At 64.0% G+C, this 54,166-nt stretch carries 68 protein-coding genes, 1 tRNA gene and 1 pseudogene (2 of these 70 only partly in view); 38 read left to right on the top strand and 32 right to left on the bottom strand.

All coding sequences use genetic code 11. The annotated features are described in order from the left end of the window. Window positions 1-517 carry the 5' portion of a hypothetical protein gene (locus FR699_RS12310; RefSeq protein ID WP_158855581.1) on the bottom strand. It extends 20 nt beyond the left edge of the window, so the window shows 517 of its 537 coding nt (coding positions 1-517); it begins with the start codon at window positions 515-517; its stop codon lies beyond the left edge, outside the window. 212 nt (window positions 518-729) lie between these two features. On the opposite strand from FR699_RS12310, the gene FR699_RS12315 reads away from it, so the two are divergent. The 10 genes from FR699_RS12315 (at window position 730) to FR699_RS12360 (ending at window position 5,882) form a co-directional block, all read left to right on the top strand. Then, window positions 730-801, top strand: a tRNA-Ala gene (locus FR699_RS12315). Between the two features lie 287 nt (window positions 802-1,088). After that, window positions 1,089-1,466, top strand: coding sequence for a hypothetical protein (locus FR699_RS12320; RefSeq protein WP_158855582.1), 378 nt, complete (start codon window positions 1,089-1,091; stop codon window positions 1,464-1,466). Then, the gene (locus FR699_RS12325) at window positions 1,466-1,714 is read left to right on the top strand and encodes a hypothetical protein (protein ID WP_158855583.1); all 249 of its coding nucleotides are present in this window, start codon (window positions 1,466-1,468) and stop codon (window positions 1,712-1,714) included. Before FR699_RS12320 ends, FR699_RS12325 begins: the two co-directional genes overlap by 1 nt. After that, a complete protein-coding gene (locus tag FR699_RS12330; protein WP_158855584.1) occupies window positions 1,714-1,959 on the top strand; it encodes a hypothetical protein in 246 nt (81 codons plus the stop codon). Before FR699_RS12325 ends, FR699_RS12330 begins: the two co-directional genes overlap by 1 nt. Then, window positions 1,959-2,681 carry a hypothetical protein gene (locus tag FR699_RS12335; RefSeq protein WP_158855585.1) on the top strand — a complete coding sequence of 241 codons (723 nt, stop codon included), beginning with the start codon at window positions 1,959-1,961 and terminating at the stop codon, window positions 2,679-2,681. Before FR699_RS12330 ends, FR699_RS12335 begins: the two co-directional genes overlap by 1 nt. Next, a complete protein-coding gene (locus tag FR699_RS12340) occupies window positions 2,674-2,943 on the top strand; it encodes a hypothetical protein (RefSeq protein WP_158855586.1) in 270 nt (89 codons plus the stop codon). Before FR699_RS12335 ends, FR699_RS12340 begins: the two co-directional genes overlap by 8 nt. Next, window positions 2,940-3,278, top strand: coding sequence for a hypothetical protein (locus tag FR699_RS12345; RefSeq protein WP_158855587.1), 339 nt, complete (start codon window positions 2,940-2,942; stop codon window positions 3,276-3,278). Before FR699_RS12340 ends, FR699_RS12345 begins: the two co-directional genes overlap by 4 nt. Further along, on the top strand, window positions 3,275-3,787 hold the full coding sequence (locus FR699_RS12350; RefSeq protein WP_158855588.1) for a DUF6884 domain-containing protein: 513 nt from the start codon (window positions 3,275-3,277) through the stop codon (window positions 3,785-3,787). Before FR699_RS12345 ends, FR699_RS12350 begins: the two co-directional genes overlap by 4 nt. Next, window positions 3,784-4,125, top strand: coding sequence for a hypothetical protein (locus tag FR699_RS12355; protein ID WP_158855589.1), 342 nt, complete (start codon window positions 3,784-3,786; stop codon window positions 4,123-4,125). Before FR699_RS12350 ends, FR699_RS12355 begins: the two co-directional genes overlap by 4 nt. Continuing rightward, a complete protein-coding gene (locus tag FR699_RS12360; RefSeq protein WP_158855590.1) occupies window positions 4,122-5,882 on the top strand; it encodes a hypothetical protein in 1,761 nt (586 codons plus the stop codon). Before FR699_RS12355 ends, FR699_RS12360 begins: the two co-directional genes overlap by 4 nt. Window positions 5,883-6,448: 566 nt before the next feature. Here the strand turns inward: FR699_RS12360 and FR699_RS12365 are convergent. The 13 genes from FR699_RS12365 to FR699_RS12425 form a co-directional block, all read right to left on the bottom strand. After that, window positions 6,449-6,733, bottom strand: a complete 285-nt coding sequence (locus tag FR699_RS12365) for a hypothetical protein (RefSeq protein ID WP_158855591.1) — start codon at window positions 6,731-6,733, stop codon at window positions 6,449-6,451. 188 nt (window positions 6,734-6,921) lie between these two features. Then, window positions 6,922-8,250 (bottom strand): hypothetical protein, encoded by a 1,329-nt coding sequence (locus tag FR699_RS12370; RefSeq protein ID WP_158855592.1) that lies wholly within the window; start codon window positions 8,248-8,250, stop codon window positions 6,922-6,924. Between the two features lies 1 nt (window position 8,251). After that, complete coding sequence (locus tag FR699_RS12375; protein ID WP_158855593.1) at window positions 8,252-9,028, bottom strand: hypothetical protein; 777 nt, start codon at window positions 9,026-9,028, stop codon at window positions 8,252-8,254. Then, window positions 9,021-10,745, bottom strand: coding sequence for a hypothetical protein (locus FR699_RS12380; protein WP_158855594.1), 1,725 nt, complete (start codon window positions 10,743-10,745; stop codon window positions 9,021-9,023). Before FR699_RS12380 ends, FR699_RS12375 begins: the two co-directional genes overlap by 8 nt. After that, window positions 10,742-10,918, bottom strand: a complete 177-nt coding sequence (locus FR699_RS12385) for a hypothetical protein (RefSeq protein ID WP_158855595.1) — start codon at window positions 10,916-10,918, stop codon at window positions 10,742-10,744. The genes FR699_RS12380 and FR699_RS12385 overlap by 4 nt, the downstream gene beginning before the upstream one ends. Further along, window positions 10,915-13,899: a DUF4082 domain-containing protein gene (locus FR699_RS12390; RefSeq protein ID WP_158855596.1), complete on the bottom strand. Its 2,985-nt coding sequence runs from the start codon at window positions 13,897-13,899 to the stop codon at window positions 10,915-10,917. Before FR699_RS12390 ends, FR699_RS12385 begins: the two co-directional genes overlap by 4 nt. 85 nt (window positions 13,900-13,984) lie before the next feature. Next, window positions 13,985-14,266: a hypothetical protein gene (locus FR699_RS12395; RefSeq protein ID WP_158855597.1), complete on the bottom strand. Its 282-nt coding sequence runs from the start codon at window positions 14,264-14,266 to the stop codon at window positions 13,985-13,987. Next, entirely contained in the window at window positions 14,263-14,805 is a 543-nt protein-coding gene (locus tag FR699_RS12400) for a hypothetical protein (protein ID WP_158855598.1), read from the bottom strand. Before FR699_RS12400 ends, FR699_RS12395 begins: the two co-directional genes overlap by 4 nt. Window positions 14,806-14,838: 33 nt before the next feature. Then, window positions 14,839-15,117: a hypothetical protein gene (locus FR699_RS12405; protein ID WP_158855599.1), complete on the bottom strand. Its 279-nt coding sequence runs from the start codon at window positions 15,115-15,117 to the stop codon at window positions 14,839-14,841. After that, window positions 15,114-15,731 carry a hypothetical protein gene (locus FR699_RS12410; RefSeq protein ID WP_158855600.1) on the bottom strand — a complete coding sequence of 206 codons (618 nt, stop codon included), beginning with the start codon at window positions 15,729-15,731 and terminating at the stop codon, window positions 15,114-15,116. The genes FR699_RS12405 and FR699_RS12410 overlap by 4 nt, the downstream gene beginning before the upstream one ends. Then, window positions 15,731-16,222, bottom strand: a complete 492-nt coding sequence (locus tag FR699_RS12415) for a hypothetical protein (RefSeq protein WP_158855601.1) — start codon at window positions 16,220-16,222, stop codon at window positions 15,731-15,733. The genes FR699_RS12410 and FR699_RS12415 overlap by 1 nt, the downstream gene beginning before the upstream one ends. Window positions 16,223-16,278: 56 nt before the next feature. After that, window positions 16,279-16,788 (bottom strand): hypothetical protein, encoded by a 510-nt coding sequence (locus tag FR699_RS12420; protein WP_158855602.1) that lies wholly within the window; start codon window positions 16,786-16,788, stop codon window positions 16,279-16,281. A gap of 53 nt (window positions 16,789-16,841) precedes the next feature. Continuing rightward, window positions 16,842-18,329: a hypothetical protein gene (locus tag FR699_RS12425; protein ID WP_158855603.1), complete on the bottom strand. Its 1,488-nt coding sequence runs from the start codon at window positions 18,327-18,329 to the stop codon at window positions 16,842-16,844. 346 nt (window positions 18,330-18,675) lie between these two features. Here FR699_RS12425 and FR699_RS12430 point away from each other — a divergent pair, with 346 nt between their 5' ends. Further along, the gene (locus FR699_RS12430) at window positions 18,676-18,843 is read left to right on the top strand and encodes a hypothetical protein (protein WP_158855604.1); all 168 of its coding nucleotides are present in this window, start codon (window positions 18,676-18,678) and stop codon (window positions 18,841-18,843) included. A gap of 3 nt (window positions 18,844-18,846) precedes the next feature. Here FR699_RS12430 and FR699_RS12435 read toward each other — a convergent pair whose 3' ends face one another. Both FR699_RS12435 and FR699_RS12440 read right to left on the bottom strand, forming a co-directional pair. Further along, complete coding sequence (locus FR699_RS12435; RefSeq protein WP_158855605.1) at window positions 18,847-19,452, bottom strand: site-specific integrase; 606 nt, start codon at window positions 19,450-19,452, stop codon at window positions 18,847-18,849. Between the two features lie 200 nt (window positions 19,453-19,652). Then, a complete protein-coding gene (locus FR699_RS12440; protein ID WP_158855606.1) occupies window positions 19,653-21,272 on the bottom strand; it encodes a hypothetical protein in 1,620 nt (539 codons plus the stop codon). A gap of 145 nt (window positions 21,273-21,417) precedes the next feature. On the opposite strand from FR699_RS12440, the gene FR699_RS12445 reads away from it, so the two are divergent. Next, complete coding sequence (locus FR699_RS12445) at window positions 21,418-21,681, top strand: hypothetical protein (protein WP_158855607.1); 264 nt, start codon at window positions 21,418-21,420, stop codon at window positions 21,679-21,681. 54 nt (window positions 21,682-21,735) lie between these two features. Here the strand turns inward: FR699_RS12445 and FR699_RS12450 are convergent, their stop codons facing one another. Together FR699_RS12450 and FR699_RS12455 are read right to left on the bottom strand one after the other, a co-directional pair. Then, a complete protein-coding gene (locus tag FR699_RS12450; protein ID WP_158855608.1) occupies window positions 21,736-21,924 on the bottom strand; it encodes a hypothetical protein in 189 nt (62 codons plus the stop codon). 33 nt (window positions 21,925-21,957) lie between these two features. Next, entirely contained in the window at window positions 21,958-22,224 is a 267-nt protein-coding gene (locus FR699_RS12455; protein ID WP_158855609.1) for a winged-helix domain-containing protein, read from the bottom strand. Window positions 22,225-22,667: 443 nt separating this feature from the next. Here FR699_RS12455 and FR699_RS12460 point away from each other — a divergent pair, with 443 nt between their 5' ends. Genes FR699_RS12460 through FR699_RS12485 form a run of 6 tightly spaced genes read left to right on the top strand, consistent with a single transcriptional unit; the run spans window position 22,668 to window position 25,673 of the window. Next, a complete protein-coding gene (locus FR699_RS12460) occupies window positions 22,668-23,339 on the top strand; it encodes a hypothetical protein (RefSeq protein ID WP_158855610.1) in 672 nt (223 codons plus the stop codon). Then, window positions 23,336-23,647 carry a hypothetical protein gene (locus FR699_RS12465; RefSeq protein WP_158855611.1) on the top strand — a complete coding sequence of 104 codons (312 nt, stop codon included), beginning with the start codon at window positions 23,336-23,338 and terminating at the stop codon, window positions 23,645-23,647. The genes FR699_RS12460 and FR699_RS12465 overlap by 4 nt, the downstream gene beginning before the upstream one ends. Next, window positions 23,640-24,023 (top strand): hypothetical protein, encoded by a 384-nt coding sequence (locus FR699_RS12470; protein WP_158855612.1) that lies wholly within the window; start codon window positions 23,640-23,642, stop codon window positions 24,021-24,023. The genes FR699_RS12465 and FR699_RS12470 overlap by 8 nt, the downstream gene beginning before the upstream one ends. Beyond that, the gene (locus FR699_RS12475; protein WP_158855613.1) at window positions 24,020-24,469 is read left to right on the top strand and encodes a hypothetical protein; all 450 of its coding nucleotides are present in this window, start codon (window positions 24,020-24,022) and stop codon (window positions 24,467-24,469) included. The genes FR699_RS12470 and FR699_RS12475 overlap by 4 nt, the downstream gene beginning before the upstream one ends. Then, complete coding sequence (locus tag FR699_RS12480) at window positions 24,466-24,651, top strand: hypothetical protein (protein WP_158855614.1); 186 nt, start codon at window positions 24,466-24,468, stop codon at window positions 24,649-24,651. The genes FR699_RS12475 and FR699_RS12480 overlap by 4 nt, the downstream gene beginning before the upstream one ends. A gap of 14 nt (window positions 24,652-24,665) precedes the next feature. Next, a complete protein-coding gene (locus FR699_RS12485; RefSeq protein ID WP_158855747.1) occupies window positions 24,666-25,673 on the top strand; it encodes a site-specific integrase in 1,008 nt (335 codons plus the stop codon). 269 nt (window positions 25,674-25,942) lie between these two features. On the opposite strand, the gene FR699_RS12490 is transcribed toward FR699_RS12485, so the two are convergent. The 5 genes from FR699_RS12490 to nirK all read right to left on the bottom strand — a co-directional run bounded on the left by FR699_RS12490 (window position 25,943) and on the right by nirK (window position 30,567). After that, window positions 25,943-27,055, bottom strand: coding sequence for an asparagine synthase C-terminal domain-containing protein (locus tag FR699_RS12490; RefSeq protein ID WP_158855615.1), 1,113 nt, complete (start codon window positions 27,053-27,055; stop codon window positions 25,943-25,945). Window positions 27,056-27,057: 2 nt separating this feature from the next. Continuing rightward, window positions 27,058-27,744: a PHP domain-containing protein gene (locus FR699_RS12495; RefSeq protein WP_158855616.1), complete on the bottom strand. Its 687-nt coding sequence runs from the start codon at window positions 27,742-27,744 to the stop codon at window positions 27,058-27,060. 115 nt (window positions 27,745-27,859) lie between these two features. Beyond that, window positions 27,860-29,014 carry a TIGR04347 family pseudo-SAM/SPASM protein gene (locus tag FR699_RS12500; protein WP_154552484.1) on the bottom strand — a complete coding sequence of 385 codons (1,155 nt, stop codon included), beginning with the start codon at window positions 29,012-29,014 and terminating at the stop codon, window positions 27,860-27,862. After that, window positions 29,011-29,265 (bottom strand): Htur_1727 family rSAM-partnered candidate RiPP, encoded by a 255-nt coding sequence (locus tag FR699_RS12505; protein WP_158855617.1) that lies wholly within the window; start codon window positions 29,263-29,265, stop codon window positions 29,011-29,013. The genes FR699_RS12500 and FR699_RS12505 overlap by 4 nt, the downstream gene beginning before the upstream one ends. Window positions 29,266-29,454: 189 nt before the next feature. Next, a complete protein-coding gene (nirK, locus tag FR699_RS12510; protein WP_199268319.1) occupies window positions 29,455-30,567 on the bottom strand; it encodes a copper-containing nitrite reductase in 1,113 nt (370 codons plus the stop codon). 193 nt (window positions 30,568-30,760) lie between these two features. Here nirK and FR699_RS12515 point away from each other — a divergent pair, with 193 nt between their 5' ends. The 5 genes from FR699_RS12515 to purL all read left to right on the top strand — a co-directional run bounded on the left by FR699_RS12515 (window position 30,761) and on the right by purL (window position 34,885). Continuing rightward, entirely contained in the window at window positions 30,761-31,138 is a 378-nt protein-coding gene (locus FR699_RS12515; RefSeq protein ID WP_154552482.1) for a helix-turn-helix domain-containing protein, read from the top strand. Continuing rightward, on the top strand, window positions 31,135-31,416 hold the full coding sequence (locus tag FR699_RS12520) for a hypothetical protein (protein WP_154552481.1): 282 nt from the start codon (window positions 31,135-31,137) through the stop codon (window positions 31,414-31,416). The genes FR699_RS12515 and FR699_RS12520 overlap by 4 nt, the downstream gene beginning before the upstream one ends. 218 nt (window positions 31,417-31,634) lie before the next feature. After that, complete coding sequence (locus FR699_RS12525) at window positions 31,635-31,934, top strand: hypothetical protein (protein WP_154552480.1); 300 nt, start codon at window positions 31,635-31,637, stop codon at window positions 31,932-31,934. Between the two features lie 134 nt (window positions 31,935-32,068). Next, complete coding sequence (locus FR699_RS12530; RefSeq protein ID WP_158855618.1) at window positions 32,069-32,554, top strand: halocyanin domain-containing protein; 486 nt, start codon at window positions 32,069-32,071, stop codon at window positions 32,552-32,554. Between the two features lie 135 nt (window positions 32,555-32,689). Further along, window positions 32,690-34,885, top strand: coding sequence for a phosphoribosylformylglycinamidine synthase subunit PurL (purL, locus tag FR699_RS12535; protein WP_154552478.1), 2,196 nt, complete (start codon window positions 32,690-32,692; stop codon window positions 34,883-34,885). 26 nt (window positions 34,886-34,911) lie between these two features. On the opposite strand, the gene FR699_RS13250 is transcribed toward purL, so the two are convergent. The 3 genes from FR699_RS13250 to FR699_RS12545 are packed head-to-tail and all read right to left on the bottom strand — an operon-like array spanning window position 34,912 to window position 38,684. Further along, on the bottom strand, window positions 34,912-35,055 hold the full coding sequence (locus FR699_RS13250; protein ID WP_195837570.1) for a hypothetical protein: 144 nt from the start codon (window positions 35,053-35,055) through the stop codon (window positions 34,912-34,914). Then, window positions 35,056-36,318, bottom strand: coding sequence for a Coenzyme F420 hydrogenase/dehydrogenase, beta subunit C-terminal domain (locus FR699_RS12540; RefSeq protein WP_154552477.1), 1,263 nt, complete (start codon window positions 36,316-36,318; stop codon window positions 35,056-35,058). Further along, entirely contained in the window at window positions 36,318-38,684 is a 2,367-nt protein-coding gene (locus tag FR699_RS12545; protein ID WP_158855619.1) for a rhodanese-like domain-containing protein, read from the bottom strand. The genes FR699_RS12540 and FR699_RS12545 overlap by 1 nt, the downstream gene beginning before the upstream one ends. A 649-nt stretch (window positions 38,685-39,333) precedes the next feature. On the opposite strand from FR699_RS12545, the gene FR699_RS12550 reads away from it, so the two are divergent. The 4 genes from FR699_RS12550 to FR699_RS12565 all read left to right on the top strand — a co-directional run bounded on the left by FR699_RS12550 (window position 39,334) and on the right by FR699_RS12565 (window position 41,952). Beyond that, window positions 39,334-39,624 carry a hypothetical protein gene (locus FR699_RS12550; RefSeq protein ID WP_195837569.1) on the top strand — a complete coding sequence of 97 codons (291 nt, stop codon included), beginning with the start codon at window positions 39,334-39,336 and terminating at the stop codon, window positions 39,622-39,624. A gap of 106 nt (window positions 39,625-39,730) precedes the next feature. Then, on the top strand, window positions 39,731-41,074 hold the full coding sequence (locus FR699_RS12555; protein ID WP_158855620.1) for a hypothetical protein: 1,344 nt from the start codon (window positions 39,731-39,733) through the stop codon (window positions 41,072-41,074). 81 nt (window positions 41,075-41,155) lie between these two features. Then, window positions 41,156-41,668, top strand: a complete 513-nt coding sequence (locus FR699_RS12560; protein WP_158855621.1) for a hypothetical protein — start codon at window positions 41,156-41,158, stop codon at window positions 41,666-41,668. Continuing rightward, a complete protein-coding gene (locus tag FR699_RS12565) occupies window positions 41,665-41,952 on the top strand; it encodes a DUF2249 domain-containing protein (RefSeq protein ID WP_154552473.1) in 288 nt (95 codons plus the stop codon). Before FR699_RS12560 ends, FR699_RS12565 begins: the two co-directional genes overlap by 4 nt. Window positions 41,953-41,979: 27 nt before the next feature. Here FR699_RS12565 and lysW read toward each other — a convergent pair whose 3' ends face one another. Then, window positions 41,980-42,144: a lysine biosynthesis protein LysW gene (gene lysW / locus FR699_RS12570; protein ID WP_135663665.1), complete on the bottom strand. Its 165-nt coding sequence runs from the start codon at window positions 42,142-42,144 to the stop codon at window positions 41,980-41,982. Between the two features lie 140 nt (window positions 42,145-42,284). Between lysW and FR699_RS12575 the strand changes: the two genes are divergently transcribed. Genes FR699_RS12575 through FR699_RS12590 form a run of 4 tightly spaced genes read left to right on the top strand, consistent with a single transcriptional unit; the run spans window position 42,285 to window position 44,941 of the window. Beyond that, window positions 42,285-42,776 (top strand): DUF6735 family protein, encoded by a 492-nt coding sequence (locus tag FR699_RS12575; protein ID WP_158855622.1) that lies wholly within the window; start codon window positions 42,285-42,287, stop codon window positions 42,774-42,776. 40 nt (window positions 42,777-42,816) lie between these two features. Continuing rightward, window positions 42,817-43,587 (top strand): endonuclease NucS, encoded by a 771-nt coding sequence (nucS, locus tag FR699_RS12580; RefSeq protein WP_370515565.1) that lies wholly within the window; start codon window positions 42,817-42,819, stop codon window positions 43,585-43,587. 45 nt (window positions 43,588-43,632) lie between these two features. Next, a complete protein-coding gene (locus FR699_RS12585; protein WP_158855623.1) occupies window positions 43,633-44,646 on the top strand; it encodes an NAD(P)/FAD-dependent oxidoreductase in 1,014 nt (337 codons plus the stop codon). A gap of 43 nt (window positions 44,647-44,689) precedes the next feature. Further along, on the top strand, window positions 44,690-44,941 hold the full coding sequence (locus FR699_RS12590) for a hypothetical protein (protein WP_154552470.1): 252 nt from the start codon (window positions 44,690-44,692) through the stop codon (window positions 44,939-44,941). Between the two features lie 17 nt (window positions 44,942-44,958). Here FR699_RS12590 and FR699_RS12595 read toward each other — a convergent pair whose 3' ends face one another. Further along, window positions 44,959-47,520 carry an RND family transporter gene (locus FR699_RS12595; protein WP_158855624.1) on the bottom strand — a complete coding sequence of 854 codons (2,562 nt, stop codon included), beginning with the start codon at window positions 47,518-47,520 and terminating at the stop codon, window positions 44,959-44,961. 120 nt (window positions 47,521-47,640) lie between these two features. Between FR699_RS12595 and FR699_RS12600 the strand changes: the two genes are divergently transcribed. Then, complete coding sequence (locus FR699_RS12600) at window positions 47,641-48,414, top strand: TrmB family transcriptional regulator (protein ID WP_158855625.1); 774 nt, start codon at window positions 47,641-47,643, stop codon at window positions 48,412-48,414. 73 nt (window positions 48,415-48,487) lie between these two features. On the opposite strand, the gene FR699_RS12605 is transcribed toward FR699_RS12600, so the two are convergent. The 4 genes from FR699_RS12605 to nikR all read right to left on the bottom strand — a co-directional run bounded on the left by FR699_RS12605 (window position 48,488) and on the right by nikR (window position 50,041). Then, complete coding sequence (locus FR699_RS12605; protein WP_158855626.1) at window positions 48,488-48,718, bottom strand: hypothetical protein; 231 nt, start codon at window positions 48,716-48,718, stop codon at window positions 48,488-48,490. 12 nt (window positions 48,719-48,730) lie between these two features. Further along, entirely contained in the window at window positions 48,731-48,859 is a 129-nt protein-coding gene (locus tag FR699_RS13445) for a hypothetical protein (RefSeq protein ID WP_255470259.1), read from the bottom strand. Continuing rightward, entirely contained in the window at window positions 48,856-49,209 is a 354-nt protein-coding gene (locus FR699_RS12610; protein ID WP_158855627.1) for a hypothetical protein, read from the bottom strand. The genes FR699_RS13445 and FR699_RS12610 overlap by 4 nt, the downstream gene beginning before the upstream one ends. A gap of 346 nt (window positions 49,210-49,555) precedes the next feature. Beyond that, entirely contained in the window at window positions 49,556-50,041 is a 486-nt protein-coding gene (gene nikR / locus FR699_RS12615; RefSeq protein ID WP_154552466.1) for a nickel-responsive transcriptional regulator NikR, read from the bottom strand. 111 nt (window positions 50,042-50,152) lie between these two features. Here nikR and FR699_RS13485 point away from each other — a divergent pair. From FR699_RS13485 to FR699_RS12640, 6 genes and pseudogenes are all read left to right on the top strand, one after another. Next, window positions 50,153-50,770 (top strand): annotated as a pseudogene (locus FR699_RS13485) (energy-coupling factor ABC transporter permease); the annotation flags it as partial. A 57-nt stretch (window positions 50,771-50,827) separates the two neighbouring features. Then, window positions 50,828-51,085, top strand: coding sequence for a PDGLE domain-containing protein (locus tag FR699_RS13490; protein WP_370515570.1), 258 nt, complete (start codon window positions 50,828-50,830; stop codon window positions 51,083-51,085). Continuing rightward, window positions 51,072-51,866, top strand: coding sequence for an energy-coupling factor transporter transmembrane protein EcfT (locus FR699_RS12625; RefSeq protein WP_158855628.1), 795 nt, complete (start codon window positions 51,072-51,074; stop codon window positions 51,864-51,866). The genes FR699_RS13490 and FR699_RS12625 overlap by 14 nt, the downstream gene beginning before the upstream one ends. Then, complete coding sequence (locus FR699_RS12630) at window positions 51,863-52,669, top strand: energy-coupling factor ABC transporter ATP-binding protein (RefSeq protein ID WP_158855629.1); 807 nt, start codon at window positions 51,863-51,865, stop codon at window positions 52,667-52,669. The genes FR699_RS12625 and FR699_RS12630 overlap by 4 nt, the downstream gene beginning before the upstream one ends. A gap of 38 nt (window positions 52,670-52,707) precedes the next feature. Further along, window positions 52,708-53,808 (top strand): M20 family metallopeptidase, encoded by a 1,101-nt coding sequence (locus tag FR699_RS12635; RefSeq protein WP_158855630.1) that lies wholly within the window; start codon window positions 52,708-52,710, stop codon window positions 53,806-53,808. Window positions 53,809-53,849: 41 nt separating this feature from the next. Next, window positions 53,850-54,166: the 5' end (the start) of a carboxypeptidase M32 gene (locus tag FR699_RS12640; protein ID WP_158855631.1), read on the top strand. The gene runs 1,174 nt beyond the window's last position; 317 of the gene's 1,491 nt are visible here — the first part of the coding sequence; its start codon is at window positions 53,850-53,852; its stop codon lies off the right edge, out of view.

The following is a 54,166-nucleotide window of genomic DNA, read 5'->3' on the forward strand; positions in this document are numbered from 1 at the left end:
TAACCGCGGTCGTTCCCTCGATAGAGACGACGCGTCTGGCGCTCACTGTCGGCACTGCGCCGTCCGGAATGGGTTCTCCCGTCGCCAGTCGCCGGTCGCCGGCCCCGCAGTCCGGTGACTCGACTTCGGCCAGTGCCGTCCCGTTCCAGCACAGCAACTGATACGTCGATCCCGATATCGACCCCTCCAGCGTGACGTTGACGTCTTGGAAGGGACCGATCGCCAGCCGATCCGTCGCCGTCGTCCCGTCGTAGTTGCACCCGGCCGGGACGCCAGCATCGAAGAAGCCGACGGTACAGGCCGTCTCGAGGACGTACGGTGTGGCTGGGTCGCCGAGCATGCCTTCCGCGAGAGTGTCCGCCGCGCGATTGGCCCCGACCGTCTCGGCGTCGGTGCCCTGTTCGAACGGCTGGAGCATTCCCGGGACGAAGGTGAACGCGAAGGCCAGTACCAGCACGAAGAGACCGATCCCGAACGCGAAATCCAGTGTCGTCTGGCCGCGATCGCGAGGCCGCACCGATCTCGGGGCTCGGGTGTGGTGGCGTTCCATGGGTCGGTTTCGCCGCCTACAGCCGTCGATGGCCGCTCGCTGTGGTCCTATGCCCGAATAATTCCCGGCGAACGGGCAAAGCTATTGTGGCCGTTTCTCTGGCCAGCACTGGCTCGCCGTCGCGGTCACTGGTTCGATGGGTTTAAGAAATCCCGTCGGATACTCTTCGGTGACGACGCGGGCTCGTAGATCAGCGGTAGATCATCCCCCTGGCACGGGGAAGGCCGCGGGTTCAAATCCCGCCGAGTCCATCCTTCTGACGCCGGTATAACGAGGGATCGTCAGAGCGACGAATCCACGTCGTTAACTGCTGAGCGTTCCGTTCTCTCAAAAACGTATCATCCCTGTGAGGGGGGAGTTCGTGCGAAGACCGAACGCGCCCCTTACCGTCTGGCGATGCGGGCCAGGGAACAGGGGTGGTCGGCGTGAGCGCGACTGACGTCGATCTCGACGCTGTCGAGATCTGCGAGTTCTGTGGAATGCCGATCCTCGAGGAAGGGCAGGACTGTTCAGCACTGGATGATGGGAGGTGCCGACCATGAGCGTCGACAACGCCGACGTCGACGCCGTAAGTCCCGATCGGCAACTCGCGTGCCCGACGAACACCAGTCGGGAACCAGAGCCCATCGACGCCGACGATCCTCGCGTGACCGAGGACGGGCTTTGCAGCCACTGTTTCCCAGACGGGATTCCCGAGGACGTCGAGACGCTGCTGCGGATCGGCCGCTACGACAAAGGCATCCATCTACCCAAATCGTACGACGGCGAGCGTTGCATATTCGGCTCCTACGACGGCTACACAACGTACGAGTACTTGCTCGATCGGATGACCATCGAGGAGTGGGATCAGTTCCTCGATGGTGAACTGACGCTCGACGAGATCAAACAGCGGATCGAAGAAAGGGGGTCGGCCTGATGTCGATCGACATCGATCACTCCCGCGATCCCCACGATCGCGTCGCTCGATCCGACGACCAGGCCGAGATCTTCGTCGAGCACAACCCTGAACAGACGCTCATCGTCTCCGATCTCGGCGAGCACGGCAGTGTCGTCGCGGCCGTCGACGTCGGCGAGATCACGATCGAAGACACCGTGGAATTCGCTCACGATCTGCGCGAGCGGTTCCGCGACGTGACCACACCCGCATCCGGGGGTGGTGACTGATGTCGTTCCGAGACGGCCTTCGACAGCCGTTCTCGGCTGTTCGCTGGGGATGGCTGAACAGGGTCGCCCTGCCGATCGCTCACCATCTCCGCGACGATCGAGATGGATGCGATCGATGTGGCCAGCCGCGATCTCCAGGCTTCGTGCGGGCCGAAGTCCGTGCCTGGTATCACAACATCATCCCGGAGGTCGGTCGCTACTGTCTCGACTGTCGGTTAGAACTCACGACGGGAGGTGATGCCTGATGGCGGCCGCCGACGAGATCGCCGACGACGTCTCCTGGGACCTGGAAGAGCAGCTGGTCGTCGACGTCGACGAACGTGCGACCGACCGCGCGATCGAGATCCTCGAGGACGCTGATCCTGACCAGCGCGTCACCGTCCAGCGCGTTCTTGAGTACGCTCGCGGCGAGCGTCCCGCTCGCGCGGTCAAGCCCAACGACTGGGCGCGCACCCTCGAGCATGTTGACGGCCGACTCGCGTTCGTTTCCTGGGGTTCGAGTGGCATCACCGAAGTTGGGCTGAAAGATGACCCTGACCAGCGACGCCAGTTTGACGTCTGGATGTTTTCGGCACTTCGTGAGGGTAAGCAGCGTGACGACGCCACGAGCGCCGGCGTCGCCGACATCCTCCGGGATGCGAAGCCCGCCATCGTCCCCGTTTGGAAAACCCACCTCCGGCCTGAGATCGTCACCGACGGCGGTCAGTGCGTGGACGACACTGACCGGGAGCCCGCCTTCGAAGTCTCCTACGGGTGCGAGAACTGCGGGGCGGAGTGGAGCGACCAGTACCCCTCGCGGACCGTCATCCGAGACAGCGATCAGGTCGGGGCCTACAACAAGGACTGTGACCACCTCGGGACGACTGCCTGCGACTGCTGTCACGGCATTCGCTGCCCTGTCTGCGAGTTGATTGCGGATGTCGTGGTCGCCGACCGCAACCCGATCGGCGGTGATCGCGATGAGTGAAGACGATACTGAGCGTCGGGACCCGAGCGAGGACCCAGCAGCCTGCTCGCGGTGTGGCGTCCACATCGGACTCGCGAGCGACGACTACTGTGCTCCATGTGCCCGCGAGATTGGCGCGAAGCCGCCGATGCAGCGCTGCATGGGCTGTGGGAAGAGCTATCCACAAGAATGGATGGACTCCGTCGACGTTTCGCCGGAGGACGAGTACTATCCCGAGATCCGCCATCTCTGTCCGGACTGTTCGGGAGGTGACTCGGCTTGATAGACGCCGATTCTCCCACCGGATACCGGTGCGACAACTGCGGCGCGTTCTGTGGCGTCGTCGTCGAGTACCGAGGACCGTCGCTCTCGGAGATCGAGTCCTGCGTCAACTGTGGGACGAATGTGCCTGACTGCGCTGCCGAGGACGGGACCGTCTCGGGCTGCACCAACGAGGCGACCCACGAGGGAAGCCACAAGCCGAATCACATCGACCGCTACTGGTGCGACGAGCACGCTCCCGACGACGCCGAGGTACTTCCTTACGTCGAGGTGGACCGTGGAAACGGCCGGTCACTACGTGCGGCCACTGACCGCGACGGAGGTGAGTCGGCGTGAGGTTCGTCATCGTCGGCTGTGGCGCTGCCAAACGGGACGCGCCGCAGGGCCAAACATACCCCGCGAAGCAACTGTACACATCGACGTACTTCCAGAAGAAGCGCGAGTACGCCGAGATGTGCGGGGATCAGTGGCAGATCTTGTCGGCGGAGCACGGACTGATTCCGCCGACTGCTGAACTCCTTCCCTACGAGACGAGTATCGACGACCTCGACGAGGAGGAACTCGACCAGCTCGCCCACGAAGTCGGCATGGCACTTATCGAATGGGTTGCGTGGGAACTTGGAAACGGCCGTGACGTTGACGAGATCGTGGTCCTAGCCGGAAAGAAGTACATCCAGCCGCTTCGAGATCGGGAAACGTTCCACGCCGGCATCGAGCCGACCGTCGTGTTCCCGCTTCAGCAGAACGACCTTTCCGGAATCGGCGAACAAATGGCGTGGTTGGACGCCCGTTCCGACGGTCACGAGCAGACCACGCTGATGACCGACGGGGGTGAGTCCGCGTGACGATTTCTCAGTCGAGTCCTCAGGACCTTCCCAGGGAAACGGTCCTCAGCCCGGATGTCGACCCACATTCCGGCGTTGTCCGCTGCTCGCTTTGCGGACAGGAGCTCGAGGATGTTGGGACTCCGCTCGTCCCTCGACGCTTCCTCGAAGATCTCGACGTCGATCGCGACGTGATTCCCGTGTTCGGCTATCGGTGTTCGAACCACCGTCGCGAGCACGTCATTATCCCGTCGCCGGTCGACCACGCTCCAGAGTCGTACTCACGCGTCGACGCCCGTCTCGACGACCGAGACGGTGCAATGCCAGTTGCAGTCCCGAATCCGGTGATCAACGCATGAGTACGACGACTCCAACTGCTGTTCAAGACTTCCAGACACAGACGCCCAGTCTCGAACCCGATCTCGAGGACAAAGACGACCCCAACGCTGCTGGCGAGTGGGAAACCCTCGACTATCCCGATCCGATCACGCACGGGATCGGTGTCGAGTTGGTGATCAACGATCTCGATGACGATGATCGAGACGAGTTCGCGTATCGCCGCCTCTGGCGTGCGTGGCGCGACGCCGTCGGTGATCCGTCCAACGAGCCATATGTCCTCATCGAGGACGTCCACGAGCGTCTTTCGTGGCTCGATGACGACTTCCCAGCCCATCTTGTTCTCAAGTCGAAGGGCTGGAAGGTCGGCACCGACGCCGGCGAGGACGGCGTCGAGGGACAGCGCTACGAGTACAGCCTGCAGGTCGAGCGCTACGACCCCGAGATCGACGCTGACGACCCGGAAGAGGCGATCGAGCGCTCGCGCGACAATCTCCGGGCTCCGGTCTCGTACCAGTGCTGGATTCAGCCACAGAACGAGGATCTGGTCTACCAGTCCGGCGATAATCTCATCTGCCAGTACGGCGAAGGGACGAAGTTCCGAACCCAGACCACCTACGCCGAGGCCGGCGAGGCGATCGCCCGGACGATCGCCGTAGTCTCCCTCGCGTTCGACGCCCTCGAGATCGACCGCCCGGCTTGGGAAACGATGAACCGTGAGTCCTGGCGGCTCTGGAAGGGTGAAGTCCATCATCGAATTCCGAAGACGATGATGTCCGCGGTCGTCGCGAAGCTCCGCTCGATGCGAACGTTGATCGAGTTCGGTGGCTCCGGTGATGCCGAGGGTGGCGGGCGCTACCGGAACGGAGCCAATGTTGAGGAGCGGGTTGTCAGTGACATGTGGAACCGGATTGGCTTTGCTGGCTACGCCGATCGCGACGGATTTCAGCTCGGCCAGAAGGTCTATCGAATCACAGGGAACCCTCGAGACTCCCGGCTGAAAGAACCGAAGCTCGAGGCTTTCTTCGCCGGGACAGACGACGACACGAGACTGCCACACGTTGACGACTGGGGTATGCTGCGAGGGACTCTCCGCCAGCTGGTCAGCGCGACTGCGATTCGCTCGGGCATCGAGCACTACTCGCTCCAGGAGGACGACTACTACAAGCCCGACGAGCGCGAGATGATCGACACGATCGTCCCGAAGGGCTGGCGACGCGCGATGCGCGAGGCCAACGAGGAGCGCGAGGAGAGCATTCTTCGAGTCTGTTACTCCTCGCTGACGAAGGCCCGCTGGGACATTCTGTATCTTGTCGCGGCACTGGACGGCGCTAAGTACGACCAGCTCGTCGAACTCTCTGGCTTTTCCCGCGACTACGTGCGGGAGATCGTGGCCGAGTTCGAGGAAGAAGACGTCCTCCGCCGAACGACGTACCCTCGTCTGGTCGTCTTCCACAACGAGGAGTTACGACTCAACTCGATCGAGCGCCTCGAGGAGATCCATCCGGATCGGTCGCTCGACGATGTCCGCGCCGACGCAGAGGATCGAGTCGAGCGCCGTCGCGAGCAGCGCGAGCAACGTGAGGAGGCTGACGACCAGAACGACGAAGCCGACGACGCCGGCGACGACCAGGAGGACGTCGACGACGATCGTCCCGAGTGGGTGCTCGTCGAGGACCTTCGCTACTCGGCCGCCGATATCGGCAGGTACCTTGAGAGTGGCGAGATAGAGCCTGACGACGCCAAAATACGCGCGAGCGCCTATAACTGGCTGGGTTAGCCTCCGGCGCTCGCTTTCGGGCCCACCCGGGCTCGGTAGCTGCAGCAATCTCTTTTTTCGGTGTTTTTCGCCGTTCTTGTCCCATACATTTCTAATTATTCTCGATAGTATCTTGTTCCGTATGTTTGCGTAGGGCAAATATCATCGCGCCTCGCGCCGATCGCCAGTTTTCCGCTCGATTCCGTTCCACGCCAGTGGCCCCTTCCGCGTGTTTTCACTGTCCTCAGTACTTCTTTCCGCAGATATTGGTCTGTATCTGGTGCCGGGTCGCCCCAGGTACCCCTACGGTAATTGCCCCTAAGGGGCTATTCCAATTGCGCGCCTCGCATACCGCTCGGCGCGCTCGTGGATTGGTCAATCGGCAATTGGTGCCCGGTAGAAGTAGTGAACGGGGTGATGCGGTGTATTGAGCAATCGGGACGATCCTACCCCAGGTGACCTTACGGTAACGGATCAGCGATGTCGATCTCGTCCGCAGTTCGGACAGACAGGCGGATAGTGGCCGTGAGGATGCGCAGCCGCGCTCGCGCAGCGCTGACAGGCGACCGCGGGCACTGTGTCGGCGCTCATCCGACCACCCCGCTGAGCATGTCCAGCGCGTCGCTCTGGAGCCACGTCAGCCCGGCCGAGACGTGATCGAGGATGCGCGGCAGGTCGAGATCGGCCCAGCCGAGCGCCATCGCGACGGCAGCCGTCACGAGCAAGAGCACCACGTCCGAGACGACGCGACCCAGCAGCGAGCCAGCTCGCCGGCCGGCACGAGCACCCCGGAACAGATACCAGGCGACGACCAGCAAGATCGCCCACGTTCCGACATCGATCCCGAGCGAGTCGACGAGTTCAAAGATCACGCGCGCTCGCCTCCGTTCGGTCGCGTCGCTCGTGTGTGCGCGGGGGCACCCCGCCAGGTGCCGTTAAAACGCGCGCGCGTATCGGCGCCGGCTCGGCCGCGAATAGCCGCGCGCGGCCGTGTTTCTGCCGTTCGAACCCGTGCCTCGACGTCTCGAAATTGCCCAGAGTCGAGCGATTTTTTGAAATTTTAGACACGAAGCATCGCCTCCCGCCACCCCGGATACTCGATGTTGAGTTCGCCCCGGAAGTCGATCGTCCGGTAGGGGTTCGACCAGCCGACCTCCGCGAAGCGGTTGTTTGTCCAGACGACGGCCGTCCCTTTCGGCTTGCCCGACATGAACTGCGTCGAGACCGGCGGTTTCGAGATACCAGGGACGGACGACGGGACGTCAGTGTCCGGCATCGTCACGAACCACCGCTCTTTTTCGAGGACGTCGGGATCGATCCGGTTGATCGAGTGGCTCATCGAGACCAGACTGTGGTTTTTCTTGCGCGCTTTCCCGTACACCTCGGGCCAGGACTTCACCTTTTGATGCGTGTCCGAGGCGTCAGCCTTCGGATTCATCGGCACGAGATCGCTGAACTCGTCTTCGATCACCGTCGACGGGTGCAGGAACTGGTCGGCCTTGGCCCGAGCTGCCATGAGAGCGTGATCCCAGTACCGGAGGCGCGTTACCTCACTAATGTCGTCCGCCTCGTCGGGCGTCACGTAGTTCGTCGCCGTCAGGCGCTCACACTCCCGGAAGCGGGGGTCAGGAAGGATCGCATAGGCACCGCCCCGGAGGACGATGTTCTCCAGGATGTCGACCGGATCCTCGTACTCGATGACGTTGCGGAACGGGTGCGGCGTCGTCAGATCGACGTCGACCTTGTCGAGCCGCGGGTTTTTCGGGACGAACTCCGCAGAGATCTCGACGCCCTTCGGCCGGAGAAGCGTCATGTACGGCGCCATCGGCAGGATCTCGACCTCCTCGACGAGGCCAGTCTTGTCGGCCGGGAGTGGCCAGAGGATCGTTTCGTTGTTGATCTCCATGAGCCGGACGACGCCCGGCAGCATGCCGAACGACGTCTTCCCACCGCCGGGTTTCGAGTGGGCGTGCATGTCCGTCCCGCCGTCGCTGAGGCGGCCGACGATCTCCGGACGCTCGGCCAGCCACTTCATGACCTCAATCCGGGTCCGCGGCGCGCCCTGCTCCTCAAAGTACCCGATGTCGCCGTCCTCCAGCGCCCAGATTTCGGCGTCGTCGACGTGGACGACGGCGTCGAGGTAGGCGCTCGGGAAGCGCGTGACCGGGTGATCGCGCCGGTCGAACGCTCGCAGTGCCTTGTGGAACGGCGTGATGCCGAAGTATCGGTACAGCATCTCGCCGTCGTGGGCACCGCGGACGTCGTCGACCGTCTCGGCATCGTCGTCGCGATGGACTCGTGCCTGCCGCGTCGCCGTCGACGGCGTCCCCTCGACCTCGGCGGTGAACTCTTCCTTCAGTCGCTCGTCGAGTGAGATCTGCATCGACATGTCAGGCCACCTCCCCGGGGCCGTAGCCCTCGGATTCGTCGCCTGGCTCCTCCGTCGTCCGACCGGCGAGGTCTCGCACCCCGCGGTTGAACGCCGGTAGCAGCCAATGGGCGACGAAAGCCTCACGTGCGCGTCGGTACGCGGGCGTGGTTCGCGTGAGGAGATCGACCGTCGAAGGCTCGCGGTAGCATTTCGGGACGAACGTGCCGGCGCCGCGCTCCGGGTCGATCGGCTCGCCGCGGGTTGCGGTCGTGAGGACGTCGCCCCACTTGAGGATCTGGCTCCGGTCGTTGAGGCCGCCCAGGACCATGTCCATGGCCTTTTGCTGATAGTCGTCCAGTTCCGAGAGGGCAGGCCGCATCACGAAGTCCTGGGCGGCTGGATCGTAGCCAGACTCGTCGTCTTCGTCTTCGCCGATGTACTCGCCGGCGTCCTTCCGGAGATCGCGGAACGCGCGCACTTGCACAGGCCCGAGGACGTCCGCGGCCCAGCGCTCGCGCACGTTCTCGGCCGCCCCCTCGTCGAGGTCGCGCGTCCGGGCACTCGCGTCCAGGAAGGCCGCCAAGAGCACGCCCTCCATGTACTCCTCGTCGGGGACGAAGCTCTTCGCCAGTTGGTGGAAGCGGCGCTGTGGCAGCTGTCCGAGCGTCCGGACGGCGATCCGCTGACCCCAGCGGAGGACCTCGCGACGGGAGCCGAAGCCATCGAGGAGGGCGTCGCGCTCTTCTTCGAACTGGACGATCAGCTGGCGCTCGGCCGGCCGACGGGATTTACTCATCGGGATCACCGCCGTCGGTTGCGGCCGGGTGGCTGCCGGCATCGCTCGGTCTCGGTCCGAGTGGATCCGGTTTCGTTTCGCCGTCCTCGCCAGTCCCGAACGTCGCGTCGACGAACGTCTCGTCGCGGCGGCGTTCCCACGAGAGGTTCGCCTCCTCATCCTGGGCGAGCGCGCGCCACGCGAACTCCTCGGCCTCCTCGAGCTTCGCGGCGTCACGATGGCCCGTCTGGAGGACGAGCATCGACGCCAGGACCGAGCGCATGGCCGCTGGCGCGGGCTCGACGCGGGCATACGTGTCCGTGCCCGTGACCGCGAACTTCCAGACCAGCCACGGGACGGCGACCAGTAGGGTGGTCCACGCGATCGCGCCGTACTGCTGGGTTGCCTGCCAGGCGACCAGGCCAAGCCCGCCGAGGATCAGTGCCGGTCGAACGAGATCCGTCCAATCGTCGATCTCCGGCGTCTTGAGCGACAGGCCCGGCGGTTCGTACTCGATCAACTGGTCGGCGTCGGGATCGACGATGAACACCTCGTCCCAGCCAGAGTTCCACAGCTGGAAGCGCGTCCGGAGTTCGTCAACGTTCTCGATCTTCGCACGGCCGCCTTTCAGCCGAGCGAGGAACGCCAGCCAGCCGTCACGGACGATCGAGAGCCCGTCCTGGCCCTCGTCAAGGATGCGGTAGGACCGCATCGTCCCGAACGGCATGTCCTCGCTGAAGCTTACCGTGTTGCCGTCGCCCTCTTCGGCGTCCGCATCCGCGCCGATCGACGGGATCTTCGTCTTCGCGAACGCCTCGACGCTCTCGATGTGAGGCTGCCAGAACAGTTTCCGCGACGTGTTGCCCTCGTGGGTGGCGAGCATATACCCGACGTAGACGACGCCGACGTACAGCCCGAGGACGATCGGTGCCGCCACGATCAGCTCGGCGACGAAGGCGTACAGCCCGTACAGCGACAGTCCGGCGAGGATCGTCGCTGCCAGGAAGTAGTACAGGAAGCCGTGTCCCGGCGGCGCGCCGGCACGATCGACCCACGAGCGGACTTTGCGGCCACCGTAGGCCCCGAAGGCGAGTGCGGGAACGATCACGAACCCGGCCGCCAGGACGACGAACTCGCTCCAGGTGCCGACGCCGATCGGCTGGGTGAACGCGACGCTCTTGTGGCTGAACACCCAGCGGGCCGAGTCCGGATACTCCTCGATCCACATCGTCGCGCGGACCTCGCTATCGTGTTTCGGGAAGTCGATCGGGGTGACTGCCCAGCCCTGGCCGAGCGTGACCGTCTGAGTGGTCGTCGTGACGTTTGCCGCGACGGCCTCTTCGCGGGTGACGTTGCCGTCCTCGACCATTCGCGAGCCGCGGTCCCAGAACGCGATCGTAACGTTCAGCGTCTGGGGCTCGGGATCCGTCCGGATCGTTCGGAGATACAGCGTGTTCGTCTGGAGTGTCTGTCCGCTGCCGAATTTCGGGCCATTCGACTCCGAGGAGACGGATTTCCAGGGCTGATTCGCAGGGATATGCTCCAAGTAAAACACCTGCTCCTGGCCCGGGACGATTCGTGCGCCGGTGACGCCGTGATGCTTGCCGTCGTCTTTGAGTTCGGCGAGGGTGAGATCACCCCCCGCATCCGGGGTGCCCTGCTGGGCGATGACGAGCCCGCCGAGTGAGGAGACGACCAGGAGGCCCGCGAGTGCGACGATGACCGACCGCCTGGTCATCGCCGATCACCCATGTTGCTATCGTCGTCGAGAGTGGGGAGGAGATCTGCGAGTGGGAACGGGTATAACCCACCCCCAACGGCCTGTTTACGGAGATACCATCGAATGATCAACCCTGAAGCCGCTACGGTCGCGATCGCTGTCCCGACTGTCGCAGACCACGGCTCAATCATGATCCATCACCTCCGGATTCGAGGTCGAACTCGACGGTCGTCTGTGAGTCCGGCGTGCCTGCCTCTGTCTGGTAGGTTTTGAGGGCGTAGTAGGCCAGCCCGATCAGGCCGATCGTCGCGATGATGCCCGCCTGGCTGTCGAAGATCAGTGCGACGACGTCCGTGCCGAGCAGCTGGAGACCCAGGACGAGTGCGATCAGCGTGACGCCGGCCCAGACGACCAGCGACTGGTCTCCCCACCGTCGCAAAGCGACCCACGTCCCGAGCGGGACCATGCTGACGAGCAGGACGACGCCCGTGCCCGATGGGACTGCGATCAGCCCCGAGACGATCAGGCCCAGCCCGCCCACGACCGCCAGGACAGCCGTCGCGAACGGGTGGGACTGAAGCCAGGCTGCCACGCCCGCCGACGTCGAGGCGACCGAGCCACCGACGTCATCCGGCCCACGCCAGACGACCACGCCGAGGACGATCACGCCGGCGGCCCCGAGGATCAGTAGCCACGGGAACGAATCTGACGCGGGGACTGGCGCGAGTGTGGCGCTCGAATCGTCACCCGATGAGCTGGACGCCCCACTGTCGTCGAGGAGGATCGCCAGCACCTCGGCGCTGTCGTCGTCGACGAGCGTGACTGGGCTGTTGGCTGTCCCCGAGTCTCGGACGACATCGTTCGTCTGCGAATAGAGGATGTACTTCGCGCCGTCGGTCGCTTCGAGATGGGTGAAGCTCACCTCGTCACCGGACTGCGACCCCGACTCGACGGACAGGACCGGCTCGGTCGTGGTCGGCTCGACGACCGAGATCGTAACGTCGCCACTCTGCGGGGCCACCTGGACCGGCAGCGACGAGACCCGCAGGCTGTCGCCCTGGCCGGCGTTCGGGAGTTGGAGGGTCGCACTGCCGTCGACGTGGTAGGCGTCGGCGCCCTCGTAGGTCTCGTTGTAGGCGTAGCGCAGCCGCGAGTTGTCCGGCCACGTGATCGCCACGTCGCCGCTCGTCGACGGAATGTCGATCGCCGTGTCCAGCCGCTCGCCGACCGCCGTCGGGTCCGTCACCGTGATCTCGGCGTTCTCGACGGCGACCTTCGAGGCGTTCGCCCGGACGGTGATCTCGTCGCCCGCGGAGACGTCCGGCAGCTGGGCCGTGAGTGTTGTGTTGTCGAGTGAGTAGTCGGCCGTCGTGAGTGTCTGCCACGTGCCGCCGTTGACGCGGTACTCGAGATCGCGCATCGCGACGGCGGTGTCGGCGAACGGGATTGTCAGCGTCGGGTTCTGCCGGTCGCTGGCGTACTGTTTGCTGACGTTGTACCGCTCCGTGAACTTCTCTCCCGTGTACTCGACCGTCAGGTCGTCACTGGCGTCGTGAGAGTAGTCCAGGCCGACCTGCATCGGCGGCGCGTCGGCCGATAGCGAGGGCATCGAGACGTTCACGCGGTTGGTGCCGGACTGGAGCCAACTCGCGTCCCCGGACAGCGAGGCGGTTTCGCCGTCCGCGAGCGTGCCAGTGTGGTTCAGCCAGTTTCCGTTAAGTTCAACACCGACGTCTTCCGTCTTGGTGTGTTCCTGAAGTACCAGAGTGTAATCTATTGTTCCTCCACCCTTTCCTTGGAAGTCGAGCGACGAGGTGGCGGTTGAGAGGTTCAGCGCACGGGTTTTTGTTTCCCCATCTGTGAAATCCCCAAAGGTAGCCGAGTTCCCGTCGCCATCGCTCACGGAGAGGCCGTCAACGGACCCATCAATCGGCACGTCAACGTTCGCGTACCTGTCATGCGTAAACCCGCCACCGTCTGACAAATACCTTTCAAACCAGACCTCAGAGGCCTGTTCGTCGCTCGCTTCGATTTGTAGAGCGTCCGCCGTTCCGTCGTTATCGCTCGTCGGTGTGTGGAACTGAATCCAATACGTCGTCCCATTTTCGACATTTACCGGCGTATCGAACGTGATCGTCTGCGCCCCCGTCGACCACGTCGGATCCCATGTCGCAACCTTTGTTCCGTCCGTAAAGTCGCCATCCTGAGTTGCTTCTTGAGAAATGTAGACATCAACGTTTCCACCGTAATCAGAGCCCATTGTACCTCCAACGTGAACCGTTATCTCAGTTACCTCACCCGAAGTCGAGGGGTTGATTTGCATCCCCGAGTCCCGAGTGTCATCGTTCGCGTCGTCGCCCATGAACTGATACTTATAACTCCCGCTTCCATCCCCTTCGTCGTGGAACGGGTTGTACGTACTTGCTCCGCCGACGTTCGCGGTCACTTTGATTTGCGGGTCGCCCCCCGAGCCATTCGTAGGCGGGTTATTTCCAGCAACCGAGATTGAACTTGTGTGGTTCACACCAACGGCGGTTGCACTCACGTTATCCCACTCGGTGTTCGTCTTGCCCGTCAAGTTTACCACTGGATCAGACGCCGCGTCGAGGTCGGTGAGGTCGTAGCTGACCTGCGAACTGTCAGCGTAGGTTCCCGAGATCGAGACCTCGCCGGAGAACGTCACCGTATTCGACGAGAAGTGGTCCAAACTGAAGCGGAGATAGCCATCCTCGTAGGCCGCCGGGCTCTGCCACGTCTCGCCCGACGAGTGCGTGCCGTAGATCATCTCCGGCGAGTGGCCCAGCGCCGTCCGCAGCTGGCCCGCGTCGATCGCGATCTCCCGACCAGCGTCGTGCTGGTTGTCTCGGATGACGATCGCCATCTCGCCGCTGCCCAGCACGTTCGAATCCGATCCCATGATCTCGTCAGCACGGCTCGGCGTCGTCAGGATCACTTCCGTCGAGTCAGCGTGCGAGTCTATCAGCACGTTACCCTGGAGGTCGGACGCCGAGAGCGGTATCGACTCACCGCTCGGGACGTCCTGAGTGATCTGGCCGTCGGGAACGCCGACGAATCCCTGCGGCGTGGCTGCTGTCGGGCCAGCGAGGGCGAGCGGGCCGGCCACGAGCGATACGACGAGGACGAACGTGAGTGCGAGTGCGTTGCGTGTCATGATAGGAACACCCCGGATGCGGGGGTGTGTCCGCGGCCACCAGGCCGCGACATCGAGCGGGCTGTGCGACCGCGGCACCGCCGCATTAGCGGATCCCTCCTCGGCGGGCGGCCGTCACCAGGATCGAGACCGTCAATCCCATACCGGCGACGACCGGCGCGAGACCGATGCCAAGCGTCGGGAGGGCGATCTGGACGTTACTCGGAAGGAACGCCGTCAGCGCGAACTGCATCGCGAACCCGCTGATGCCCATCACCGTGTTGATCGCCGTCAGCGTGCCCGCCGCGGCCAGCGTCGGCCAATCCGGCATCACGGCTGTCAAACCGAGCCCGCCGAGGATCCCGCCGCCGAGGTACTTGTCGATCATCGGTTGCGTGCCTTCCCGTAGGCGTATCGGCGAGCCAGGACGGCGATGACCACGAGCGCGAACGCGATCACGGCCCACTCCTCGGTCTGGAGACCAGGCGTGCCGTTGATGTCCGCGATCATGAGCAGGTCGTGGCCGGTCGCAGCGCCGTAGGCGATCAGGCCGGCGACGAGTGCCGTCGTCGCCGTGATCGGCTCGATCCAGAACAGCTGGGTCAGCATGTCGACGAGGTCGAAGATCCCGCCGCCGACGGAGATCACGATCACGCCGACCGACAGCACGAGCGCTGTCACCCAGTCGACGAGCCCGCCGAAGAACCCGGCCGCCTCGTCACCGACCATTTCGGCCGTCTCGGCCGCCGAATCCGTTTCATCTCGGTAGACCCAGGCCCAGTATCCCAGCAGCGTCGCGAGGACGAGGCCCATGCCCAGCAGGGGCGAGCCCGCCGCGAACGCGGCGCTGACGACGACGAAGGCCAGGAAGGCCACGAACGATACTCCGCCAGCCCAGAGGAGTTTGCCGACGGCGCTTTCAGGCACCGCGACCACCTCCGGGCGCTGTCGTGTCGAGTCTCATATCTCTCTGTCGTAGGTTTCCCAGATCTTGTGTCCGATTTTGGCCGCGAACGCCGCGCCGATCGCGAGGATCAGCCACTCCGCGCTGTTGCTCGGGGGCCAGTATCTCGGCAGCGTCAGGCCCGCGAGGCTCACGAACGAGAACAGTGACCCGAGATTGAGATACGTCGCCTCGACGAATCCCAGCACGACCGTCGGATTCACTGCCAGGATCGATGCGACCAAGCCGACCAGCCACGAGATCGGGTGCGTGATGATCTCTTCGATGTCTGTCATTCGTACAAGAGCACCTCCAGTGCCGGGCCGATTACCGGGATCGCGGCCAGGCTCGCGCGGCTGGCATTCATCGCGATGCGCTCGGCAGCGACGATCGTCAGCACGACGGCCGCGACTGTTGCCGGCCACGCGAGTGGGCCGAGGCTGGTGGCCAGCGACGAAATGGTGGACGGGATGATTCCGCCGTCCTCAAACAGGCCCAGCGCCAGCCCGCCGAGATCCTCGAACGGGCTCGCGACGAGGTCCCAGAGCAACAGCGGGATGTCCTCCAAGCCGAGGTACGTGTGACTGCTTTCGTAGCCCGGCTCGGAGCCTACGAGGACGAGCTGCACGCCGTCGACGACGAGTTTCCAAATCTCAAGGATCCAGCCGACGACGACGCTCAGGATCGAGCCGATAACGAACCCGACTGGATTCCTCGCGATTCTCGTTAGCTGTCCAACATAGTCTTTCAGATCCTCCAGAGGACCAAGGGCCGTTCCGACGGCTTTAGTGAACTTCGATGGTCCAAGATCGAGACCGTACTCTTCAGCGATGTTCACCCGTTCTATTGGCCCCTCTTCTGAGAACGTTTCACCATCGCCGTCGTAGTCCGTGCCCGGATCGACAGACATTATCCCAGCACCTCCTGGACGCCGATCGAGACGACGTATAGGCCAGCCAGCACCGTTGCGAGGCCGAGCAGCCACGCGATGAGCCCAAGTGGACCAGGGTCCAGGCCCATTGCAGCATCCACTTCGGAGTAGGTCGAGTCACCGATTGACCTCACTGCGCTCTCAGAGATTCCAGTGAGGGTTGTCGTCGTTGTGAGGGCCGCGGTGCTCAGTAGGTCAACCGGGACGCCAATCACCGCCGTGACGAGTTCACCAGCGAAGCTCCCCAACCCCTCGAACGGCCCGGCGAAGACGGTGAAGAGCCCGTCGATGATGTCGTTGATACCGACGATGATTGCTGACAGCAGGGTCGCGACGAGCAAACCGCCGAGCTTGATGATCGCGCCCAGCCAGTCAGCCGGGTTGCCACTGGCGACTGTAACGCCGTCCTTGGTGTTGACGTTCAAGATGTCGCTCTTGACACTCTCTTTAAAGTCGCCCCAGTCAGCCACGGCTCAACACCCCCGCGAGCGCGGTCGCGACGAGATCGGCGCAAAGCATGGCTCGATCAGTCCCGGTCTTCGTCTTCGCCAGTTTCCTGAACTCCCGGGTCCCCGATGATCGGGATGAACTCCGGAACGTCGATGTCCGTGAACGATCCAGGGAAGATGTCCGACGTCTGCCGATCTTCCAGGTAGATCGTCACGAGGTACAGCGACGCCATGACCGCCGCGACTCCGACCGGGAACGCAAACGGGCCAAGGAATCCCGTGAACGTCGCGGCGATTTCGTCCCCTGTAACGCCAGCCGTTGTTTGGAGGATCTGGACTGGTGAGTCGATCAGCCCACTAAACAGGTTGCTGACCGACTCGCCAGCCGACGTCAGCGGCGTTGTGATGAACGTGATGATCGCGTTGAAGACGTCCATCACGCCCGTGAACAGGCCGACGATCGTCAGGCCGATCCCGGCTTTGAGGAAGTTTCCGATTCCCCAATCGTTGTCGTTCAACTGTGTCGACGACCAATTGAACAACGACGTCGTGTCGGTGTCTTCGAGATCAGCTCCGGACGACGACATCTTAGCTCACCCCCCGGATGCGGGTCGGTTCGCGAGCGGTGCCCAGCATGGGCTCAGAACACCCCTTTGCGCTTGCCGGCGAAGAACGCCGTCACGCCCGACACGATCATGCCGAGCGGGCTGAAGATGAACCCGAGCAGGCCGCCGCTACTGCTGCCGGTCGGTCCCATCGCGGCACCGGCCGACTCCAGGGCAGACTGCTCGTCGCCCGTGATAACGTAATCGAACGAGACGACCATCGCCGTCCCGGGCTGGACCGTCTCATCGATCGAGACGTCCGCCCCAACACCGTCGTAGGAGCCCGAAATGCTGCTCCAGGACGAGATGTCCTCGAAGGCGGTGTCTCCCGTGCCCTCAGCGTACTCGACACTCACGTAGCGGGTCGCCGGAACCGACGCCTCGTCGGTGAGTTCGAGGTTGGAGTAGCTCAGGTCGTAGGCCGTCCGCAGTTCGAAGCGGAAGTCGCCCTCGAAGTGGCTCTCGTAGTTCGAATACTGGTCGGCCGCCGTGAACTCGACGCTCACGTCTTCCGGCGCGAGATCTTCGGCCGTCTGGACGAACGGCACCGTCAGGTCCATGATGTGGGCGTCACTGAACGTGTCGCCCAGCGTCGAGAGGTCCGAGACGGCGATCGGGCCGCCCGTCTTGTGCTCGGTGATCTGCTCGGACTCGAGCTCGTCATCGTCGTCGGTGTCGATCAGCTGGTCGCCGAAGTCCCACGTCCCCATCTTGTCGATGTTGAGCGCGGAGATATCGACGTCAGCGTTGCCGTCGACGACCTCGACCTCGACGGTCTCGATGTCGTTGAACGTGCCGTCGCCGACCTGGTTGAGCGTCAGCGTCCCGAGTTGGGCCTGATAGATGACGCCCTCGCCAGTGGCGTTGGCGATCATATCCTCGCCGCTGGAGCGGGAGGAGTTGATCTCGGCTTCGTAGTAGTCGCCGTCAGCGTCGACGACCTGGACGTTCACGGCAGCGCCCGAATCCAGTGCGTTGACGTCACCGACGATCTGCAGGTAGCGCTTGTTCTCGTCGCTCGTGACCGGCGAGGCCACGTCGGTCTGCGTCAGGTCGAAGCTGGCGATCGCCGTGTCACCGCTGGTCTGGGAGGCCGTCGAGATCGACAGCGCGCCGACGCCCGGCGCGGTCTCGGTCTCGCCGACCGTCATCGAGCCCGCGCTGCTGGAGGTGTCGGTTGCCCACAGCGACGCGTTCAGCGCCGTCGCGTCGCTGGCGTGTGGGAACGCGCCAGCATCGTCGAAGGCCACGTCCGAGGCCGTGAACTCGAAGGGGTTGTCGACCGAGGTGTTCACGTCGGCCGGGAGCGCTGTCCACTCACCGTTGTCGTTGTTATAGGTGAGTGAATCGTTCCCCATCGGGTGGTCGGCGATCGTGACGTCGCCAGACACCCCCAGTTGTGGCGCCGCGTCGGCGCCGTAGTCGATCGTCGCGTTCGATGCCATCACGGGCATCGCCGTCATTCCCGCCACAACCGCGAGGAGGAATGCGGCGAATACGCCCTTCCGTAGGTGTTGTGTCATGTTACGAAAAGTCTCCTGTGAGGAGTGCTCCGGCGAGCGAACGGCTCGCTCCCGAGAGCATGGCGCGATCTCGCTCGCGCCGCTCTGCATCGGTCAAGAAGCCTGTTCCCGAGTTCCGATCTCCGCGCGTTGGCGGATTATTCGGCCGTTTTCGGCCGCGGTCGTCGTCTTTCATGCGTGGTCTCGCGCGATTCTTGTCAGCACGCGAGATACGGGCGTCACGAGCAGCAACCCTCAAAAGGACGACTCTAATGGGGTATTCAATCAGTATTCAATTGGGTATTCAATCAGTATAGGATATCTGATGATGGCAATCTTTTTTCTCAACAACCCCAATGAATCAGATATGGGTTCACGAAAACCGCTCTCGCGCTCGGTTCAGCGATTTGGCGACTCGCTGGGCGTCACTCTTCCTGCCGATGTCCTCGAGCAGCACGATATCACTGACGAGGACGATATCGCGATCTCCCGGTACGACAGCGATTCGGGCGAGATTACGTTTTCTCTGGATTGACGGTCACAGTGCGACCGAGTCCATCGACGAGATGATGTTTTCTTCGGTCGGTGCAGCGAGATACGGCTCGATCGCGTCGTAGGACGACCAGCCGCCCAGAGCCATCACGATCCGTGGGGAGACGTTCTCCTCGACCAATAAGTGATTGGCCCAGCACCGTCGAAGGTCGTGTGTCGAGACTCGATGGTAGTCCTCGTCGCCAGTCTCTTCAGCAGCCCGCTCTGCAGCATCCTCAACCCAGTACTGCACGGTTCGCTTCGATCGGGGAATGAGGAGATCGTCATCGCCGATGCCAGCTTCCTGGATGTACCGATTGATCGTCGCTTCGACGTCGCGGGGAAGCCACGTCTCGCGGTGTTTTCCGTCGTCGTATTCGCCGGTCGTGTCTTTCCCGGCGACGACTTCGAGCTCGAAGTGTTCCCCGTCGCTCATACGCTGGATGTGCTTCGGCTTGACGTCGAGGACCTCCTGGACGCGAAGACCACAGTCGCCCATCAGTCGGATCGCTACTTCGCGCTCGAAGGTCTCGGCCTCTCGAGGAAGGACCTGGTACTCGTCGCGGGACATCCACACGACGTATGAGCCGTCCTTGTTCCCTTTGGTTAGCATTGCATGATACTCATGTCTTTCACGCACTTAGTGGTGGTGGATATCGGGGAGATCGTCCCGATTTCGAGGGTGATTTAGCTCAATTTTTGCACGTTAGTGCAGAAACACGCAACTACCTTGGGTTCGGTTGGGCCAGCTCGAACGAAGCGATCGCCCCTTCGAGTGTCTAGGAGTCAGAACCATCTACGACAGGATAGAGGTCAGTCTGATATTTGAATCGAATCTGTTTCATCTATTACTACGGCACCTTCATGTAGGAGTTCAATTTTGACACTATAATCGCCAGACGAGAGACTCATTCTTGGATCTAAGTACAAGCGTTCAGACTCTCCTGGATCCAGCACAGTTGCCGACCTGTAATCGTGAGATTTCCCATCTACTGTTAAACGCACTTCATCAAATCTAAGATGGGCCTGTCCTTCGTTTTCGACATCAAGATCTACACTATACAATTCTCCACCTCCATCGTACTCAGATATCCAATAAAAGTCATCAATAGATAGAGAAGCAGTGGTCCCCTCTATTGTTTTTTCTTGTGTCATTATCCCTTGAGTATATCTTCCATCAAGAGCCACAGTAATGTTGTAATCACCTCCAGAATATAATTCACTCAGGTGACTATATGATTCCCCGAATGATTTTGTTTCACTACTACGCCCTTTAGCTACGTTCTCATTTGAGACCCACTCCTCACCGTTAATATATAGGGTTGCATGGTATTTACCGGACATATCTCCAGAATTCGTGATATTGTATTCCACGGATTCAAGCGTTCCTTCCCCCCAAATTGGCTCTATTGATTGGAGCGTGATGTTAGGTTCCGAGAATTCTTTGCTAAAAGTCATCGAATCATCCGAACCTTCTGATGTGACCCTTATATTGAAGTCTGAGATGCCGGGTGAGGATGGTTCTATTTCAGATACAGAGTGAAGAAGATCAACAGAGATTGTTTCACCAGCTTGAACGGGCACGTTGTCATCTGAGGCAATAATTTGGTTTTCGGACTTGATTGATATGTTCGCTTTTGCCGGAAGATCGCCAGAGTTCGTGATCTTCATCGGCATCTCTCTAAGTTTTGTTCCATCCCATACAGGTGAAGCAGATTCAATCGATAAGTTTGGAGAATCTACTTTCCTCTGGAAAGTGCCAGACAAATTACCGTCACCAGTTTTAACGTTCACCTCTCCATTTACGATTCCAGATCGCTCTAATTTGATACTGTTGCCGTAGCCTGTCTGAGCTGTGAGAGTATGAAGATCACCCGAATAAATCCACTCTGATCCCGATTCTGTGAACGTTTGCTCTTTTGCACTGATAGTAAGATCTGCGATTTTGAGAGGAAGATCGCCGTCGTTGTAGACCGTCACGTTGACGCTGTTGAGTGTTGTTCCATCCCAGTCAGCGGACACATTTCGAAGTTGGGCTGACGGGCCATCGTAGGTCTCTGAGGCGCTCGCGATCGTCTCACCGCTCTTGCGAAGCAGCACCTTGTACGTTCCACCGGAGGGTTCTGAGACATAGGTGCCGCCGTAGCTTTCGTTTGGCGAGAGCGTTTCCTCTGACAGGATCGATCCGCTCGGCCCCTCTACGATCACTTTCGTGTAGTCCTCGATGTCGTACTCATACGCTAAGACCGGCATTCCATCGCTCAGGAGGAAATCGATATTGCCGACTGCTGCCCCGCCAGGACCGGCCACAACGTCCGCCTCGGTCTCGGTTGCCGGCGAGGTCGAGCCGGGCGTTCCGTCACCCGTTGCGCCCGAGCATCCAGCAAGAGCAATCAGTACGACGAGTGCGACGACCGCAAGTGCCCGCTTCATATCGGGTTATTCCTCTGGATGAGTAATAGGAGTTGGTGATGCTTACCGGCCTACACCATGGCTCCTACCCTGGTGTCATCGTTTACTTTCACTTTCACTCCGTCCTCGGGTTTCCTCTTATACAACCGGCAATCTCTGTCGGCATATGTCGGTCCAATCGACGCACGAGCCGGAGTTTGTGATCGAAGATAAGGTCGATAAATGGCGCTTCACCTGCCCAGAAGGGCACAACGACTGGCGCGTCTGGGACGGCGTGTTCTCGTGCCGGACCTGCAAACGCAATCTCGACGCTGGCGCTGACGCCCAGAGCGTCCACGATCACCTGATCGATCAGAAGACCGGCGAGAAGGTAACGCGCGACGATCTCCAGATCAAAGACCCGAACTCTCGGGAAGTGGCGGCCGACTGAATCATGACTCAAGCTGTCTCCCCGACGTCGAGCCGCAGCACTCGCGATCGAGAACTACCCGCTCCAGTCGTCGTCGATCTGGAGCAACGCCTCACCAGGCGCGAGTCCCTGCTCGGCGGCGATCTCCTCCGCGAGCGTCCACGCGCGCCTTTGGCGGGGGGTTTCCAAGTCGTTCGGGTTGCCCGCCCAGCTGACGAGCGCTTCGGTGATCAACAGCCAGTCCTGCGCATGGTAATCGGGCATAGCCCTCGCTGCCCGCGCTATCCGTTAAAAAGGTCAGGACCCGTCCGGGTCGTCCGTGTCTCGGAGGTCCGCCTCGCCCTCGAGGTAAGCTTCGCCTTCTTCGGTGATGGCGTACCAAGCCCCTTGTTCCACGACCTCCTCGATGAGTCCCGCATCTTCGAGTTTAGGGAGGCGGCGCTGGAGTGTCGAGTAGGAAATGTCTGCTTCCTCTCGTTGGAGGTTGATTTCCAGCCCTCTCTTATTAAGGACCACGCCGCTCTCAGAGAGCATTTCGAGGATGATGTCATCTCTCCCCGTCATCCATCGAGCACGATATCGGCGTGGCACATTTTTCGGTCAGTTCGGCCAATTATAATGCTACCTGATTTTCCTGCTATTGGACACATATCTGCTCTGTATGAATGTATATTCGGCCAAGATTTAAGTTATGCGGGTAAATATTTGCTCACCAGGCCGACGCGGCACTCGGTAGGGTGTCCCTACTCGGTGTGGAAAAACCGGGTTTGCGACACCGCGCCCCAAGCGCGGGTGCCGCGTCGGTCGGCCAATCGACCTATGCAAATCCACGCTACCCGGGCAGAAAAAGACTGCCTTCGGCCGGAATCGCCCGCGAACAAGCAGACCGAATGCCCGCGCTGCGGGACCTCGATCGACGCGATCGAGACGCGCGGCCCGACGATCCACGTCGCCCAGCCATGCGGGTGTCGCGTCGGCGCGAGCCAACTGCTGATCAACAACTCACTATGACAATTCCATCCGAACTCGTCGTCGAGCGAGAGCGCGAGCGACGAGACGACACGAGCATCGACTTCGAAAACCGCTGTATCGAGTGCGGCGACGAGGCACTCGACCGCTGCCAGTGCTGTGGCCGACCGCTCTGTGGCCGCCATCGCGAGACCGGCGGCGGCTTCTGCCAGGACTTCACGAGTATCCAGACGCCGCTGGGCCAGATCCCGGCCTGTATCTGGAGCCTCGCCGACGAGCTCCGGATCGCCACGAACACGAGCCTCCTGTACGGCAAAGAGGACCTTCCCGATCCCGAGGAGGTGACCCGCGAGGACCTCGAAAACGCTGTTCGCGAGCAGCTTCCCGAGGCCGTCCTGGAGGCCGCCGCGGACCGACTCGCCGACGCTGTGCGGGAGAGTCAGGGCAACCAGATCCAGGGCAAGGGCTGGGCGCTGCACATCGAACTTAATCGGATGGTCGCCGGCAAGCGCGCGCCCGAAGCCGAGGCCCTGGACGCGATGGTTGACGCGCTCGACGACATGCTGCGACGCGTCGAGCGATCCGCCGATGATAGCGAGGAGCTCGAGATCGCGAACGACGTCTCGATCGGGATGGAGCTGGGTTTGGCTCGCGACGAGATCGAGCGCGTTCGTGGGACAGCGGTGGTTGAGGGAGGTGCGTCGACATGAGCGGACGAACTCGACTCACTGACAGAGTCGGGATCATGGCAGCCGACGCGACGGATTACCCGTCGATCGGCGAGACTGATCACGGTACGAGCGTCAGTGTCAGTAACCTCAGACAGGCGCTCGATTTGCTGGAGACGCTTGGCTGGCAGACCGTCGACATCGGCGTCGCCGACCCAGAGTACGCCGATGCCGACCACCCGCTTCTCGTGATCGAACCGCCGCATGGTGGCGTGTTTGCCAGCAGCGAGCAGGCGGCGATCACCGTCGCGCCAGTCACCGACAAGGGCCGGGGTGATGCCGATGATTGAGTCCGTCGAGGAACTCCCGATCACCGACCGCGACCCTGCCGAGATGAGCAACGAAGAGCTGACCGCAGAGTGGGCCGACGTCGCCGACGCTACGACCCGCGAGTCGCTCGTTGGCGACGAGGTCCACAACACGGCCCACGGTCGACGGAAAGAGATCTGGGACGAGATGGTCTCGCGCGTCGACGCTGAACCGCCCGAGTGTCCCCGGTGCCGCGCACAGGCTTGGACACAGACACCTGGCGAGCCGAAAGAGTGTACGGAGTGCTGGCTGACGCTCGGTTTTGAACACGAGGACCTGATCGAAGCGATCGACGAGTACTGGACTACGGTTCAGACCCTCGGCGGCGACCTCGATCTCGGTGGTGATCAGGCGTGACCACCGCCGAGGCTTCTGCAGACACCGAGGTCGGCACGAGTCCGGAGATCGTCGTCGAGCCGGACGAAACCGCCCGCCAATTGCGCGAGTACGTGCGCGAGGATCCCGAGGTCCGCCACGACGACTACGCTGACGCCGAGGATCCGATCACGGAGGCGTGTTACGTCCTCGCCGAAGCGTACTTCCACTCGCAGGGCGGCGAAGACAGCGACCTCGAGGTCTACCGCCTCGACTGGGCTGAGGTCTACGACGACGCCGAGGGCGCGCACTGGTATCTTCGCGACGGCGAGACGATCGTCGATCTATCGCTCCCGACTCCCGAGGACGGCCAGGGCCTTCCGTGGGACCAGGCCCGCCATCGAGCGTTCATCACGGGCTACGAGCCGAGCAACCGAGCCGCTCGCGTCCTGGAAGCACTCGGTCTCGACGGTGGTGATCGTGAGTGACGGACCTTTCGCGAGTGCTTGCGATCATCGCGACGCCGCTGCTGTTCGGATATATTTGGTACCATCCTCCGGTTCCCTCTGCGGGACCGGATGCGGCCCGAATCATTCCTGGGCTCGTGTTCGGAGTGTTCATTCTCGCTATCGGGCTGTTCGTCGAGGACGACGGAGGTGATCGTGAGTGACGGATCTCCAGCCGATGGGTCCGCAGGAGGCCGTCGAACTCTATCTGGATCACCGCGAGACGGAGCTCTCCGAAAAGTCGCTCGAGAACCAGATGTACCGGCTTCGGTCCTTCGTCGAGTGGTGCGACGCGGAGGGCATCGACAACTTGAACGACCTCACTGGTCGCGATCTTCACCAGTTCCGCGTCTGGCGGGCGAACGGAGAGAGTGATCGATACGACGAGGTCAGCACGGTCACGCTGGTTGGGATCCTCCAGACGCTACGGAAGTTTCTGGAGTTTTGTGCGAGCGTCGACGCTGTCGAGCAGGGTCTTCGCGAGCGCGTTTTGATCCCTGACGTCGATCCAGAAGATGAGTCCAGCGACGAGAAACTCCCGGCCGACCAGGCCAAGGATTTGTTGCGGTATCTCGACCGATTCCAGTACGCCAGCCGCGACCACGTCATCATCGCGATCCTCTGGCACACTGGTATCCGGCTGGGCAGTTTGCGAGCGTTCGATCTCGATGACTTCGATCCTGAAGGACGATACCTTCAGCTTCGCCATCGCCCCGAGACCGGAACGCCGTTGAAGAACGGTACGGCTGCCGAGCGGAAGATAGCTGTCGGTGAGCACTACGCACAGGTGATCAGTGACTACATCCGCCATCACCGGCACGACGTCGTCGAATCGTCTGGTCGTGAACCCCTGATTTCGAGTCGCCAGGGCCGACTAACCGAGGCCCCGATCAGGTTGACGCTGTATCGGTGGACGCGACCCTGCATGATCTCTGACTGCCCACACGACAAGCAGCCGGAGAGTTGCGACTGGATGCGTGATAATGCGAAGGCGAGCCGGTGCCCCAGTTCACGGTCGCCCCACGGTGTGCGCCGTGGGGCGATCACTCAGCACCTTCGCGACGGCGTCCCCGAAGAGGTGGTCACCGATCGGATGAACGTGTCCTCGGACGTCCTTGACCAGCACTACGACCAGCGTTCCGAGCGGGAACGCATGGAGACGAGACGCGAGTTCCTCGACAACTGAACCATGAGCAACGCACTCACCTACGCGAACGAATCGCAGGACGCACCGATTGTTAAACCAACCGCTCCCCGCCGAGTCCACTCGACTCACTTTTCTCGTCTCGTTCCCTCGGCGACCCTCGCGAATCCTCCGGATTCGCTCAGTCCCGCCGAGTTCACTCGTTTCTTTCCCTCGCTTCGATCGGCCAGTCACGCGTTCGCTCGGCGACCGTCACGACGACTCGCTTTACTCCGACGATCGATCGCGCTCGGCCAATACTGCGATGGGACTCATTCGAGCAGCGACTCGACGTACTGGGTGACGTGATCGTCCATTCGGCGCTTGAACCCGGCCTGTCGCGCCACCCGATCGAGTTCCCGGGCGACGAGACTACCGTATTGGAGGGCCTTTTTCTCCCGGAAGGCTACCGGATCGGGGAGCCACTTGCGGGCCGCCAGCCGGAGTGCGTACTTCCGCTCGCCGCGGTCGGTGACCAGCAGCGATCCCGGGAGAGCCAGTCCCGCTTCGACGACGCCATCAGCAAGCAACGGCGCGACCGGTTCGACACCGCCGGCCCGGATCGCCAGTACGTCCCGGGTCAGTTGGTCGGGGAGCGATTCGAGCACTTCGCGGCGCGCGCCACGGACTGTCTCGGCAGCGACACGTGGGTCCTCGGGGGCGCGAGCGACCTTGGCGTAGCCGCCGAACAGTTCGTCGGCCCCCTGGCCGACTGCCAGCCGGTCGAAGCCGTCGGCAGCCGCCCGCTTGGCGACCAGATACAGCGGCAGCGCGATCTCGACGGCCATCGCGTTCGTCCGGCCCGTTGCGGTTGCGACCGGCGGGACGGCCTCGACGAGAGCGTCGTGGTCGAGTTCGACGACGCGCACCTCCCGATCGAGGAGTCTGGCCGTCTCTCGGGCGGCTCGTACGTCGTGGCTATTGGGGAAGCCAGCGACGTACAGCGGCGCCTCGAGGCGAGCCGCCAGTAGCGCCGAGTCGACACCCCCCGAGAAGGCGATCGCCAGGCCGTCGGTGTCGACGTCGGCGAGCGCGTCGTCGATAGCGTTCCCGACAGCTCTCACGGCGGCCGTCCCGTCGCGAGGGGATGGGTCCGGCAACGACCACACCTCTCGGCGATTGCCCGCCGGATCGACGACCTGGCCCGCCGGTAGTGGCGTCGGATCGGCCAACTCGGTCGGATCGAAGGCCCACCGATCTTGCCCGTCCCCGTCGAGAAACAGTGGATACCGCCCGAGGACGTCACGAACCAGCGAGCCATCGACCCGCCCGGCAAACCCCCGGGTGCCCGAAAGGGGATTCTCGTCTTCGATCGCCGCCCTGATAGGTTCGGGATCGGCACCGACGAGCGGTCCCGTCGATGTGGCGTCCGCGTTCGAACCCATTGTTACTCGAGTAGCGATGCCAGGCGCGCGCGGATACGGCGCTTGGCCCCCCCGGCAGCCTGTCGGAAGCTGATGTGCCAGGGTGTCCGCCGTCCATCGATTTGGGTTCGCCCCTCGCGGATCGCCGTCAAAATAGCATCGACCGATCGCTCTTCGGCCTCGACGAGCGTGACTGCCCGGCCGACCATTTCGGCGATGTGAGCGTCGCTTCCTGCCGTTTCGGGGACGCCGTGTTCGCGAGCGAACGTGCGAGCCTGGCGGTTGGCCCGGCCGGTCAGGAGTCGAGAGTTGTACACTTCGATGGCGTCAGCCCCAGCCAGATCAGCCCGCGAGACGTGGGCCATCACGCCGCTCCGAGATTCCTGGAAGGGATGGGGAACGACGGCGATACCGCCCAGCCGTCGAATCCGGTCCAGCGTCTCGCCAAACGTCAGCCCTTGGGGAATTCGTTGCTCGACTCCCAGTGCGAGGACGTGGCCAGCGGCGCTGGTCACTTCCATGCCGGGGATGCCGAGCAGTCCGTACTCGGGGGCGCGGTCGACGGCCCGCAGACTCGCCGCGATCTCGTCGTGATCGGTCACGGCCAGGGCATCGAGTCCCGCCGCTGCTGCCCGTTCGAGTAGGTCATCGACGGCATCTCGCCCGTCGTAGGACAGCGACGAGTGGGCGTGTAACTCGACCGAAAGCACACGACCGACTTGCGCCGGTGGGGGCAAAAGCGTCGCGGTCTCCGGCAGTACACGGGGGATACTCTCGCTCGTTGCCCTCGGCCCGAGAGAACGGCCCCCCAATCCCGGCTTCGATTCAGTCTGCGGATGCGGACGGATCCTCGAGGCCGATTTCCTCGTCGGTCAGATAACACTGCGGGTCTCGTGCCCAGGGGTCGCCGGTTGCGGCGAGGGCACGATGGCGCGAACCGCCCCGGCACATCGCGTAGTAATCACAGTTCGGACAGCGATCGGGGACGTGATCCTCGCGGTCGCGGAGTTTCCGCAGGATCGGATTCGATTCGTCCTCCCAGATGGCGCTGAACGGTCGGTCGCGCACGTTGCCAAGCGAGTAGTGCTGCCAGTCGGGCGTGAGGTGGACGTTGCCCTGATAGTCGATGTCGGCGATGGCTTCCCCGGCCTGGTCGCCGCCGATCGCTTCTAGTCTGTCCCGGACGTCCGCCGCCTGATCCTCCCCGAGTTCCTCACGGGCGTACTGATAGACGTAGCCCGCGTCGGCGTAATTGCCAGTCAACAGCGTCTCGACGTCGTGGCCCCGCTCGTGGGCATCGAGCGTCAGGTCACAGACACGCCGGACGGCCCGCCGTTGGGCTTGGTGATCGACTTCGAAATCCATCACGTCCGCCTCGTCGTACTCCAAGTGGGCGAACTCGAAGCGTTCGACTCCTTCCAGGGCCAGCAGATCGAGGACTTCCTCCATGTCGGCGGCGCTCTGGTCAGTGATGGTGAATTTGACGGCGACCGGCAACTGGGCGGCCTGGGCGGCTTCGATCCCGGCCAGTGCGTCGTCGAAGGCTCCCTCCTGGCCCCAGATTTCGTCGTGGCGCTCGGGGAGGCCGTCGATCGCGACGGCAACCGCATCGAGGCCGGCCGTTTCGAGTTCCGCCGCCCGCTCCTCCGTCACTAGCGTTCCATTGGTTTCGAGGACCGTCTCCAGGCCCGCATCGCTCGCGGACTCGATCAGCGCTTCCAGATCGTCGCGCAGGAGTGGTTCCCCACCGGCAAGTCGGAGGACCTCGACTCCGTAGTCGGCGAGATCGGCAATCAAGTTCTGCCCCTCGGCAGTGGTCAACTCGCCGTCTGCGGGTCCCGGCCCGGCGTCGGTCCGGCGGTAGGAGCAATCGAGATTCGCGGCACCGGTCACGTGCCACACGATCGTTGTGCCCCGCTGTCTGTGCGCTGTCGCCCCAGCGTCCGTGTCGCCGCCGAGCAACCCACTCACGGGGATCATGCTGTCTCACCCGGCGTCAGCGCCGTGTCCGTGTACCGGAAGACGGCTTCCTCGGGACACAGCCAGATCGCGACGGGATCTTCGAACAGCGTCGTGGCCTGCTCGCGGGCCTGTGCCTGCTCGTCGGCGGTGACGCTGCCGACGTGTTCGAGTGGCTCGTCCTCGGTCTCGCGAACGAAGACTTCCCACTCCCGTGATTGTCGACCCCGGGGCTCGGTGCCCGTCTCGAAGGTGTTCGCGTCGTCTGTCATTACCTCCACTTCTCCGTAAACCTACAAACGAGTCCTGTGGATTCTCAACTGCTGGGAACACCTACACCCCCGGTCCGCTGGCTGATAGAGCCCTCCTACGACCGGATTTTGGCCGCCGGTCCCTGCAATACTTACCGCTTCTTGCCCGGATTCAGTTGACGTATCCGATTCTCGACTATATTGCTCTCCTCACTCGTAGCGGGGGTCCTCGTGGTCGGTCCCGTCGAAGCCGGGATCGAAGACCTCGGGCCGTTCTTCGCCGAGGACGTCGATTTCGGCCATCAGTCCCTTGCGGGCGACCCGCGAGAGGGCGTGATCGACGAGTTTGACACGCTCGGGGACGGGGAACTCCATCGTGCCGACGAAGCAACTGCCCGGCGGGACCGCCATCGTCTGGACGAACTCGTCGGGTGTCGAGGCGACCGCCCCGTTGGGCCAGGCCTCACTCCAGACGTTACCGATCGGGTGGAAGTTCGAGGTGAGGTTCGGCCCGCCAGTCACCATGTACACACGCGCGGTGTCGCCGGTCTCGACTTCCAGGGGGCCGTAGCGATCGGCGGCGTAGGCGTACTTTTCGCCGTTGAGCAGGACATAGGAGGGATTCTCGGCGGCCATTGATTCCATGTCGAAGGCGTGATGACCCGCCTTGCCGGTCGGTTTGTCGGTGTAAATTTCGTGTTGGCCGACGTAGAATTCGTGATCTACCTCGGGCAGTCCGTCCTCGGGTTCGACGAGGATCATGCCGAACATGCCCGCGCTGATGTGATAATCGAGGTTCGGGACGGCACAGTGATAGATGTACGCGCCCGGGTACTCCGCCCGAAAGCGCATCTTGTTTTCCGCGCCCGGCGAGGCGGTCGTCGCGACCGAGCCACCGCCAGTGCCGTAGATGGCGTGAAAGTCGACGTTGTGGGGCATGGCGTTGTCGGGCAGGTTCTCCATCGTGAACTCGACGGTATCACCCCGCCGGACCCGAACCATCGGCCCCGGGATCTGCCCGCCGAAGGTCATGTAGTCGAACGTCACACCGGGCTCGATCTCGGCCGTCACTTCTTCGGCTTCGAGCGTGATCTCGTGGGTGGTCGGCTCGTCACGATCGATCGGGTCGGGGATGTCGGTCGGATCAGCGGCCACGCTGTCGACGTCGGTCTCGCGAGCCGGCTTGGTCGTGGTCGTTTCCTCGGCCACGTCACCAGCGTCGGGTGCTGCGACACAACCCGCAAGCGAGGCGGTCCCGCCGGCTCCCAGTGCGCCCAGCAATCGCCGTCGCGTCGTCGCCAGGATGCCGTCTGAATTAGGCATACCTAAACATCGCGACTACAGTCCGTTCAATCGCGTGCCGAACACGTTCGACTGTTCGGGTACCGGCGACCGACGCGGAAAACCGAAACACAAATTCACCCGAAGCGCCCAGTCCTGTGTATGCTCCCGTCTCGACGAACGCGCGGAACCAGCGTCCCCGATCTCCCGAGTAGACGGGGAGGGTCGGAATGAAATGGTCCGCGATCCGTTCGCCGCCGACGACGCGCCAGATTTGCAGGACGTGCTCGATGCGCTCGACGACCCGGAGTGTCGGCGGATAATCGAGGAACTGGACGAGCCCATGACTGCCTCCGAGATCTCCGAAGCCAGTGATATCCCGCTCTCGACGACTTACCGGAAGCTCGATCTCCTGACTGAGGCGTCGCTGTTGACCGAGGGAGTCGAGATCCGGCCGGACGGCCAGCACGCCAGTACGTACGAAGTCGCTTTCGAGGAAGTCATCATCGGCCTCTCCGAAGACCGCGAAACCGAGGTCCAGATCGCTCGCCGGGCCCGGACGGCCGACGAACGTCTAGAGAACCTGTGGTCGGAGGTGCGCAAAGAAACATGAGTCCACATATCTCATTGACCGTCGTGGCACTGAAGACGCTCACTCTGCTTTTGGGTGGCCTGATAACCTTCCTCGCCTACCGGGCGTACCGTCGAACCGACGCCCAGTCTCTCGGGGCGCTTGCCCTCGGCTTCGGGGTGGTCACAGTCGGGGCGATTGCCGCCGGGATCAGCGATCTCATCCTCGATTTGCCCATCGATCAGACGCTCTTACTGGAGTCGGCCCTGACTGCGGCCGGGTTCGCGATCATCGTCTACTCGCTGTACACGTCGGATTGACGTCCGCTCCGCGCCCACCAGGGGTGTTCACCCGCACCTTCCGTCATCGGTCCACAGTCGATCCTTTCTGTCGGCCCTGTTTGTCGAGAATCGTTCGCGGGAGGATCGCATCTCGCGGGGGCGATTACCGGCCTATATTGCCGGTTATTCCCACCGCGTGGAAACGCCCTACGGCTTATATCTCCCGTGCGGTCACATGTTCGTGATACGGGACGAAAATGCAAGGAAGCGTCGTCGTCGTCACCGCCGCCAAAATGATCGTGCTGGGATGTACGGGCATCCTCGCGTCTCTCGCCTACCGGGCGTACCGTCGAACCGGATCCTCCGCGTTGTGCACGCTCGTCGTCGGACTCACCTTCGTCGCGTGTGGCTCTCTCCTGGGCGGGGTGCTCTATCAGTTCGGGTCGCTTGGCTTTGACGTCAGTATCGGTGTCGAGAGTGCCTTTACCGCCTTCGGATTTGTCGTCGTCATCTACTCGCTGTACGTCGGCAACGCCCGCGACGGGTTCACGCCTTGACCGGCCCGGTTGCCGACTCTCCGTTTGGCGTACACGGGCTACCCCCATTCGTTGCGACACGAATATGATCGGCCCCGTTGTCAGCGGGCGCGTATCTCGCTGTCGTTTTAGGGGTGTAGTCCCCAAGCGTACGTATGGCACGTAGACGGCAGTTCATGAGCACGGTGGCGACCGGACTCGCGATCGGATCACTGGCCGGCTGTTCGAGTGACGAGTCCAGCGACGATTCCTCGACCCAGTATCCCGACTATACCGACGTCCCCGACGCGGCCGAGGAGTATCTCTCGGATACGAGCAACTACGACGGGACTGGCATCGACGCGAGAGATGCCGAGGAAGTGTCCGTGACCGTCGGTGCAGAGGGCAACGGCAGCTTCTGGGCGTTCGGGCCGCCAGTCGTCGCGATCAGCCAGGGCACGACGGTCGTCTGGGAGTGGAACGGCAAGGGTGGCTCTCACAACGTGGTCTCGAAGGACGACCGCGAACCGCTGGACAGTGGGACAGCTGTCACGAGCAGCGACAAGACCTACGAGTATACCTTCGAGGAACCTGGGACCTACCTCTACGTCTGTATCCCTCACCGAATGAACGGCATGAAGGGTGCCATCGTCGTCGAGTAGCCCGCCGTATTCCGGCGACGGACCGTCGGGCAGTCTGTCCTCGCTCTCGGTGAGTGCCACAGTGATTCGAGCGACAGTGCTCGGCACGCAGACGCATAGTAAGCGATAAACGGGCTGCGGGGCGAGAGACCGCCAATGGCCCTATCGGACCCAGACCGCGAAGTCGTCGTCGAGGAACTCGGACGCGAGCCGACCCACCCGGAGGCCGCACTGTTCGAGAACCTCTGGAGTGAACACTGCTCGTATCGCTCCTCGCGTCCACTCCTCTCGGCCTTCCAGAGCGATGGCGACCACGTCGTCGTGCCCCCAGGTGACGATGCCGGCGTCGTTGCTCTGCCCGAGGCCCAAGACACGTATCTGGCGATGGGGATCGAGAGCCACAACCACCCCTCCTACGTCGATCCCTACGACGGGGCGGCGACCGGCGTCGGCGGGATCGTTCGGGACATCCTCTCGATGGGGGCTTACCCGATCGCGCTGACCGACTCGCTGTACTTCGGTGACTTCGATCGGGAGTACCCGCGCTATCTCCTGGAGGGCGTCGTCGAGGGCATTTCGGACTACGGCAACTCGATCGGCGTGCCGACGGTCGCCGGGTCGACCACCTTCCACGAGGATTACGAGGAGAACCCGCTGGTCAACGTCGCCTGTATCGGGCTGCTGGAAGCCGATCGACTCACCACTGCCAAGGCCCAAACGGCGGGCAACAAGCTCGTCTTGGTCGGGTCCTCGACCGGCCGGGACGGCCTCGGCGGGGCCTCCTTCGCCAGCGAGGACATCGCCGAGGACGCCGAAACCGAGGACCGCGGGGCCGTCCAGGTCGGCAATCCGTATCGCGAAAAGTTGCTCATCGAGGCCAACGAGCAGTTGATCGAAGCAGATCTCGTCGAGTCCGCCCGGGATCTGGGGGCCGCCGGGCTGGGTGGGGCCTCTAGCGAACTCGTCGCCAAAGGTGGCTACGGGGCCGAGATCGACCTCGATGCCATCCACCAGCGCGAACCCGGCCTCACCGCGATGGAACTGCTCCTCTCTGAGTCCCAGGAGCGCATCGTCTACGAGGTCCGTCCCGAGAACGTCGATCGCGTCCAGGCGATCGCCGACCGCTACGATCTGGGGTCGGCGGTCATCGGTGACGTGACCGACGATGGGCAGTACGTCTGTCTGAAGGACGGCGAGGTCGTCGTCGACGTCCCCGCCGAGTTCGTCGGCGAGGGGGCCCCGCTGGCTGACCTCGAACGCACGGAGCCAACCCACCCCGAGACGGATCGACCCGCCGTCGATCTCGACTCGGCGTTCGAGACCGTCGTCGGTCATCCCAACACTGCCAGCAAGCGCTGGATCTACCGCCAGTACGACCACGAGGTCCAGGTCCGGACCGCGATGCGGCCGGGCGACGACGCCGCCTTGCTCTCGATTCGCGAGGCGCGCGCCGACCAGGGGGCCGCCGAACGGTCGAGCGGTGAGCGCCACGAGACGGGTGTCGGCTTGGCGATCTCGGCCGGGGCCGACCCGAACTGGACCGAAGTGGCCCCCTACGAGGGAGCGCGGGCCGCCGGCCTGGAGAACGCGACCAACATCGCCGCGAAGGGGGCGACCCCGCTGGCGGCGGTCGACTGTCTCAACGCCGGCAACCCCGAGAAGCCCGAGGTCTACGGCGAGTTTGCAGGCATCGTCGACGGCCTCGCGGACGTCTGTGCCGACCTGTCGGTCCCGGTGATCGGGGGCAACGTCTCGCTGTACAACGATTCGGCGACGGGGCCGATTCCGCCGACGCCGACGCTGGCGATGGTCGGGACCAAAGATAGCTACGACGCGCCGCCACTCGCCCTGTCCGGCGAGGGACAGCTCCTTCTGGTCGGTGATCTGGCGCTTGCCGGTGAGGACGAGCCGCGACTCGGCGGCTCACAACTACTCGCGAGCGAAGGCGGGACGGACCGGTTCCCCGCCTTGCCCGACGATCCCGCTGCGTTCGTCCAGGCCCTCGCCGAGGTGGCCGACGCCGACGGGACGCTTGCCGTCCACGACGTAAGTCACGGTGGCCTGGCAGTCACACTCGCGGAGATGGTTCAGACGGACGCTGGCGCGGACGTCACCATCGAGACGGCCGATCCCGTGGGCGCACTCTTCTACGAACAGGCCGGTCGTGCCGTGATCGAGACGACGGCCCCAGACGTGGTTCGTGCTGCCTTCGAGGGTATCGCGCCGGTCGTCGCACTCGGCGAGGCAGATTCTTCCGGGACGCTTTCGGTGTCTGTCGGTGACGAGAAACTGCGTTTCGACGCCGATACCATCGCGGACCTGCGGTCGGTTATCGAAGACGAGTTAGACTGACCCGAAGTGTGACCGATCGGCGAAATTCAATCGTCTTCTCGCTGTTCGGAGAGGTGTTCCCACACTTCGGCACAGCCACATCCGTCCTCGACGTCGTCGAGGTGGTCGTCGGGCTGTGTGGCGTCCTCTGTCTCGTCGTCGGTTGTCGTGTCCATCTGTGAGTCGGTCATTCAGCACCACTCCTCGTACTGGTGGACGCGGGCGGGATTGAACGCGACCGGTGCCCGGTCTGTCTCGTCGTAAGCGTCACGGTGGGTTGCGTGGCTAATCCAGACGTCGCCTTCCGGATCGAACGAGCGGGCCATCGCTTCGCGAGCGCGTCCGGCGTTCCAGTCGGCGAGCTGTTCGATCGGGCCGCGATCGTCGAGCGCTCGGGCCTCAAGTGCGTCTCTCGCGCGCTCGAAGGCGTCCGTTCCGCGTTCCGTCCGGACCAGCAGTGTCGACTCACCCTGTGGGCTGCCGACGGTGCCGACCGTGAGATCGGCCGTCTGGCCCGTGGCGTCGGCACACTCTAGACAGCCCTCCAGCACTGCGCCGGCGAAGTCAGCGAGCGAGGCGCGTTCGTGGCCTCCGTCGGTCGTTTCGATGTGGATGCCCTGGCCGACGAGATCGAACCGGGCCACGTCATCGACAGCGAGGTCGTACTCGGTGGCCAGGACGTGTTCGAGGCCCTCGTCGTCGAACGCTTGCGTACAGGTCAGGGCGATCGTCAGATCGATCGCCTCGAGTGGGCGGGCCTCGTCGAAGCGTGCCTCGCGGTACGGGCTCCGTTCGAGGGCGCTGACGCCTTCGATCACGCAGGGCGTCCCGACCAGCGCCAGATCGGGGTCGGCCGGCAGTTCTGCCTCATCGAGCAAGTCCGCCAGGCCATCGAGTTGGAGCGGCTGGGTGAACAGCGTCCCGGCGTATTCTCGGACTTCGGCCGGGCTGGTCGCCAGCACCGGCTTTGCCAGCCCATCGCCATCGGATTCCGTCGCCACTACGGCACCGTCGATCCCGTCGGGCCCATCGAGTAGGGCCGCGAGCAGCGCCGTTACTGCGCCGCCGTGCTGGGCACCGTCGACCCCCTCGGCTGCGCTGGCGGCGTAGGCTGACGCGACCGTGCCGAGTCCGTCGGCGACATCTTCAGGAGCAGCCCCATCCAGCACTGGCAGGCGTTCGTAGCGTAGCCCGGCTCGGGGACAGGTGTCCCAGCAGCGCGAACAGCCGGTACACATTTTCACCAGCGTCGGCCGCCGATCCGAGTCGGCGATCCCGATGGAGTTCGAGGGACAGGCGGCGACACAAGCGCCACACTGGACACAGCGGTCGGCCTCGATGACGCTCTCGTCGAGGTGGCGAAACCGCACTTTGTTGCCGGGGGGCTGTACGTCGGTCGTCGGTTCCCGCGGATCGTCGCCGACCGCGGGCGTGTGGGGGTGTCGATTAGCCATCAGTCTGACCCTCCTGATTGGACCGCCGGAGCTGGATCGATCTCGGCCGGTCGCAGCACCTCCGCGAGTCTCTCGTCGGGGACGCGCCGGCAGAACTCCTGAAAGCGCTCGTCGTCGGCCCCTTCGCGCTCGAACGTCTCGACGATGCGCTCGATCGCGCCGGGGATCTCCTCGATCGGGACTCGGGGTGCGATCCAGGTGGCGAATTCGGGCTCGACATCGAGCTTCCCGCCCAGCGCGACGTCGGCCGCGCTCTGGACGCCCTGTTCGGTCTGGCGGGTGTCCCCTCGCAGGCCGATGTCGTCGATCTGAGGTTGGGCACACGAGGCCGTACACCCACTGAAGCGCAACCCGATCCGATCTTGGTCGGTGTCGACGCGCTCGTCGAGTTCGGCGGCCCAGCGCTTTGCCCGCGCTTTCGTCTCGACGAGGGCGTAATTGCAAAACTCCCGGCCCGTGCAGGTGACGACACCGCGCGTGAACGGTCCGGGGTCGGGCGAGTATTCCGCAAGGAGTGGCTCCGCGTGCAGGTCGGCCAACTCCTCATTAGCCACGTCCGGGACCAGCAGGTTCTGCTGGGTCGTCAGCCGGACTTCGCCGCTCCCGTAGGTTTCGGTCAGGTCCGCGATCGCCTGGAAGTCTTCACCGTCGATCCGGCCGACCGGGATCGAGAGGCCGACGTAGTTGGCCCCGTCGGCCTGGTCGTGCACCCCAACGTGGTCCGGGTGGTGGTGCTCGACCAGATCCTCACCCGCTGACTCGAACTCGACGGGGGCAAAGCGCTGGAGCTCGGCTCGGAACTGCTTTGCGTCCCACTCCTCGACCAGAAAGCGCAGGCGGTTGACGGCCGTATCGAGGTAGCTGCCGTGTTCGACAAAGAGGTCTGCCGTCGCCCGGACCACCTCGACGACCTGATCTGGTTCGACGAAGACGTCGAGATCGCTGGCGATCCGTGGACTGTCCGAGAGGCCGCCGCCGGCCGCGACGTTGAACCCCAGGCGATCGCCTTTCCGGGCTGGCGTGAAGCCCAGATCGTTGATCTCCGGCTGGGCGCAGGCCCCACGACAGCCGTTGACGCTGACCTTCAGCTTGCGGGGCAGGTTCGCATAGCGGTGATCGGCCAGGAACGCCTCGGTGATCGCCTCGGCGACCGGCCGGGTGTCGAGTACTTCGTCGGCGGCGACCCCGGCGGCCGGACAGGAGACGACGTTCCGGACGGAGTTACCACCGGTCTGGAACGTCGAGACGCCGGCCGGGTCCAGCAGATCCCAGATCTCGGGGACGTCTTCCATCCGAATCCAGTGGAACTGGATGTCCTGGCGGGTCGTCACGTCGAGGTAGCTATCGCCAAATGGCGACCGCTCCGGGTCACGGTCAGCGGGCAGTGTCGCGTACTCTTCGGCGACGGTCCCCAGCGCGCGTGCGGCCTCGCTGTCGAGGACGCCGCCCGGAATCTTCGTCCGGAACATGAAGTACCCGCCCTGCTTTTGCTCGTAGAGGCCGACGAGTTTGAGCTTCGCCGCGGCGTCTTCGCCCAGAGCGGCTTTGACCGCAGCCGGTCCCTCACTGGCGTGTTCGCGGACGCGGCGCTTGATCTCGGCGGGATCCCAGTCGTCGGTTTGTGTGCGGAGCCAGTCTTCTAAGCTCCCCTCGTAGAAGCGGACGTCCTCGTAGCCCAGATCACTCAGCACGGCGTAGACGTAGCTGAGGCGCCGGGCGGTGTTACAGTAGAGGACGATCGAACGATCGGGCGTCAGATCCTGTTCTTCGAGGATGGCGTTGATCTCCGCGTCGGATCGGCGCCGGCCAGTCTCGCTGTCGACGAACCGTTCCCAGTCGAGTTGGATCGCGCCGGGAACGTGGGCCTGTTCGTACTCCGGTTCGGTGCGGGTGTCGACGACGGCCGCCTCGCTCTCGACGGCGGCTTCGACGGCCGCCCGCTCGGCGACGACATCTCCCAGGGCGTCGATCTCGTAGGTGACCGAATCGACACTCGGTTCGTCGGTCGTGACCTGTCGATCGCGTTCCCAGGTGCTGTAGTCGCCGTCAAGCAGGGAGAGATCGCCGTCGTGGCCGTAGGCAGCAAGTGTGATCAGGAATCGCGCGGCGTAGACGCCGCGGTCGTCGTCGTAGGCGATCACGTCGTCGTCGGGTGCGATGCCAGCCTCGCCGAGCCACTCGGCCAGGGCGTCGGCTTCGGGTAACATCCCCGTCGCGAGACCGGTCGGATCCCGGAAGCGGTCGGTCGGGATGTTGACCGCACCCGGAATGTGCCCGAGTGTTTCGTAGGCTGACGCCTCGCGAACGTCGACGACGGCCGCGTCGGCGTCGAGCCGATCCGGCGAGCGAAATTCGATCGTCCCCATGGATATCCTCTTCTTGCACTACGCCACTCATAACTTCCACCGCACGTCCATGTGTTGCCGCCCTCTCTGACACCACGAATTTTTACAAAATCCATGATAAAATGGTTGTATGATGGGGGATATGGGTCTATTAGATACGTATGGGATATTTACGAATCGGGGGTGGCAGCGGGCGTCCAGGTTTGTCCTGCGATGGACGGGAGTGTACCTAAGACAACAACCCCCGATGCTTGGGGCCATTACATAGACTTGCAGCCAGGACTCGACCTGCCAAATTAGGCCTATCGATCGTGATGGTTTCGAAGATCACGGAGCCGAACTCACAGACGCGTCGAAGGAGGTTACAAATGTTGCCGCTTTTCTGGACGCTACTTGCATACCATTTTGACAGCGTTCAGCAGCCGTGCGTCGCCCACTCAAGCTCTCTCGGGGGTCGTGCCTCGTCACCGATCGATCATCGCCTGGCCTGGCGATCAGTGCTACATCGGTACCTGGCAGTCGGGGCCGGCCCCCTCGTCCTCGACTTGTTGGATTCGATGTGAGGATCGGGGTGGCTAGATCGGTCGCTGCCGGTCTGGACCGTTCCCATCGCTGATCCGCGCTCGCCTGACCCATAGGTTCAGGTTTGTCCGGATCGAACATGGTTGTGATGCGCCCCAAACTACGCCGCCTTGGATACGCCTGGATCGCACTGCACGGGTTGCTCAGCGCCTTGCTACCGAAACAGTTGCTGAACCTCTCGATTCGAACGTGGCTGAGTGGGTTCGAAAACCCCGGTGATCTCGAACCCCGGGACTGGTACCTTCGGGCCGTCCGGGCCGCCGGCGTCGGCATGATCGCCGCCGGTCTGACCGGGATCGTCTTGGAGCGCGATGCCGAGTCCGCGCCCGACGAACCCAGTGTCGAGATCGACGCGCCGGCCGAATCGGACGCCGCATAACTGACTCGATCGCGGTGGTGGCGCCCCCTCTGTCCACTCGTCGGACGGGAACTAAACCGAACATATTCGGCAACGGTGGCAGGGAGCGGGAGAGTGAACGACGGGTATGCGAGCGATCACGGACGACGTCGACACAGATCGAGGCCCACCGGTAGCAGTACCGTTGCAACACGTGCTCCTTGCCGTTGCCCTGTTGTTGGTCGGGCAGTTGCTGGCGAGTGCGACCGTCACCGAGCCGGTTGGACTCTCCGAGTTGGCGTTGCGCCACCTGTTTCTGGCTGGCTTCGTCGGCGTGACGATCATGGGGGCGATGACCCAGTTCGTCCCCGTCTGGTCTGGCGTCTCGCTTTACTCCCGGCGATTGAGCGTCCTCCAGGTCTGGCTGGTCGTCGCCGGCCTGCTCGGGTTCGTCGCCGCTTTCCTGACGGTCGAACTGGCGATGTTGCACGTCGCCGGGACGCTGCTGGTGGCCGGCTTCTGGGTGTTCGTCTACAACGTCGCCCGGACACTCGCCCGAGCGCGCCCCTTCGACGTGACCGAGATTCACTTCGTGATCGCGCTGGGCGCTTTCCTCGTGTTGACGCTGTTGGGGTACCTGCTCTCGCTCGATTACACGATGGTGTTGTTCGGCGATCTCGCGATCACTCGGGTGGGCGTCGCCAGTGCGCACGCGACCATCGCCGTCTTCGGAGCGGTATTGCTGACGGTGGTCGGGGCGCTCTACCAACTGGCTGAAATGTTTACCCAGGCCGACGACGACAGGGTTGATCGCGCGATCAAGCGGGTCGAACTCCTGGCCTACCCGGTCGGCGTGGGGCTGCTGTCGGTGGGTCGTCTGCTGGGCGAGACAGTGCTCGCTCAGGTGGGTGTCGTCCTCGTCGTGGGGTCGCTCGCCCTTGTCGGCGTGTTCCTCGCCCGGAAACTCCTCCGGGCACAGACGGAACTCTCGCCGGTCCTCCTGCGATACGCCGTCGTCGCCGTTGCGTTGTTCGGCTGGGCGGCCCTGACACTGCCGACCTGGTTGGCCGATCCGACCGACCGACTAACGGTATTGGGTTCGGCTGCCAGTGAGCCACTCCTGTTGCTCGGCGTCCTCGGGTTCGTCGTCTTCGGCACGCTGTATCACATCGTCCCGTTTCTGATCTGGGTGCGGACCTACAGCGACAAGATCGGCTACGAACCGGTCCCGATGGTCGAGGAGATGTACGACCCGCGCCTCGCCCGGGCGGACTTCGTTCTCTTGCTCGCCGGGACTATCGGCCAGGTGGCTGTGGCCGCCGTCGACGCGCCGACGATCGCCCTGCAGGCGGCGACGCTCCTGTTTGGGGCCGGCGTGGCTGTCCTCGCGGTGAATCTGACGCTGACGGTCCACCGTCACAGCACGCACTCGCTCGTGAGTCTCTTGTGGCCCTCGTTGTCGCTTGGCTCGGACGCTGACGTCGCCGAGTGACGGATCTATCTCCCGGCCCACACGACTGTTTCGAATATGTTCGGCACAAGGGTCGGGGGACCCAGCCTACGATAACTGGGTATGAAGCGACTCGGCTCTACCGGCGACACGTTCGACGACGAGGATGCGTTCGTTCCGGACCACCTGCCCGCGCCAGGCTCGTTCCTGGACGGGCACGACGTTCTCACGGACGAGGATCACGTTGCCTTCCACGAGGAAACCTGGGAGGTCTTCGAGGAGCGTGGCGTCTACGATGTGACCTTCGGCTACAACCTGGCGAAGTTGAACCTGGATACGCGCCATCCCGAGGCCGGGTTTCGCTACGCCGAATCGACTGACGAGTCGGGCGTACTGTTGGCGGAGTTCACCCCCACAACGGAGTTTTGTCCGGCCGGCAACTCCCTGGCGATCGGGGCCTTCCGGGCCTGGAACGGCCTCACCGACCGACACGACTACGACCTCGTTCGCGTCCGCGTCGCCCAGATGCACAACGAGAGCGAGTCGCTGAACGCCGACTTACAGCGCCTCGAAGACCAGCTCGAAGCGACCGGCGAGGTGCCTGGTCCTGACGCACTGCAGGAGGGGTCAGCATGAGCGACGCTCCCGCCGACATCGATCTGGACGCCCTCCTCGAAGCGAGTGACGCGCCGGAGACACATGCGGTGGTCGAACTCGACGTTCGGACGCTCGGGCCGCCAAAGCCACTCCGGAAAACCCTGGAGGCCAGTGCCGACCTGGCCGACGAGGAGGTTCTGGTTCAGTACAACGACCGCACGCCCCAACACCTCTACCCGAAACTCGACGATCGTGGCCTGACCTACGAGACCGTCGAAAGTGAGGACGTGACCGTCACGCTCGTCTGGAACGGCGACGACTAATCGCCGTTGGCCGGAAAATCAGCGGCGTTACTCGCCCCAGTCTTCTTCCAGTTCCGGGGCAGGTTCGAGCGTCGCCGGGTCGACGGCGACGACTTCCAGTTCCGCGCCACAGGTTGCACAGTCGACGATCTCTCCGACTTCGACGTTGTCGTGTAGGGATACTTCCGCCCCACACTCCGGGCAGTCACTCATACGGGTCTGTCGAGGCTTGCCACTGACTTCAAGGGATTGATTCGACGCTGGGGCCGACGGTTGAAGTGTTCGACCGCGGCCAGCGTGGGTATGATCTCGCGACACCCAGGCTTGGACGGCCCTGCCCGGAGGGACCAGCAGTGACTGATCGCGCCCTGGTCGTGCGAACGGTGACTGCTGGCGTTCGACTCGAAGCGACTGTCTGGCACGACGACCGCGTGTGTCCCGATGGCCGACTGCGCGCTTTCGACGGTGACGACCGTGCTCCGTCGCTGTCCGCAGCAGTCGAACGGCTGGACTTCGCCCGGTACGACGGCCTGTACTATCAGGGGCCAGACGGCGACTGGACCGCTTTTCTCGCCTGCTGGCTCGCGGTCGAACCGTGGACGGGGGATCCGACGCCCGAGCCGCGTGGCGACGGGGCCGTCGTCGAACGCCGAACCGCGCGGGACGCTCAGGCACTGCGATCCTGGGTTCGGGCTGCGAAGGGCCCTCTCGTGGATGAGATTGCCACCGGAACACTGCCGCCGGGCGAGGCCCGATCACGACTGCTCGGGGCACTTCGCCGACGTGCCGGGGATCGGCGGGTGATCGTCGCCGCCCCGGCAGGCGTCCAGCGCTCAAGACGGTGAACTCGCGTCGCTTTTGTGCGGTGGCCGGTAACTGCGTCGCGTGTCCGACACAGGTGACGGTGACCAGACGCGCCCCGTGACGGCCCGGAATGGCCCTCTCGTCGATCCATCGCCCGAGCAGGCTCGCGAGTGCGTCGAGCGCGGGATCGATCGTGGTGCCCTCGTGACGGTCGTCGGCCGCTGTCGCGTCGAATACGACGGCCGGGCGAGCAGTACACTGGGGCCAGGCGACCGGTTGGTCGTCCTCAAACCCGATGGCACGGCGCTGGTCCACACCGACGAGGGCCACCAGCCAGTCAACTGGCAACCGCCAGGCTCGACCCACGAGGTCGCCACGATCGACGGCGAGGTCCGCATCGAGAGCCACCGCACCGGCCCCGACGAGGAACTTCGCGTCACTTTCGGGGCTATCGAACACGTCGCACGCGTCGACGTGACCGATCCCGAGGACCTCTCGCTTTCGGACACCGAGCAAGACCTCCGTGAGCGAGTCCTCGCGAACCCGGCCCTGATCGAGCAGGGCTTCGAACCGCGCTCGACCGAGCGATCGACGCCCGCCGGCGCGGTCGACATCTACGGTGAAGACGAGGCGGGCCGGGCCGTCGTCGTCGAACTCAAACGCCGCCGGGTCGGCCCGGACGCCGTTGGACAACTCGACCGGTACGTCCAGGCTCTCGCCCGTGAGCTGCACGCAGACCGGGAGTTGCGCGGCATCCTCGTCGCGCCGTCGGCGACCGATCGCGCCCACCAATTGCTCGCCCAGCAGGGTTACGAGTTCGTCGCCCTCGATCCGGCACCCGGCGACGCCTGAGCTGTCACCCCGTTCCTTTACTCGCTGCCGGTCGTAGGCCGGGACGTGACGCCGAACGTCTGTGTCGTCGGCGCAGGTATCGCTGGGGCCGGGGCAGCCTACGCCCTCCGAGAGCGGGCTGCCGTGACGGTCTTCGAAGCCGACGCCATCGGCGGGCGAATGGTCTCTGGCACCCGGGATGGGTGTGTCTACGATTACGGGGCTAACTACGTCGATCCGCCGGACGAGCGGGTCGAGGCCCAACTCCAGTCGGTCGTCGGCGACGACCTGGCCGTGACCACCGACGACGTCTGGATCTTCGACGCCGAGGGCACGATCGAAGAAGGGCGACCGAATCAAGGCCGGAAACTGAGTGGCCGTAACGGCATCGACGAAATCGTCGAGGCGTATCTCGACGCGAGCGGCGCCACCGTCCACGAGCAGACACCGGTCGACCATCTTTCGCGCACTGACGATGGCTGGCGGGTGACTGCCGGGGGCGAGCAACGGCCTTTCGACGCGCTCGTGGTGACACCACCGACTTGCGAGGTGCTTTTCGAGGACGCCGACTGGGAGGCCGACCTGCGCGAGCAATTGATCGCAGCCCGGGAACGGCAGTCCTACCGGACGATCGATTCGGTCGCGTTGCACTACCCCTTCGCGCTCGACGTGCCCTACTACGCGCTGGTCAACACTGACAAAGACCACGCGGTCGGCTGGCTCTCCCGGGACTCGTGCAAGCCCGGCCACGTTCCGGACGGCGAGGAAATCCTGATTGTGCAGTTGAGTCCTGCCTGGAGCGCGGGCCGGCCGGAGGCGACGCCCGAACAGGCGGCCGAGGCGGCGGCCGACCACGCGGCGACACTGCTGGCCGAGGACCGGTTGGCCGACCCCGACTGGTGGGACCACGACCGATTTACCCACGCGTTGCCGGGTGATCGCGTCAATCCGGCACTGGTCGAGTACGCCCTTCCTCACGACCTCGGACTCGCGGGCGACTGGCTCGCGGGAACGGGCCGAACCCATGCGGCCCTGGAGACCGGCCTGGACGCTGGGCGGCGACTGGGCAAGCGACTGTGACCGGCGGGGGAAGACTTATCCTACAGACGGCAGACGGGCGGGTATGTCGCTCACTCCGGAATCGACGGACGCGAAACCGATCACTGACTACATCGAGGAGGGCGCACGGATCGCCTCGATCTTGCTCGTCTGGGGTATCATCGCGGTCGCGGTCGGCTGGCTGTTCGACGACGTCGTCGCGGCCAGCGACCCCGGCGTCTTCGGGCTGAACGTCGGCGCGATCTTCTGGCTGACGGGGGTACTCAACGCCGTCCTGTACGTCGCGTTTCGGACCGTAGATCACTACCGGCGGTAGGGGACTGTCCCGGTTGCTTACTCGGCTGACGGATCCACACTGACCGACCTATCGACGTAGCGACTCCACAGCACCAGCAGACTCGGCAGGACGATCACGCTCGCGAGGAACGCATAGACGATCGCCGTCGCGGTGACGAACCCAAAGCGCTGCAGCGAGGGCACCAGCGCGAGCATGAGCACGGCGAACCCGCCGGCTGTCGAGATCGCACTGCCCAGTAGTGCACCGCCGGTTCCCCGGACTGTCCGCCTGAGCGCGGCGATCGGGTCACCCTGCTGGTGGCGTTCGTCGAGGAATCGATCGCCGATGTGGATGGCGTAGTCGACGCCGATCCCGATCCCGATCGAGGCGACGATCGCCGTCTCGGTGTTGAAGGAGATCCCGGCCAGGTACATCGTCCCGAAGATCCAGGCCTGGGCGAGTACCACCGGCGCGATGACGACGGCCCCCAGCGAGGCCGTCTCGTAGCGCCGCCAGAAGATCACCGTCAGGAAGGCGGCGATAACTACGAACGTCAGCAGGAAGCCCCACACGAGCGTAGTGAGCAGGCCCCGCTGGACGAGTTCCTGGACGATCGGCCGGCCGGTGGCCGTCACTCGGCGGTTCGAGTCTCCCTCCATCGTCGTCGCGACCTCGCGCATCTCGCTCGTCACGGTGCCGGTGTCGGCCCCGCCGACGAGGCCGACCGAGACACGCAGGGCCGTGTACGTGCCGTCGCTCCGGGCGAAGACCGCACTCGCTTCCTCGGGGGCAGCCTCGGAGACGGCATCGTAGATCGCCGTCAGATTCTCCTCCGGAAGGCCGTCGTCGTCGGGATCGTTCGCGGCGACCAGGCCCGCGACCGTCTCGTTTTGCTGGGCCACGCGATCGATCGTCTCGACAGGCCCGGTCACGCGGAGTTGCCCGTCGGCCAGGGTGACGGCCGTCGACGTATTCGCGAGTGCGCGCTCGCCGGCCCACAGCCCATCGAGCGTGTCTGGCTCAGTAACGGGCCCCTCGATCAGGAACGACGCCCGCGATTGGTCCCTGGACTGGACGAATTTCTCGTTGAGGTAGATGGCGTTTTCCCGGATGTCGTAGTCGCCGGGCTGGAGCCCCTCTGGCAGTGAGTCCATCCAGTCGGGGGAATCGGTCGGCAGGAAGTCCACCTGGTCGATCGAGGTGTCGATGTCCGTCGCCGCGACGCCGCCGCCGGCGCTCAACAGGACGGCCACGACGACGACGGCCACGGGCGCTCGCTGGGCCAACTCGGCCCCGACGCCCAGGACGCGGCCGGCGATCCCACTTCGGCCCAGCGGGCGTTTCGCCCGCGAGAAGCCGATCCGCTGGAGGAGACTGTCGAGTTCGACTTTCAGCGGCGGCAGGAGGACGCCAAAGACCAGGAACGCCGAGCCGATCCCGGCCGCACTGACCAGGCCGAACTCCTGGATCGACGTGATGGGGCTGACGACGTTCGAGGCGAATCCGACGGCGGTGGTGACTGTCGCCGCACCGATCGCGACCACGACGCCCGCGAGTCCACGCCGCATGGCCGAGCGGGGCGTCCAGTCGGTCTCGTCGAGTTGGGCCTCCCGATAGCGCATGACGACGTGCAACGCGTAGTCGATCGAGAGGCCAATCAGCAGGAAGGGAACGGCGATCAGGATCTGCGTGACGCCGATCCCGACCCAGCCCATGAAGCCAGCCATCCAGACCAGTACGAGGACAACGCCGACCAGTCCCAGCAGGACGTCCAGTACGTCACGGTAGGCCAGCCCCAGAATCGTCACGAGCAACAGCAGGGCGATCGGCGAGATCAGCGCGAAACTCTCGCCCGTGGCCTGGGCCGAGCGCTCGTTGACGATCCCTGCTCCGAAGACGAAGCTCTCGCCGGACTGGACCGTCTCCTCGGCCAGGTCCTCGATGGCGAATTGGGCCTCGACCAGTTCGGTCGGGAGGTCGTCCCCACCGGCGCCGCCAGTGTCTTGGAAGACGAACAGGACCCGGCCGGTCGCCGTCGTCGCGCCGGCCTCGTAGTCCGTCGAGAGCAACGAGTAGGGATCGGTCGGCCCCGCAACCTCTCGGTCTGGATCGAGGACAGCCGCGACGATCGCCTCGACGCGCGCTGGTGACAGCGAGTCGAGGTGCTCGATCTGGGCATCCAGTGTGGGCATTCCCTGCGCGCTGTCTGGTGGGCCAGTCGCGCCCCCGGACTCGGTTTCGGCCATCGCTGTCGTCGCGACGACGTTCGCGAGCCCGACGACCGGCTGGCGCTCCGTGAGCGTCCCCTCGATGGCTGGATCGTCCCTGATGGCCTGCTGGAGGCGTAGCGTTTCCAGCAGCGAGGATTTCGAGAGGACGTTCTCGCCGCGAACGACGATCTGGACGACGCTCGTGTTCTCACCCTCGGTCGTGAAGTTGGCCTCGATGCGATCCAGCGCCTGAGCCTCGGGCGAATCGCTCTCGAAACTCGCGATCGAGAGCCCCGGATCGACGCTCCCTGCCCCTGCCCCGACGACCAGCGTCGCGACGAGCATGAGCGCAATCACGAGCTTGCTATGGGTCGTTACGAACGCCGCGTACCGTTCGACTGTGTTCATTGCCCCCCCGTAGCATCCCTGCCGAAATAAATATTGTAGATATCTACAAAATTCATTCCGGTCCGGGACCACGCGATTGATGTGCCGGCCCGTCCAAACCCACAAACAGTCGTTCTCTCTATGAGTGCCCAGGATGCAATCGCCGCCTTGGAGCGACTCGGGCTTTCGAACTACGGGGCGCGGGTGTTCGTCGCGCTCCAGCAATTGGGTACTGGGACTGCCGAGACGATCAGTGACGTCTCAGAGGTCCCGCGGTCGCAGGTCTACGGTGCGGCGGACGACCTCGTCGAACGCGGGCTGGTCGAGGTGACCGAGACGACACCAAAGGAGTACCGGCCGGTCAGTCTCGGGGCCGCCCGCGAGCAACTGACGGCGGAACTGGAACGTGAACGCGACCGTGCCTTCGAGAATTTGGATGCCATCCGGGACGAAGCAGCCAACCAGCAGGGGAGCCAGGGCGTCTCCACGTTGCGCGGTCGCCAGCCGATCGACGAACGCATCGCCGACCTCCTCGCCTCGGCCACCGAAGTGGCCGTCTTCGTCGCTCCTGAGGCTGACTCGCTGTCGACCGAGATTGTCGATGCGTTGCGTGCACGCGCTAGTGCTGGCGTCGCGATCACGCTTGTGACTGCCACAGCGGCCCTGCAGGATCGGTTCGCGGCCGATCCGCTAGAGGTGATCGTCATGGGTGAGGACAACCCGGCTGATTTCGCCGGGCGAGCACTGATGGTCGACGAGGCGACGATCTTACTCGCCGTCGCGACCGGTGGGGATAGCGTCACAGAGGAGGCGCTGTGGACGGCCGAGTCGAGCATCGGTCGCATTTTGGCGGCGTTCATGCAGTCCGGGATGGCATCCGGACGCGAACGCAACTCCGATGGCGAGTCCGCCTGAGTAGCCAGAGTACGTCTCGCAGGTGTCTGCTCACGGCACTATCGAATCGCCACCTGGCCCAGCCAGCCCCGCGTTATCCGTCCGACCGAGCGTCTTCGACAGGTCCGATAAACTCCCAGTGGAGTGCTTTCGAGCCGTCGACTGTCGGTTCGAGTGTGACCTCGAAGAGCGCGCGACGCCCGGAGTCTTGTGGCTGTTTTTCCACGAAGACGCCGGTGGTGGCGGGCTCGATACGGTAGATCGTCCCACGGGCGTCTGCGCGAATACGATCGACGATCGCCTGCTGGTGGGTAGTAAATTCCATGGTGTCTCCCCGTTAGGCCATCTTCTGGTCCGCTTGGATCTGTTCCCACTCTTCGACACACTCCGGACAGAGGTGGCCGGTGAAGCCATCGACGGCGTATCGCTCTGTTCGAGTATCTTCCCCACACCGTTCGCATTTCATGCGTTCTCACCTCCCTGAGAGTGTCTCACGACTGGGGGGTGACTTTCCGTAAGCAGACGCGACGAGGCGTCGTCCCTGCCCGGGTGGTCGAGGTGGCCCCCCGGTCGCGGTGTGAATCCGCTGGTCGGGACCTCGCGGCCCTCGGCCACCGCGGTGGGTTCCTCGATGGCGTCGGCCTCGAGTGCTGGGGACGATGCTGGATCGACGTCTCCGTCCGTCTGCTCGATCGGGTCCACGCCCATCACTCCCTCGACAGCGTCCAGAGGGGACGCAAGCTTGGGACACGTTCGTTCTGCGTCGTCGAGACTCGCGATCGGCACGACCAGATGGGTAGCTTCGGTTGGTAGCATGGCTAGATCGATTCTCTGTTCCGGCTGTCCACGCCGGACCGGGCCGGCGGTCTCGGTGTCTAGTCCAGTCTTCTCCGGAGGTACGGAAAAATATTCCGAATATATTACCGTATCGGTTAATTCAGTTCAGTATATTTTTTATTCGTTCGAACGAGCTCGGCTCCGATATTCCAACTGGTCGTGACGATCTCCCGCCGTGTCTCCTCCCAGGCCTTCGTTGCTCTTGGCTCCGTGGAAACGAACAGACAGCAATCGATTCTCGTCACGTCCCTCTCGGTCGTCTCAACTCGGTGGCTCCCGGAACAGAGACGCGAATTCGTGACTGTGCCGGTGTTAGCCCGCGTCGCTACTTTTCGGTGGCGTGCGTGTGTCCGTGGTCGTGATCGTGGCTGTGTTCGTGGCCGTGGCTGTCGGTCTCGACCCCGCCTACGACGACGACTTTGACCTGTTTGACCCCTTCCAGTGCTCGCAGTCGGTTCGCGAGTTCGTCGATTTGTCCGGCGGTCCCACCGACGACCAGGGTCTCCATACACCGGTCTTCCGAGAGGTGGATGTGTTGGACTGAGGTGACGACGTCGGCGTATTCGTGTTGGATCGTCTGGAGGCGACCGGCCACGTCGCTTTCGTGGTCGTGTTCGTGGGCGATGACGATCGTCCCGTAGTGGCGCGTCTCGTTGCCACCCTCCCACGCGTAGCTCGTAAAGAAGTCCCGAAGGGCGTCCCGGATGGCTTCCGATCGACTCGCGTAGTCCCACTCCTCGACGATCCCGTCGAGCTGGTCGGTCATCGCTGGGGGCAGTGTCAGGCTCACCCGGTCTAAATCCTCGGTCATACCCTTGATTGGGTCGCCGGTCATATCAGCCTTGTAAATCCCCTCCCCTTCTCAGTATTATTCAATCTTCGAAACGTATTATTACCTCGCATGGCTTACGTCCCGCTATCGATGCATATCCTCGATGGCTACCTGGATCTGTGGATCGCTGCCCTCGCCGGACTGGCGTCGATCGCTGTCCTCGCGATGGCGGTCCATCGGTCTGGGCGTGCACTCGACGGGCCACGTGCGCCGTTGCTCGGCGTCACTGCAGCTGCAATCTTCGCCGCACAGATGTTGAACCTCCCCATTCCGGGCGGGACGAGTGTTCACTTCGTCGGTGGGGCTTTCGCCGCGATTCTGCTTGGTCCCCATTTGGCGGTCCTGGCGATGACGGCCGTCGTGGCGATCCAGGCGCTGGTCTTTGGCGACGGTGGCCTGATCGTGCTGGGCGGGAACGTCCTCGCGATGGCCGTCGTCGAAGTGTACGTCGGCTACGGTGTCTATCACCTCCTGGCTCCGTACCACGAACGCGGCGCGGTCTTTGCTGCCGGCTGGGCGGGTATCTCGGCTGCCGCGCTCGCCGTCGCGGTCATGGTCGGCGCATCCGAAGCCTTCGCCTACGAGTTGACGACCGTCCTGGCGATCGTGGGGGGCTGGCACGTCCTCCTGGGTGTCGCTGAAGGGGCGATCACGCTGCTTGCCTACGAGTTCGTCGCCGAGACCCGTCCCGATCTGCTGGCCGACCGGGTACCGACGATCGACCGGCGCCGGCTGCTCCGTCGCGGGACTGCCGTCGTCGGCGGACTGGTCGTCCTCTCGCCGGCGTTCGCCTGGGGCGCAACGCAAGTGAACTACACCGAGCCGTTAGAACACGCCGCGGAGACGACGGATGCGACCGCTCATGCCGTGACGACGCTACCGGGTCTGTTGCCGGGCTATGGCCTCGCTGGTGTCGATCCATACGTCGGCACGCTCGTCTCGGGATTCCTCGGGGCGGCCCTCGTCTTGGTCATCGGGTGGCTCGCCGGGCGACCACTGACCCCAGACAGTGACCTCCGTTGATCCAGTCGGGCGATCGGCCGGCACGCTAACCGATCGAGCGCGGGGCCTCCTGCGTGCGGAACGCGTCGCTACCCGGTCGGGCTGGCTTCAGGCCGTCCATCCCGTCCTCACGCTCTTTGGGATCGGTGGGCTGATCGCTGTCACTGTCACGTTCGACGCCCCGGGGCCACCAGCGGCCATGCTCGGGCTGACGATCGCGCTGGCTGCCCTCTCCCGCGTGCCGTTGCTCACCCACGGGCTCCGGACGGCCGTGCCGATGGCCGTCTCGCTGGTGATCGTCGCGCCACAGGCTGTCTTGCTTCCGGGCGAAACGCTCTCCGGCCCTCTCACTGTTCCGGGCGTCACATACGCGGCGACGTTTTCCCTCCGGGTCGGGGCAAGTGTCTCACTGCTCGGTCTGTTGCTGTCGACCACGCGGTTTGCCTCGGTGCTGGGTGCTCTCCGAACGGTTCGTGTCCCACGACCGGCCGTCGCGTTGCTCGCGATCACCTACCGGTATCTACTGGTCGTTTTCGAGGAACTCTCGCGGCTGGTGCTCGCTCGTCGGAGCCGGCGAATCCGTCCCGCGAGTCTCCGGGCGTCCTGGCGGGAAGCCGGGTCGTTGCTGGGGACTTTCCTCCTGCGGGCACTCGACCGCGGTGAGCGGGTCGGTCGCGCGGCTCGCTCACGTGGTGGCACGGCCGGCCGGACCTACGCTACCCGCCACGGTATCGGCCTCGCCGACGCCGCCTTCGCGTTCGTCGTCTTCGCGACGGTCGCCGCGGGGGTGTTGTTGCCGTGAACGCCCTCGCGGCCCGTGGCCTCGCGTTCGCCTATCCCGACGGGACGGCCGCCCTCGACGGGATCGACCTGACGATCGAGGCGGGCCAACGGGTGGCGATCCTCGGCCCCAACGGCGCGGGCAAGTCTACCCTGTTGTCGCTGCTTGCCGGCTTGCGTGAGCCAGCCGGTGGCGAGGTGTCCTACTTCGAGACGGACAAAGCGGCCGACGAACTCCGGGACCGGATCGCTCATTGCCCGCAAGCACCTGCGGACTACCTGTTCAACGCGACCGTTCGGGAGGATCTAGAATACGGTCCCGCCCAGCTCGGTATCGACCGGTCGGAGGCTGAGGGGCGGGTCGACGACCTCGCGGCGGCGTTCGCCCTCGATGGGTTGCTGGACAAGCCACCTTTTCGACTGAGTGGTGGCGAGCAACGCCGGGCTGCCCTGGCGGCCGCACTGGCCGTCGAGCCCGACCTGCTCTTGCTCGATGAGCCTGTGGCGGACGTAGACGCCGGCCACCGGGAGACGATCCTCGACGCACTCGACGCCCGCAACGAGGCGGGGACCACGATCGTCGTCTCGACTCCAGACGCCGACCTGGTGCCCCGGATCGCCGATCGGGTCGTCCTGCTGGATCGTGCCGGCACGATCGTCCGGGACGGTCCCGTCCGGGACGTGCTCACCGATGGCGACCTCCTCCGGGAAGTAGGTGTCTCACCCCCGCAACTCGTCGAGGCCTTCCAGCGGGCCGGCCTCGACGACCCGCCCCTGACTGTCGCGGACGCTGCCGATCGCTTACGCGACCGCGACGAGCGGTGACCCAAAGGGCTGTTACGGCCGGCCCCCTCCCTCGTGGTATGAATCCTCGTGAGCTAACGCGCGAACTTATCGCGATCCCGAGCCACCGCGGTCCGGACACCGACGAGGACGCCGCTGGCAAGTGGCTCGCCGAGTGGCTCGAAGATCGGACCGATGCCACGGTCCAGCACGACGACGCCGGGAACGTGATCGCCCGCCGTGGCGAGGGGACGACACTCGCCTTCGTCGGCCACCACGACGTCGTCCCGCCGGACGAGGACCAGATCACGGACGGCGAGTACGTCATCGCGGAACGCGACGGTCGCCTCTGCGGTCGGGGCAGTGCCGACATGAAAGGGTCGCTGGCCGCGATGTGCTGTGCCTTCCGGGACGTTCCGGTTCCTGACGGCGTCGAACTCGTCGTCGCTTCCTTCGCTGGCGAAGAACAGGGCGGTGAGGGCTGCCGGGCGGCCATCGATACTGGATTCACTCCCGAGTACGCCGTCGTCGGCGAGGGCTCGACTGGCTACTCCAGGGCGGGCGTCACCGACGTCGCGATTGCCCACAAGGGGCGTCGCGGGAGCACGATCGTCGCCGAGGGCGAGGCGGCCCACGCCAGTGAGGTCGAGGCGGGCGAGAACGCGATTTATCGGGCAAGCGATGCCGTCGACGTACTCCGGGACCTTCCGTTCCCGTCGACGACCGTCCAGGACCACGCTATCCAGGGGAGCCTCGCCGTCACGGAGATCGAGGGCGGGTCTGCCTGGAACGTCGTTCCCGAGCGCTGTGAACTCACTGTCGACGAACGCACGGTACCTGCCGATCGCGCGCCGATCGAGCGCGTCGAGACGATCGATGGCGTCTCCTGGACCGTCGAGCAGGATCTGCCGCCGATGGCCTGCGGGGACCGAGCGTTCGCCGACGCTGTGTTGACAGTGGCCGCGGATATACAGGACGGCGAGCCCGAACACGTCGTCAAACCGCACGCGACCGACGCCGGCTGGCTCGCCGATCGGGCCGGGACTGAGTGTGTAATCGCCGGCGCAGCCGAGCCGGGTGAGGCCCACACGGCCGGCGAGAGTGTCTCGTTGTCGGTGGTCGATCGCTGTTACCGACTCTATCGAGACCTTCCGGCCGCTTTTGCCGACCGAGTGGCCTGAAAACCGCCGGGTCTTTGGGAACGCCTGCCCGACCTGTGGGTATGTCTGGTTCAGCCGACACCTACGAGGACTTTCTGGAGTACGTCCGACAGCTCTCCTACGTACAGGACGCCGGTGGCCTCCTCCGCTGGGATCAGCAAGTGATGATGCCTGCGGGTGGCACGCCGGCCCGCACGAAACAGCAGTCGGCGCTCTCGACACTCCAGCACGACCTGCTGACCGACGACGAACTGGCGGGCTACCTTGCGGACCTCGAAGACGTCTCGCTCGATCCCGACCAGCAGGCCGTCGTCCGGGAGGTGCGCCGCGAACACGAGCGTGCCCGGAAGGTCCCCCGCGATCTGGTCGAGCGCATCTC

It is taken from the genome of Halorhabdus sp. CUG00001, from assembly GCF_009797925.1.
GTDB lineage: Archaea > Halobacteriota > Halobacteria > Halobacteriales > Haloarculaceae > Halorhabdus.

Coding starts and splice junctions, on each gene's coding strand:
- FR699_RS12320 (WP_158855582.1), top strand. CDS start 1,089: ATGAGCGTCGACAACGCCGACGTCGACGCCGTAAGTCCCGATCGGCAA.
- FR699_RS12325 (WP_158855583.1), top strand. CDS start 1,466: ATGTCGATCGACATCGATCACTCCCGCGATCCCCACGATCGCGTCGCT.
- FR699_RS12330 (WP_158855584.1), top strand. CDS start 1,714: ATGTCGTTCCGAGACGGCCTTCGACAGCCGTTCTCGGCTGTTCGCTGG.
- FR699_RS12335 (WP_158855585.1), top strand. CDS start 1,959: ATGGCGGCCGCCGACGAGATCGCCGACGACGTCTCCTGGGACCTGGAA.
- FR699_RS12340 (WP_158855586.1), top strand. CDS start 2,674: ATGAGTGAAGACGATACTGAGCGTCGGGACCCGAGCGAGGACCCAGCA.
- FR699_RS12360 (WP_158855590.1), top strand. CDS start 4,122: ATGAGTACGACGACTCCAACTGCTGTTCAAGACTTCCAGACACAGACG.
- FR699_RS12370 (WP_158855592.1), bottom strand. CDS start 8,250: ATGTCGATGCAGATCTCACTCGACGAGCGACTGAAGGAAGAGTTCACC.
- FR699_RS12375 (WP_158855593.1), bottom strand. CDS start 9,028: ATGAGTAAATCCCGTCGGCCGGCCGAGCGCCAGCTGATCGTCCAGTTC.
- FR699_RS12380 (WP_158855594.1), bottom strand. CDS start 10,745: ATGACCAGGCGGTCGGTCATCGTCGCACTCGCGGGCCTCCTGGTCGTC.
- FR699_RS12385 (WP_158855595.1), bottom strand. CDS start 10,918: ATGATTGAGCCGTGGTCTGCGACAGTCGGGACAGCGATCGCGACCGTA.
- FR699_RS12390 (WP_158855596.1), bottom strand. CDS start 13,899: ATGACACGCAACGCACTCGCACTCACGTTCGTCCTCGTCGTATCGCTC.
- FR699_RS12395 (WP_158855597.1), bottom strand. CDS start 14,266: ATGATCGACAAGTACCTCGGCGGCGGGATCCTCGGCGGGCTCGGTTTG.
- FR699_RS12405 (WP_158855599.1), bottom strand. CDS start 15,117: ATGACAGACATCGAAGAGATCATCACGCACCCGATCTCGTGGCTGGTC.
- FR699_RS12410 (WP_158855600.1), bottom strand. CDS start 15,731: ATGTCTGTCGATCCGGGCACGGACTACGACGGCGATGGTGAAACGTTC.
- FR699_RS12420 (WP_158855602.1), bottom strand. CDS start 16,788: ATGTCGTCGTCCGGAGCTGATCTCGAAGACACCGACACGACGTCGTTG.
- FR699_RS12425 (WP_158855603.1), bottom strand. CDS start 18,329: ATGACACAACACCTACGGAAGGGCGTATTCGCCGCATTCCTCCTCGCG.
- FR699_RS12430 (WP_158855604.1), top strand. CDS start 18,676: ATGGGTTCACGAAAACCGCTCTCGCGCTCGGTTCAGCGATTTGGCGAC.
- FR699_RS12435 (WP_158855605.1), bottom strand. CDS start 19,452: ATGCTAACCAAAGGGAACAAGGACGGCTCATACGTCGTGTGGATGTCC.
- FR699_RS12440 (WP_158855606.1), bottom strand. CDS start 21,272: ATGAAGCGGGCACTTGCGGTCGTCGCACTCGTCGTACTGATTGCTCTT.
- FR699_RS12445 (WP_158855607.1), top strand. CDS start 21,418: ATGTCGGTCCAATCGACGCACGAGCCGGAGTTTGTGATCGAAGATAAG.
- FR699_RS12450 (WP_158855608.1), bottom strand. CDS start 21,924: ATGCCCGATTACCATGCGCAGGACTGGCTGTTGATCACCGAAGCGCTC.
- FR699_RS12455 (WP_158855609.1), bottom strand. CDS start 22,224: ATGACGGGGAGAGATGACATCATCCTCGAAATGCTCTCTGAGAGCGGC.
- FR699_RS12460 (WP_158855610.1), top strand. CDS start 22,668: ATGACAATTCCATCCGAACTCGTCGTCGAGCGAGAGCGCGAGCGACGA.
- FR699_RS12465 (WP_158855611.1), top strand. CDS start 23,336: ATGAGCGGACGAACTCGACTCACTGACAGAGTCGGGATCATGGCAGCC.
- FR699_RS12470 (WP_158855612.1), top strand. CDS start 23,640: ATGATTGAGTCCGTCGAGGAACTCCCGATCACCGACCGCGACCCTGCC.
- FR699_RS12485 (WP_158855747.1), top strand. CDS start 24,666: ATGGGTCCGCAGGAGGCCGTCGAACTCTATCTGGATCACCGCGAGACG.
- FR699_RS12490 (WP_158855615.1), bottom strand. CDS start 27,055: ATGGGTTCGAACGCGGACGCCACATCGACGGGACCGCTCGTCGGTGCC.
- FR699_RS12500 (WP_154552484.1), bottom strand. CDS start 29,014: ATGATCCCCGTGAGTGGGTTGCTCGGCGGCGACACGGACGCTGGGGCG.
- FR699_RS12505 (WP_158855617.1), bottom strand. CDS start 29,265: ATGACAGACGACGCGAACACCTTCGAGACGGGCACCGAGCCCCGGGGT.
- nirK (WP_199268319.1), bottom strand. CDS start 30,567: ATGCCTAATTCAGACGGCATCCTGGCGACGACGCGACGGCGATTGCTG.
- FR699_RS12515 (WP_154552482.1), top strand. CDS start 30,761: ATGGTCCGCGATCCGTTCGCCGCCGACGACGCGCCAGATTTGCAGGAC.
- FR699_RS12520 (WP_154552481.1), top strand. CDS start 31,135: ATGAGTCCACATATCTCATTGACCGTCGTGGCACTGAAGACGCTCACT.
- FR699_RS12525 (WP_154552480.1), top strand. CDS start 31,635: ATGCAAGGAAGCGTCGTCGTCGTCACCGCCGCCAAAATGATCGTGCTG.
- FR699_RS12530 (WP_158855618.1), top strand. CDS start 32,069: ATGGCACGTAGACGGCAGTTCATGAGCACGGTGGCGACCGGACTCGCG.
- purL (WP_154552478.1), top strand. CDS start 32,690: ATGGCCCTATCGGACCCAGACCGCGAAGTCGTCGTCGAGGAACTCGGA.
- FR699_RS13250 (WP_195837570.1), bottom strand. CDS start 35,055: ATGACCGACTCACAGATGGACACGACAACCGACGACGAGACAGAGGAC.
- FR699_RS12540 (WP_154552477.1), bottom strand. CDS start 36,318: ATGGCTAATCGACACCCCCACACGCCCGCGGTCGGCGACGATCCGCGG.
- FR699_RS12545 (WP_158855619.1), bottom strand. CDS start 38,684: ATGGGGACGATCGAATTTCGCTCGCCGGATCGGCTCGACGCCGACGCG.
- FR699_RS12550 (WP_195837569.1), top strand. CDS start 39,334: ATGCGCCCCAAACTACGCCGCCTTGGATACGCCTGGATCGCACTGCAC.
- FR699_RS12555 (WP_158855620.1), top strand. CDS start 39,731: ATGCGAGCGATCACGGACGACGTCGACACAGATCGAGGCCCACCGGTA.
- FR699_RS12560 (WP_158855621.1), top strand. CDS start 41,156: ATGAAGCGACTCGGCTCTACCGGCGACACGTTCGACGACGAGGATGCG.
- FR699_RS12565 (WP_154552473.1), top strand. CDS start 41,665: ATGAGCGACGCTCCCGCCGACATCGATCTGGACGCCCTCCTCGAAGCG.
- lysW (WP_135663665.1), bottom strand. CDS start 42,144: ATGAGTGACTGCCCGGAGTGTGGGGCGGAAGTATCCCTACACGACAAC.
- FR699_RS12590 (WP_154552470.1), top strand. CDS start 44,690: ATGTCGCTCACTCCGGAATCGACGGACGCGAAACCGATCACTGACTAC.
- FR699_RS12595 (WP_158855624.1), bottom strand. CDS start 47,520: ATGAACACAGTCGAACGGTACGCGGCGTTCGTAACGACCCATAGCAAG.
- FR699_RS12600 (WP_158855625.1), top strand. CDS start 47,641: ATGAGTGCCCAGGATGCAATCGCCGCCTTGGAGCGACTCGGGCTTTCG.
- FR699_RS12605 (WP_158855626.1), bottom strand. CDS start 48,718: ATGGAATTTACTACCCACCAGCAGGCGATCGTCGATCGTATTCGCGCA.
- FR699_RS13445 (WP_255470259.1), bottom strand. CDS start 48,859: ATGAAATGCGAACGGTGTGGGGAAGATACTCGAACAGAGCGATACGCC.
- FR699_RS12610 (WP_158855627.1), bottom strand. CDS start 49,209: ATGCTACCAACCGAAGCTACCCATCTGGTCGTGCCGATCGCGAGTCTC.
- nikR (WP_154552466.1), bottom strand. CDS start 50,041: ATGACCGAGGATTTAGACCGGGTGAGCCTGACACTGCCCCCAGCGATG.
- FR699_RS12635 (WP_158855630.1), top strand. CDS start 52,708: ATGAATCCTCGTGAGCTAACGCGCGAACTTATCGCGATCCCGAGCCAC.